This is a genomic window from Pseudoalteromonas sp. 23_GOM-1509m, assembly GCF_000518425.1.
Lineage (GTDB): Bacteria > Pseudomonadota > Gammaproteobacteria > Enterobacterales > Alteromonadaceae > Pseudoalteromonas > Pseudoalteromonas tetraodonis.
On the sequence record NZ_KI912435.1, the window covers coordinates 1 to 57,671 of the forward strand.

The window sequence follows — 57,671 nt, forward strand, 5'->3', positions numbered from 1 at the left end:
TAAAAGGAAAATAATAAGCGCCTAATGCCGACTCTATACATTTGCTATGTGGCTCTCTACCGCTGTGGGCACCACGACACTACCAGGCTCCAAATTAGAGAAAGCCCGATTAGAAATAGTCGGGCTTTTTTACGTCTGCAGAAAAGTGAAAAATAAAGGTGCAAGGTGAAATGCACTAGTTAAAAGGAAAAAATAATAGCCAAAAGCTACCTGCATGCTTTCATTATGACTCTCAACGCTGTTTTGCCATGCGCTGTTGCTAAGAAGTAGCAAACAGACTCAAATGAGCCGCAGCTTACTTTGAGTTTTTATATTATTAAAGCAAGCTTAACGGTGTTCGTTTCTGAGAAAAATATAATTTTGCTTTGTTAGTGGCTTTGATTTAGGATCAAAACAGTTTAAAACCAATATTGATTTGCCTGTGTATAGATTATTAATTAGCGCCTTATCCATTTTCTTTTGTGTTTCTGTATCTGCAGTTGAAGTAACTGATCTATATCAAGATATTTTGGTTGTAGAAGATAAATCTCGTGATGCGCGTTTAGACGCTAGTCGCAAAGCGCTTCTTAACGTACTAGTAAAAGTGAGTGGTGATAAAAGTGCAGATGAAAATCAGATAGCACAGCAACGCACCAAAGATATATCTGATTATATGCTGAAATTTGAATACGATGAGCGTATTCCTGGAACGCTTAAGTTACTAGTTAAATTTGAAGCGCGAAAGATCAATGCACTAATAAAAGATCTTAATTTGCCGTTGTGGGGAGCTCAACGTCCACTGGTTGCTATCTGGTTAGGCATTGAAGATAACAGGCAGCGAGAGCTGGTTACTCAAGAGAGTTATCCTCAGTTAGAGCAACTGATTTACGACAAAGCAAGCCGCCGCGGTTTACCGGTTGTTGTGCCTTTACTAGATTTACAAGACAGACGGCTTGTTGGTGTCCCTGAAGTTTGGGGAAATTTTTCTGGGCCTGTAGAAGAGGCATCTAAACGCTACAGTGCTGAGCGAAGTATTACTGCTAGAATGTATCAAGCGTTTAACTCTGATAATTGGGTACTAGATTGGCGCTTTACCAATGATGAAATGTTTGAATCTAACCGTATCACTGGCTATAGACAGCAAATTGTTGCGCAAATGATTGATGATTTAGCACAAGGTTTAGCTGGTGAATATGCGATTGATCCTAATGCTTATTATGAGCAGCGTACTGCCAATTTAACTTTAAAAGGGACTGAGAGCTTTGTTGATATTGAATTGGCTAAGCGCCGCTTAATGAATCTAAGCGTAGTAACTCAAGCTGTTATTTTACGCAAAACACCCGATTCGGTTGAGTTTGAGCTTCATCATACGGGGACTGTGAGTGACCTTAAAAAAGCCCTTGGCCTGGATAACGCCTTTAAAGACTATGTTGATCCTCGTGCTTTTTATCACATAGTTGATGAGCAAAGCCTAGAGTATCAATGGGTTGTAAATTAATGCTAACTCAAGAGCCAATACAAATGGCATTGCCGGTTACTTTACCGGACGATGAAACATTTGCATCCTACTTTGGCGGTGAAGACTCACTTGAGGTAAATCATCTCAAAGATAGCTTTTCTAAGCTTGCTCACTCTTTTCAGTATACCTATTTGTGTGGCTTAGGAGATTCTGGTAAATCTCACCTACTATATGCCACTTGTATTCAGGCACAAGAGTGTGGCTTATCTAATATGCTGCTTTCCATGCGCGAGGTCATTCATTTTGGACCAATGGTTTTAGATGGGCTTGAAGCATTGGATGTATTGTGTATTGATGATGTGCACTTGGTAGCAGGCAATGATGCATGGGAAAAAGCGTTATTTAACTTTTTTAATCGCTTTAATGAGCCTAATAAAATGCTGGTAGTGACTGCCGATTTACTGCCTAACATGCTTAATATTAGCTTGCCCGACTTAGAATCCCGTTTAAAGTGGGGCACTACGTTTCAAATTCGTTCTATGAGTGACGATGATAAAGCACAGGCGCTGGTTAAGCGTGCAAATATGCGTGGGCTTGAACTGAGCGATGAATGTGCGCGATTTTTATTAACGCGTTTGAGTCGTGATATGCGTGCTTTATTGGATGTATTAGACAAATTAGATCACGCATCCATGGCTGCACAACGAAAATTGACTATTCCTTTTATAAAATCAACGCTAAAGCTGTAGTAGGTCTAGAATCTAGACCCTGCTTTCAGTTATCATTAGCTAACTAAATTGTAATCACCTTCTGTGAAAGATCAGGTATCGAATGAACTTAGAAAACATATTAGCGCAAGCACTTGAGGCGGTAGCCAGTGCCAGTGAAATCGCGCAGCTAGAAGAGATCAGGGTTAACTATCTTGGTAAAAAAGGCGAAATTACCAGCTTACTTAAAACGTTAGGTAAAATTGCCCCTGAAGAACGTAAAGAAGCAGGCCAAGTAATTAACCAAGCTAAGCAAGACGTGCAAGTTGCGATTAATGACAAGCGTGAATTGTTAGCAAGTAAAGCATTAGAAGAAAAACTAGCGGCAGAAACAATCGATGTAACTTTACCTGGGCGTGTTATGCCATCGGGTGGTTTGCATCCAGTAACTCGCACCATTGAGCGTATTGAAAGCTTCTTTGGTGAACTTGGCTTTGCTGTTAAATCAGGCCCTGAAGTTGAAGATGATTTTCATAACTTTGATGCGTTAAATATACCAGAGCATCACCCAGCTCGCGCCGATCACGATACCTTTTACTTTAATCCTAAGCTGGTTTTACGTACTCAAACCAGTGGTGTACAAATTCGTACTATGGAAACTGAGCAACCGCCACTGCGTATTATTTCGCCAGGGCGTGTATACCGTAATGACTACGACCAAACACACACGCCTATGTTCCATCAGGTGGAAGGGTTGATGGTTGATACTGATGTAAGCTTCACTGAGCTTAAAGGTATTTTACATGACTTTTTACGTAACTTTTTTGAAGAAGACATGGAAATTCGTTTTCGTCCTTCATTCTTCCCGTTTACAGAGCCTTCAGCCGAAGTGGACGTGATGGGTAAAGACGGTAAATGGTTAGAAGTATTAGGCTGCGGCATGGTTCATCCTAACGTACTTAAGTCTGTAGGCATCGATCCTGAAAAATACACAGGTTTCGCTTTTGGTATGGGTGTTGAGCGCTTAACCATGTTGCGTTACGGCGTAAACGATTTACGTGCGTTTTTCGAAAATGACTTAAAATTCCTAAACCAGTTCCGTTAAGAGTGAAGAGATAAAATGAAATTTAGTGAAAAGTGGTTAAGAGAGTGGGTAAATCCTGCAATTGATACGCAAGCTCTTTCGGAACAGCTTTCAATGGCTGGTTTAGAAGTAGATGGCGTTGAGCCGGCAGCAGCCAAATTTAATGGCGTTGTGGTAGGTGAAGTGGTTGAGTGTGGCCAACACCCTGATGCAGATAAACTACGTGTAACAAAAATTAATGTTGGTGGTGATGAACTGCTTGATATTGTTTGTGGTGCACCAAATTGCCGCCAAGGTATTAAAGTTGCAGTTGCCACTGTTGGCGCAGTGTTACCAGGCGATTTCAAAATTAAAAAAGCCAAACTCCGTGGTCAGCCTTCACACGGCATGTTATGTGCGTTTGATGAGCTAGGTATTAGTGAAGAAGGCGATGGCATTATGGAATTGCCTCTTGATGCGCCTATTGGTGCCGATTTACGCGAATATTTAGCGCTTGATGACAACATTATTGACGTAGATTTAACGCCTAACCGTGGCGACTGTTTAGGTATTAAAGGGCTTGCCCGCGAAGTCGGCGTACTTAACAGTATTGATGTAAATACATTAAGCATTCCAGCGGTAACCCCGACAATTGAAGACAAAGTATCAATTGAGTTGGTTAACGATGATGCCTGTCCTCGCTATTTAGGGCGTGTTATTAAGGGCATTAACCTAGACGCTGAGACGCCATTATGGATGGTTGAAAAGCTACGTCGTAGTGGTGTACGTTCAATCGATCCGGTTGTTGATGTGACTAACTTTGTATTATTAGAGCTTGGCCACCCAATGCATGCATTTGATTTAAATGCGATTGATGGTGGAATTAAAGTACGTAGTGCAACCCCAGGTGAAGAGCTGGTTTTATTAGACGGTAATACGGCTAAATTAAATGAATCGACATTAGTGATTGCCGATCATCATAAAGCGCTAGCCATTGCTGGTATTTTTGGTGGTGAGCAATCTGGCGTTACTGACAAAACAGCTGATATCCTGTTAGAAAGCGCATTCTTTAACCCTGTGGCTATTGCAGGACAAGCACGCAGCTATGGTTTGCACACTGATGCATCTCATCGCTATGAGCGTGGCGTCGACTTTGCACTACAACACGATGCCATGGAGCGCGCTACAGCGTTACTTCTGGAGATTGTAGGTGGTAACGCAGGTCCAATCGTTGAAGCTGTTGCTGCAGATAAACTACCAAAAGTAACTGAAGTACGTTTACGTCGTTCACGTTTAGACCGTGTTATTGGTCATCACATTGACGATGCTAAAGTAACCGATATACTTACGCGTTTAGGTCTTGATGTTAAATTTGACAATGATAGCTGGAGCGCTGATGTACCAAGCTACCGTTTTGATATTCGTATTGAAGAAGATTTAATTGAAGAAGTAGCACGTGTATACGGTTACAACAGTATTCCTAATGTGGCACCAACTGCAAAACTTAAAATGACCACACATGATGAGTCAACTGTTGCACTGAGCCGTTTTCGTAATGCGCTAGTAACCCGTGGCTATCAAGAAGCCATTACTTACAGTTTTGTTGATCCTAAAGCGCAAGCTATTTTACACCCTGAGTGTAATGCATTGGTATTGCCGCACCCAATTTCAATTGAAATGTCAGCGATGCGTGTAAGTTTAATGCCTGGCTTATTAGCATCTGTTGCCTATAACCAAAACCGCCAGCAACCACGTATTCGCTTATTTGAACATGGCCTTAAATTTATCAGCGATGAAAGCGCAGAAAATGGCGTTTACCAAGTGCCGGTTATTGGTGGTGTTATTACCGGGCTTGTGCATGGCGAACATTGGGTTGAAGAAAAACGTAACGTTGATTTTTACGACCTAAAAGGGGATGTTGAAGCATTACTTGCTATTACCAATGATGTTAGCCGCTTTGAAATTAAAGCCGAGCAATCAGATGGCCTTCATCCTGGTCAATCAGCCGTTATTTATGTTGATGGAAAAAAAGTAGGTTTCTTTGGTGCATTACACCCTCAAGCGCAAAAATCGTTAGATATCAATAACGCTACTTTTGTGTTTGAAATTGAAATGTCGGCATTAGAAAAAAGAAATTTACCGCAGGCTGTTGGGGTGTCTAAATTCCCATCAAATCGCCGCGACATCGCTATTTTAGTACAAGACAGCGTTAAAATAGGTGATATTTTAAACGTCATCGGAAAAGTTGGCGGAAATCAATTGGTTGACCTAAACTTATTCGATGTGTATAAGGGCAAAGGTATTGAGCCAAATTATAAGAGTTTGGCGATTGCTCTAACACTGCAAGCGGTTGATAGAACACTCGAAGAGAAAGATATCAATCAGGTAGTTGATAACGTGGTGGCCGCACTGGCCGAAAAGTTTAATGCATCGTTGAGGGACTAGATATGGCGCTTACTAAAGCCGACATAGCTGAACACCTATTTGAAAAGCTCGGGATCAATAAAAAAGATGCCAAAGATTTAGTTGAAGCGTTTTTTGAAGAAATCCGCTCAGCGCTTGAAAAAGGCGAGCAGATTAAGCTCTCTGGATTTGGTAACTTTGATCTTCGAGATAAGAAAGAAAGGCCGGGACGTAATCCGAAAACGGGAGAAGATATCCCAATTTCAGCACGTCGCGTGGTTACCTTTAGACCGGGGCAAAAGTTAAAAACCCGTGTCGAAGTAGGCACAAGCAAAAAATAAACAAAAAGGCAGCGTAAGCTGCCTTTTTTGTATCTGTTTTATTATTTCCGGGGGGAAATAAACGTTCCTTGATCTATTTGCTGCAAAGTCTGCTCGGCTAACCTATCTAAACTCTCTAAATTCTTTCCTTGTGCTATTAACTGCTGCTCAATTAACAGTATATCAATATGTTCAATACCAGAGAGCTGAGCTATTTTGGCAAAAATATAAGCATGTTTATATTGTTGATGTTTATAAAACAGGCTGATCAAAGACATATATATTTCAGGGTTCGGTTCATGCTTGGCTTTATTCAGCGCTAGCGTGTTGTATAAAAAATTAATCGCTTTTTCTTCATCAACCTTAATGTAATAAGACGCCAAGTAAAATTGCATCTCAGCACTTTGTTCAACTTCTGCAGTATGTTCTAAAGCGAGCAAACGTGTTAATGCACTTTCGTCATTGTTTCTTGACCAATGATAATAAAGCAAGCCCGGGTGGCTGGTGTGTTTTGTCTGTTGATAAATCCGCGCTATTTCCCTCATGCTCGTTAAATGGGCACGTCGGCGAGCCGTGGTTTTGCTTTTTAGTTTTATGTGCTGAATGTTGGCTGCCAAAGCAATACATTGATTGTAATGCTCAAACGCTTTAAGTAATTGATATTTGCGTTCATCGGTTGGTTGTAAAGATTCAAGGTGACGAGAAAAAATAGTACGTTCTCGCTGCGCTTTACAGTGACTATCTTGGTTAAGATCATTACACATGGCCGGCGATTGAACGCAAATATCTTCAACGGTTAAAGATTCTTCACAGCCTGTAAGCAACATTGCAAAGGCGAGGGTTATGCGCTTAAAAGCCATCTGAGTCTCTCAAATTATTAGGGTCTGTTGACCTTTCAAGGTTGAATTTGCAGCAGTCTGTTTGGTATTGAGACAAGGCAGAGCCTATGCGGTGTGGTTATTCCCCATAAATAGGCGATAACGTTGCATCAATGCCAAACAGGCGCTGCCCGAAGGGTTCTGCCTAGGGGTGATTTACTCTTTGTTGCCTACATGGATGTAGGTAAGGGGCGTGAGCAGGACGCGGAAGCTTTGCTCGGTTTTTACTTAGCCCACTAGGTTACAAACCTCGCGCCGCGATTAAATTGTCCCTAGTTTGAACAAATTTTAATCCGCAAAGGTCAACAGACCCTCATATAGTATTATTCTAGCCTAAACTTTAGTCTCTAACAGTAGAGAATAAAATGAGATTAAATTAGAATAGGCCTGCCCGAAGGAATGCGTTGCTCTCAAAATTCGATGCATTCTTAGGCTATCCGTTCAAAATTGTTTAATTAGGTAAAAAAAATGACCTCATCTCACGAGTTAGAATACACAAGTAGCTGGCAAGAACGTCAAGATTACGCAGAAAGCATGCAGCCTATTATTGGTAAATTGTACCGTAATCGTGGTATCGAAATCGCTGTTTACGGCCGTCCATTAGTAAATTCAAGCACTATTGATATTATCAAGTCTCACAAATCAGTAGCTCAATTTGAAGGGACTAAACTGCGCCTACGTGAAAGCTTCCCATTCTTAGAAGCTATCAGCAAAATGGAATTAAATTCTGCCCGTATCGATATTGGTAAATTAGCATACAGCTATTTATACACAGATGCAGCGAATGGTCGTTCAGTAGAAGAGTTTGTTAAAGATGAACTTGCTGAAATTGTTGACTCTAAACCAAAAGCACCACGTGACGTTGTACTTTATGGTTTTGGTCGTATCGGTCGCTTATTAGCACGTTTGTTAATAGAAAAGTCAGGCCCGTATGCCGATTTAAACCTTCGCGCTATTGTTGTGCGTGGCGGTAAAGATGGCGATTTAGAGAAACGTGCAAGCTTATTACGTCGTGACTCTATCCATGGTCCATTTAATGGTTCTATCACCATCGATAAAGAGCGTAATGCAATTAAAGCGAACGGTAGCTACATTCAAGTTATCTACGCTAACTCGCCAAGTGAAGTTGATTACAGCGCCTACGGCATCGAAAACGCATTAGTCGTTGATAACACAGGTATCTGGAAAGATGAAGCCGGCCTTGGTCAGCATTTAGAATCTAAAGGGGCTGCAAAAGTATTATTAACAGCGCCTGCTAAAGGTAATATTAAAAATATCGTTTACGGTGTAAACAACCAAGATATTTTACCGGAAGACAAAATTGTCTGTGCAGCAAGTTGTACAACCAATGCGATTACGCCAACACTTAAAGCATTAAACGATCAGTTTGGTATTAAGAATGGCCATGTTGAAACAGTTCACTCATACACTAATGACCAAAACTTAATTGATAACTACCACAAAGCGGAACGTCGTGGTCGTGCTGCGGCGTTAAACATGGTTATCACTGAAACAGGTGCAGCGAAAGCGGTTTCTAAAGCATTACCAGAGCTTGAAGGTAAACTAACAGGTAACGCAATCCGTGTACCTACACCAAACGTATCATTAGCTATCTTAAACTTGAATCTTGAAAAGAGCACAACGGTTGAAGAGCTTAATGCGTTTTTACGTGAAACAGCACTTCACTCAGACCTACGTGATCAAATCGATTACACAGCATCAACTGAAATCGTCTCTACCGATTTAGTGGGTAGCCGTTACGCAGGTGTTGTTGATTCTCAAGCAACGATTGTTGATGATAACCGTGTTGTACTTTACGTATGGTACGACAATGAGTTTGGTTATAGCTGTCAGGTAGTTCGCTGTATGCGCGACATGGCAGAAGTCTCATTCCCAAGTTTACCTCGATAAACACATGAGCTATTAAGAAAAGCCAGCACTTGCTGGCTTTTTTAGGTCTGAAGATTTTTAAAGTGAAGCGGTTATGGTACGCTTTATTAAATTGGGTACGCGTTTATACACTTTTAAAGTGCAGTGACACGTATTTACCTCTTGGCTAAATGCCTTAGTCAAAGACACACAGTTAACTAATAGGTTTGTTGTAATGAAAATCAGTAGCAATTTCGACAGTGGTAATATTAAAGTTATTGAAGCCACCGATCCGTTAAATATTCAGCTAGAAATTAATAAAGATCACCAGTCTGAGTTTTATCAGTGGTTTCACTTTCGCCTTGAAACAACGCCTTATCAACTTCATCAGTTAAATATTAATAATCTTGATAAGTCTGCATACCCTGATGGTTGGGTAGACTACCAAGCTGTTGCTTCATACGACCGTCAAACATGGTTCCGTGTACCGTCTTCGTATGAAAATGGCACATTAACATTTGAGCTTGAGCCTGAGTGCAGCAGCGTTTACTTCGCCTACTTTGCACCCTACAGCTACGATCGTCATTTAGACTTATTAGCATGGGCGCAAAGCCAAGAAATTTGCCAACTAGAAACACTAGGTCAAACGCTTGATGGGCGTGACATGAGCGTGCTTAAAATTGGTCAGCCAAGCGCCGATAAAAAAGTAATTTGGATCACTGCTCGTCAACACCCAGGTGAAACAATGGCAGAGTGGTTTGTAGAAGGCTTAGTACACAAGCTACTTGATGATGAAGACCCTCATGCAGCAGCCTTACTATCAAAAGCGGTATTTTATATCGTGCCAAACATGAATCCAGATGGCAGTGCACGTGGTCACTTACGTACTAATGCTAAAGGGGTTAATTTAAACCGTGAATGGCAAACACCCAGCATGGAAAACAGCCCAGAAGTTTACTTAGTGCTTAATAAAATGCGCGAAGCCGGCTTAGACATGCACCTAGACATTCATGGTGATGAAGCCATTCCATATAATTTTGTTGCCGGTAGCGAAGGCATACCAAGCTATGATGCACGCCTAAAAGGCCTAGAAGATAGCTTTAAAGCCGCGCTTTTAACTATTACTCCAGAGTTTCAAGATACCCATGGCTACGATAAAGACGAACCAGGTCAAGCTAATTTAACAGTAGGTTCATCAGCGACAGCAGAAGAATTTAAAGCACTAACTTACACAGTTGAAATGCCATTTAAAGATAATAATGACTTACCCGATCCAGATTATGGTTGGTCAGATCGTCGTTCATATCAATTTGGACAAGATACTTTAGCAGCCATTGTTAATGTTGTAGACAACTTAAGATAAAACGTTTGTTTCAAAGGGTATCAATAATATTGATACCCTTTTTACTTTTAGCTAAACCAACCGTACCAAAAAATAAGAATCATTTACCCACCACAGCACTAAAACGTTTCAATACACCTTCTCGACAGATTTAATACCATATAGTCTAAATCAATTTGCACTTAGTTAAACGTTGCTCTGGAAGACTTAATATAAATCAACAATAAGTTGTTTTGAAAATTAACTGTTAACAATATTGGGTACTTAAGTTAATATCGATTGAGCAATAAGAAAGACGGAAAAGATTAATCCCTTATTTCGTAAAGCTTATGACAGGTATTCTGAGTAGCAGAGTATGGTAATTAATAATAATAAATATAACTGTGAGGATGTTCATGGAAGCTTTTGTAAGCGCCGTTAATGATGTTGTTTGGAGTGATGCACTCATCTATTTATGCCTAGGCGCAGGTTTATTTTACTCCGTACTAACTCGATTTGCTCAAGTTAGACATTTTAAAGAAATGTGTAAGCTATTATTTAGCCCTAACACCTCAGAAAAAGGGATTTCATCTTTTCAAGCTCTTGCTGTTTCATTATCTGGGCGAGTAGGGGTTGGTAATATTGCCGGTGTTGCAGCCGCAATTGGTTTTGGTGGCCCTGGCGCTATTTTCTGGATGTGGGTTGTTGCTTTTTTAGGTGCAAGTACTGCATACGCGGAGTCAACATTAGGTCAAATTTATAAATTAGAAGAAGACGGCCAATACCGCGGTGGTCCAGCGTATTATTTTGATCGTTGTTTAGGGCAAAAATGGCTGGCTGTATTATTTGCTGTGTCGGCAATTATAGCGTGTGGGGTTTTCCTGCCGGGCGTGCAAGCAAATGCTGTGGGCAACGCATTCACTCAAGTATTTGGCGATGGCACTATGGTGTCTACAAGTTTTGGTGACGTAGGCAGTTTTAAACTGGTTGCGTTGGCCATTATTCTTATTGTTTTAGCGTTTATTATTTTTGGTGGTATAAAGCGCATTGCTAATTTTACGCAAATTGTAGTGCCATTTATGGCGCTTGGTTACATCGTACTGGCCTTAATTATCGTATTTTTAAATATAGACAAAGTACCAGGTATTTTCTCGCTTATTATTGGTGATGCATTTACAGCCCAAGCAGGTTTTGGTGCTGCAATTGCTTGGGGTGTTAAGCGTGGTATCTATTCTAATGAAGCCGGTCAAGGTACAGGTCCTCATGCTGCGGCTGCGGCAGAAGTTGATCACCCTGCACAGCAAGGTTTAGTGCAAGCTTTTTCTGTTTATGTTGATACACTTTTTGTATGTACAGCAACGGCATTAATGATTTTAATAACGCAGCAATACAATGTAGTCGGTACTTTGCCAGAAGGGCAGTTTATAATCCAAAATGTGGATGCGGCAACTGAAGTGGGATCAGCAGCATTCACCCAAATGGCGTTGTTTAGTGTATTCGGTAGCTTTGGAGAAGCGTTTGTAGGTATCGCTTTATTCTTCTTTGCTTTTACCACCATACTGGCTTATTACTTCATTGCTGAGACAAATATCGCGTACTTAAATCGCTACTTTAAAGGAAGTATTCCGCTTGTAGTGGTAAAACTTATGATTATGTTTATGGTAGCCTACGGCATGGTTAACAGTTCCGGTTATATTTGGACTATTGGCGACATAGGCGTTGGCTTAATGGCGTGGATCAACATATTGGGTATATTAGCCATTTTCTTTGTCGCTAAACCGGCCTTAACATGTTTGAGTGATTATGAAGACCAGAAGAAAAAAGGTGGCCAAATCACATTTGATCCCGTTAAGTTAGGGATTAAAAATGCTACCTTCTGGGAAAAGCGCCTTGAAAAGCAATCTAAAGACGCTGAATAAACAGATCCCAATAACCTAATATCATCTATTGGGTTAAATTCAAAAAAGACAAAGAGCAATAAAACAAGTACAATGAAAAGCGCCGAAAGGCGCTTTTTTTATGCGTAGTATGGAGAGAGATGTATGGCGATTATTCGTTGCCCCAAATGTGCAAAATCAATTTCAGATAAACATTCGCAGTGTCCACATTGCCAAAGTAACGTTGCTGAATTAAATGCCGAGCAAGTTCAACAACTTCAACGTGAGCAGCGAATTAAAAAGCAGCAAATGTTTATGAACCACTCCTTTTTAGCGCTGATCTTATTTTTAGGTGGCTTCTTTTGTTTGTACTTCCTACAACCTCAAGAAAAAACACTTCAGTGGTATGCGTATACCTCGGCCATTGGCATTGGCTGTATTTGGTACCTTATTAACCGTATTATTTTAGTGACTCTGAAAAAGAAAAAATGACATGAATATTGACAACCTAGTACAGAATATTACTCCAGAATTATTTGAGCGCTTACAGTATGGCGCTGCAACGGGAAAGTGGCCAGATGGCACGCCTTTATCAGATGAGCAAAAGCAACAAACAGTGCAACTAGTGATGTTGTACCAAGCAAAAGTAGCACAATCAAACGAGCAGTTTACCATTGGTGCAAATGGAGAAATGATCCAAAAAACCAAAGCGCAACTACAAAAAGAATTCAAATCAGATAACGAAATAGCTAGGTTCAGTGAAAATGATCTTTAAACACCTTTTTACACCAAAATGGAAACACCCAAAGCAACAAGTTCGTTTAGATGCGATTGAAAAACTTGATGTGGCACGTGACGTAACAATTTTAAGCACCTTAGCCCTTGAAGACTCATCGGCTGAAATTCGTCGTAAAGCACTGCAAAAAGTAAACGACTTACCACTGTGGTGGAAAGCTTACAAACAAGATCAGGCATTGAAAGATGTTGCTGAACAACAAATCTCATCGGCTGTATTAAACAGTGAAAGTAGCTTGTCGGCGCAGATTAAAAATGAGTACATTGAACGCTTTGCACCGGTTAAAACCCTTGAAAAACTAGCATTTGCTGAAAAAGAACTGCAAGTGAGAGTTAAGCTATTAAAACGCCTAGCTAACCCAAAGCTGATTGAAAAAGCCTTTAAAGAAGCAAACGAAGAGCTGCAAAAACAGTTAGTTGATTTAGTCATTACTCAGCAGTTAACTAAAGCACTGTTAAAGCATGCTCAAGGTGAAGCCAAAGTTGCGCTAGAAAGTCATCTTGAAAACGAGCGTTTAGCGCTTGAAATGCCATCGCAAGTTGAAAACGCAACCCGTGTTATTTTAGCCAAGCTTAATGCATTGCGTGATAAAAATGACTACGCCATTGTTGACCCACAAGCTGCAGAACTCATGGCGCAGTGGCAAGCTCTTGAATTAAAATGGCTAAGTGAAGAACATGTAAAAACCCTTGATGCTAAATATATATCAATTACCGATAAGCTTGATGCTCACATTGCCACATTAAAAGCGCAACATGAAATAGAGCAGCAACGTTTAGCGCAGCAACAGCGCCAAGTGTTAGCGTTAGCTACGTTAGAAGCATTAAGTGAAGAAATTGAAAATGCATTGCAACTTGGATTAGAAACCCCAGAGCAAATTCAGCAAGATTGGCTTAATGCAAAAGTAGCACAAGCAAAAGACACACTAGATAAAACGCAATTGATGGCTGATCAGCAATCAAAACAAGTGATTAATAAGCTTGAGCAACTATTTTTACAAGTAGCCAAGTTACCTGAGCTAACCGCGGCGATCAAAGAATATAAAATTGCCTACAGTACGCTTATTGAAATAAAACCTGCAGAGCAACTTAGCGATTACGATCAACAGTTAACAGCGTTCAATGACACATTTAAAACTGCACGTAGTCACCTAAATGTACTTAGCACTGATTTACAAGCGTCATTCAAAACTCAGCTTAACAGCCATAAAAAGCAATTTTTAGCCGCAATGAGCGAACTCACTAAGCCGCTTGAAAAAACGCAAAGCCAAGCTAAACGCAAGGCACGTGATGTAAAACGTTTAATTGAAGAAGGGCGCTTTAACGTTGCATTTGGTGTATTTAAAGGCTTCGAAGAGCTATTTAACGAATTGACCGAAAAATATCAACAACCGTTGGTTAATTTAAAAGCAGACCTAGAAGCGCAATTAGCCGATGCTAAAGATTGGCAAAAATATGCGGCCGCACCAAAACGTGCAGCACTTTTAGAAGAAGTAACAGCGTTAGTTGATGAGCCGTGTAGCGATCCGCAACAGCGCGCTGATCAAGTTAAAGTACTTCGCAAGCGTTGGAATGAACTTGGACGCCTTGATACAGAGCAAGAGAAACAACAGGGCAACGAGTTTGATGAAAAAATTGAGCTTTTATTTGCTCCTTGTCGCAGCTACTTCGCGGAGCAAGAAGTGCAACGTGAGGCAGCAAAAGCAGAGCGCGAGCAATTGATTGCTGATATGCATGCACTGCATTTACAAGCAACTGATACGGCTGATTTAGATTGGAAACAACTAGAAAGCAACTATAACCGTTTGCAAAAAGCATGGCGAAGTGTGGGTAAAGTTGACCCGAAAACATACCGCGTATTAAACGAGCGTTATAAGGCAGAGCAGCAACAGGTTGTAGCGTCACTTAACGCGTTTCATAAAGGCAATGCCGCACTTAAAAATGAGCTCGTTGAACAAGCACAGCAATTATCACAAAGCGATAATTTAGCAGACGCTTGTCAACAGCTAAAACAGTTACAGCAACAGTGGCAAACCATAGGGTTTGCAGGCTTAAAAGCTGAAAACGCATTGTGGCAAAAATTCCGTCAGTTTAATGATGCAACTTTCACTAAACGAAGCGAAGAGTTTGAACAGCAAAAGCGCGAACAAAGCGAGTCAGATAAGCTGGCAACAACTGAGCTGAATGAGCTTGAAGCAGCATTAAATAGTGTAGAAGGTAAAGCCCAATTACTTGACTTGCAAACCAAAGTTAAAGGGTATACACAGTTTAAATCGTTAACCCCTAAAGTGTCTGCTTTGTTATCAGCCATAGATGAAAAGCTGACAGGCTTAGCGGCTAAAAATGAGCAAGCTAATTTAGATGCTTTATTTGTTGCACTTGAGAACAACGAGCCAGTCCCGAGTCAATTTAATGGTGCAGTTAAAACAGCATTGAGCTGTGAGCAGCTGTTAACGCGTATGGAAATACTTGCGAGCGTAAGTTCGCAAAACTCATCGCAAAGAATGGTAGAGCAAGTAGCTATGCTTGATGATAAGCACCGTGGCGAACACGCTGATTTAAATTATTATTTAAAGCAGTTATTAGCACTCAGCGAGGGTTCAGTCACAGCTGACACACTAGCAAGGTTAAAAGTTATTTTTGCTGTAAATTAAGCGCAATCACTTTTATCAACTAAAATGAAAAAGCCGCTATTAAAGCGGCTTTTTGTTATGGTTACTTACTGCCTATACGATTAACCAATAGGGTTTTGCATGAAAATTTTTGTTTTTATTTCACTACTATTTTTAACTGCCTGTAACAGTACGCAGGGTATTTCGGTTTATTCATTTACAAATTCAGAGGTTGAGTCGTTACTAAATAAACAGTTACCTAAATTAAGTGAAAAAGTTAGCCTGATGGGCTTACCTGTGCAGTTTGATGTGAATGATTTAAGCGTTAATATTGGCCCAGATAATAGTGATTATGTTTTATTAGGTGCAGATTCTAGCGCCGAGATTAATGCTTTTGCATTAAAGTACCCAGTGCGCTTAAAGCTGCAAATACAGGGCACTCCTTTTTATGACAGCGAGAAAAAAGCGGTATTTTTACGTAATGTTAAGTTACTCGACTCAAGCATTGATGCCGGTGGCTTTAAAGGTAATTTAGAAGTGCTGGATAACGAGGCCATGGATGTAATGAATGCTTTTTTAGCCGTTAACCCCGTTTATAAGTTAAATATGAAGGATCCTAAAATGGCATTATTAAGTAATTTACCTTTAGATTTAAAAGTAGTAGAAGGCGCTATTAAGCTAGTCCCTCGGTTATAATTTAGATCCAATAGGCGTAATAAAACGTATTAGTTGACCTTATTATTAATAGATTAGGTTAATTATGGCTAATGAGCGATCCGTTCCCACATCTCGACTTTCACGTTTTGCAAAGTTAGGCTCATTAGCCACTGGCGTCGCCACGAATATGTTAGTGGGCGGGGCTAAAAGTGCGCTTTCTGGTAAAGGCTGGGATAATAAAAGCTTATTGCTTCAGCCTAAAAATATTGAAAACCTAGCCACTCAACTCTCACACCTGCGCGGTGCGGCAATGAAGCTTGGGCAGCTGCTTTCAATGGATGCTGGCGACTTACTAACCCCCGAACTTGCTCAATTGCTGTCTTTACTGCGCTCCGATGCTAACCCGATGCCACACAAACAACTGGTTAGTGTTTTAAAAGAGCAGTGGGGAGAGGATTGGTTATCGCGTTTTTCTCATATTGAGCTTAGGCCGTTTGCGGCGGCGTCCATTGGCCAGGTTCATTTAGCTTATAAAGAAAATGGCGCGCAGCTGGCAGTTAAAATTCAATACCCTGGAATCGCAAAAAGTGTGGTGAGTGACGTAGATAACGTGATCACTTTACTTACCTTATCGCGGTTATTACCTAAAGAGCTGGATATTAAACCCTTAGTGGCAGAAGCCAAGGCACAGCTATTAGCAGAGGCCGACTACACTCGAGAAGCTGAGTATTTAGCACGTTACAAAAACCTGTTAGCAGATAACGCGCATTTCAAAGTCCCTAGCGTGTATCCTCAGCACAGTACTGCGCAAGTGCTAACTATGGAGTATGTAGATGCCAAGCCGATAGAGGGCATTACATATTTACCACAATCAGAGCGAAGTCGGGTTGCTGAGCAACTGATTGATTTATTTTTTAAAGAAATGTTTGTCTTTAATTTAATCCAAACCGACCCTAACTTTGCAAATTTTCATTACCAACCTGAATCACAAAAAATAGTATTATTTGACTTTGGTGCCACACGAGAAATTACCCCAGCACTAAGTAATGCCTATCTAGCTTTATTTAAAGCTGGTAGTAATAACGATCGTGAGGGGGTGCTCAATGCCGCCACCGATATTGGCTATTTTAAAGATTCGCTCAAAGACAATTACAAAGAAAAAGTGATTGATTTATTTTTAATGGCCTGCGAGCCACTGCGTTATCACGGCGAGTTTGATTTTAAAAACAGCGCGCTTGCTAGCAATATTAAAGATGCTGGCTTGCAGTTAAGTGCACAGTCGCAGCAATGGCATACGCCTCCTGTTGATGCATTGTTTATTCACCGTAAGCTAGCGGGCTTGTATTTAATCGCAGCACGGCTAGAAGCAAAAATAGATATTAAGGCATTATTTAGCCATTACTAGGTGCTAAAGCAAGAGAGAATTGGCATAATACTCGCGATATTTCGCGAGGTCTGCAATGATAAAAAACTTTTTAAACGATCCTACTTTATTACTTAATGCGGTAGGTGAGGGCATATACGGATTTGATTTATCTGGTAATGCGGTGTTTGTAAATCCAGCGGCAGAGCGAATGACGGGTTGGACAGCCGATGAATTGCTGGGTAAAAAAATACATCAATATCATCATCACAGTCATGCAGATGGCACGCCTTACCCTGCCGATGAATGCCAAATTTACTGCACCATGTTTGATGGTAAACGCCGCGAGGTTAAAAACGAAGTATTTTGGCGTAAAGATGGCAGCGCCTTTGCTGTTGAATATACCTCCACGCCCGTTTATAAAAATAGCCAGCTTATCGGAGCCGTGGCCGTTTTTCGCGATATATCAGCGCAGCAGCGAACCCAAACCGCGCTCCAAGATGCTTTAGCGCAAGTAAAGCATTTAAGCGAGCAGCTCAAAGATGAAAACGACTACCTTACTGCCGAGCTAAATCAAGATTGGCAAGACTCAGGGCTAGTAGGGCGCAGTGATGTATTTCAACGTATGTTGCAGCAAATACAGTTAGTGAGCGAAACCGACAGTACGGTGTTGATACTTGGCGAAAACGGTACTGGCAAAGAGCTGGTGGCACGTAACTTACATAGATTAAGCAAGCGCAATGAGCAGGCGTTTATAAAAGTTAATTGTGCGGCGTTTACCCCTAGCTTATTAGAATCGGAGTTGTTTGGACACGAACGAGGCTCGTTTACCGGCGCAAATGAGCGACGTAAAGGGCGTTTTGAACTTGCTGATAAGGGCACTTTATTTTTAGATGAAGTGGCAGAGCTGCCGTTAGAGTCACAAAGTAAATTATTACGAGTATTACAAGAGCGCGAATTTGAGCGAGTAGGGGGCAGCCAAACCCTAAAAGTCGATATTCGTATCATTGCTGCAACCAATCGTAACTTGTGGGAAATGGTACAAGCAGGGCTGTTTAGAATGGACTTATATTATCGTTTAAACGTGTTTCCTATCAAAGTGCCAGCACTAAAAGAGCGAAAAGAAGATATACCTTATTTATGTCAAAACTTAATTGTGCAAATAAACAAGCGGCTAGGTAAGCAATTACAGGGGTTAAGTAACAAAGCTATTAGGCAACTACAAGCCTATGACTGGCCCGGCAATATCAGAGAGCTGCAAAACGTGTTAGAGCGAGAAGCTATTTTATCTACACAACCCACACTGCAGTTAAGTCAGCCGCTAAAAGCCGGTGATGCGAGTGCTGTTAACCCAACGCTTACACTAGATGAGGCGCAAAGACAGCATATTATCTCCGTACTGATGTTATGTAACTGGAAAATTGCAGGCGAACAAGGCGCGGCAAATAAGTTGGGCTTACCAGAGAGTACGCTTCGCTCAAAAATGCGAAAATTAGCAGTGCATCGTACTCGTTAACTCGCGATATATCGTGTATGTCGTTAAATGTCGCGAATTTTCGCTTTGGTGTTATGTGTATAATCATTTAATATCAATAAGTTAAGCTAACTTTCACTGTGGTCTGAAAGTTGCAAGATCGTACTTAATACCCGTCACTATTAAGTAAGTAACATGAAGTTTGATATTAAAGAAGAAGACATGATCATTAAGCCCTACAAAGAAGAAGGGCCAATTTATATACGCGAGCAAAAAGGGTTTTTTCAGCGTATACGCCGTAATTTAGGTTGGCTGCTAATGCTCAGCTTTATCGCCATTCCTTGGATTCAATATAACGGTCAGCAAGCGGTTTTACTGGATGTTGCCACCCAAAAGTTTACTATTTTTGGCCTAACCTTACTACCTCAAGACTTTATGATTCTCGCCATGCTATTTATGGTGGGGGCGTTTGCGTTATTTTTTGTGACCAATTGGCTTGGCCGTGTGTGGTGCGGCTATACTTGCCCGCAAACAATTTGGATGTTGATGTTCTCTTGGGTGGAACAACGTATTGAGGGGACGCGTAACCAGCGTATTAAGCTTGATAAAAGCCCATGGGATATTACCAAGTGGCGTAAAAAAATTACTAAGCACAGTGCATGGCTGGTTATTTCACTCTTAACTGCCACTTCTTTTTTAGCGTATTTTATTCCAGCTAAAACCTTATACCTAGAAATGGTTAATTTTGAATGGTCTGGGATCACCAGTTTTTGGGTGTTTTTATTTGCATTTTGTACCTATGGCAACGCAGGTTTTTTACGAGAAAAAATGTGTACAGTGGCGTGTCCGTATTCGCGCTTTCAATCAGTGATGTTTGATAAAGACACGCTGGTGGTAACCTATGATAGCGAACGAGGTGAAAACCGCGGTCCACGTAAACGTAAAGCCGATCCTAAAGCGCTTAATTTAGGTGACTGTGTAGACTGTAACTTATGTGTTGAAGTATGTCCTGCTGGGATTGATATTCGCAATGGACTGCAATATGAATGTATTAACTGTGGCTTATGTATTGATGCCTGTAACGATACCATGGATAAGTTTGGCTACGAAAAAGGCTTAATTAAATACGCCAGTGAAAAGCAAATGGCGGGGCAAAAAACTAATCCATTTAGGCTCAAGTTAGTGGGCTATGGCGCTTTAACTGCGCTGTTAATTATTTCTATGTTTGCTTGGATGCTACAACGTACGCCTATCGAAGCCTCAGTCCTTAGAGACAGAAACGCACTGTATCGGGTAAATTATGAAGGGTTAGTCGAAAACCCTTATACACTCACCATCATTAACAAAACGCAGCAACCTTTGCATTATTCTATTTCAATTAGTGGGTTAGAAGGTGCGAGCTTGCAAAGTCCTAACGCTGTGTTGGTAGAGCCAGGGTTGATGAAAAGTGTTCCTGTAACGGTTACTGCCGATGGATATGATATACCCACGAAGGTGAGTAAGCTGCAGTTTAAAATTACCGCACAAGAGGACAATAGCATTTCAATTACTAAAGAGAGTCAGTTTTATAAAAACTAGCCCATTCGGTTTTTCGTTGACTATACCTCGGTCGTGTCATTGATTTACTCGGCTGAGGTAAGCTGACTTTTTATAAATGCCTTAGCGCTTGGCAAGTCATCAAATAAGCAATCTTGTAAATGAGCGTCACGACCTGAGCTGTGCATAATACGTTGTAGTTGCCTTATGGCAATGGGAGAGGTGAGTATAAAGGCACTCATTATGCAATTATTTATCCCCATTGTTTGGCTAACATCGATCATATTTTTTTCAGCGTCAGGGGTGGCGGCCACAACGTCGGGCGAATGGCTAATATAGCCCCAAGGTTGATGTTTAAACGTTGCAATGGTGTCTAACAGAGCGGCTTTAAAGTGATTTAATAACTCAGGGTTTAAGTTGCCTTTAAATTGGGCAATAACAATATTTCCCTCAACATAAAAACTGTAACTGCCGTAATTATTTTTAAATTCCAATAGCCGCTCCTTTGTCTGCACCTTACTATGTGCTGATGAATACCATAACTATTACTTATTAATAATGTAGTCCAACGCACCCGAAATTGCCGCAACTTGCGCTAATATGCACTCTTCAGGGTTGGCCGTTGCACTATCTGGGTAAACTTCCGTGGTTGTAACGTAGGTCGCATCAGATAACCCCATGCATAAACCTAACTCTTTTGCTGCATAGTTTATTACCCCAAATTGTTCTTGAGGTACACCAATTAATTGTTTATTTTCATCGCTTGGAGCTATGTGTGTGACCTTTTCAACACATTCAATAATAGCTTTTTGAAAAGCAGGCTCTGGTTTGTTGCTGTCAGCGACTAAATAAAAACCGTCTGGAATATTCCAATTAGTATTTACTTTACCTTCGCGCGCTGCAAGTGCAGGGCGAAATTCACTGTTATCTGAATCAGTGGTTTCATGTAAATCGATATGCGCGATTAAATCAGTATTTAAAGATTGCACATAATTCATTACCAATGCAGATTCTTGCGCTGGGCTGCCTTCATAAAAAGAACGGTTTGGATCAATTGCCTCTGGGTTCCAGCGGTTTATTGTTTCATAACCCCATGGGCTAATGCAGGGAGTAATCACCAGATTAAATTTCTCTGCGTATTGAGTTGCCAATGTTTTTGCAAACCTTAACGCACCATGTACTCCACTGGTTTCGTAGCCGTGTACGCCGCCAGTGATTAGCACTGTGTGTTTATTTTTATCAAAGTGTTGGGTTTTTAATGCAAACAAAGGGTAACTGTTTTGAGCATAATTAAGTTCACCATATTGCTCTACAACAAGCGTATCTTTTAGCTCATTAATTAGCGTTAATACTTCATCGTTATAACTACGTTTAATTTTCTGGGCTTCAAGCCATTGGAGTTTATGATTGTTATTCCACTTTTCACCAGGGTTGCCAATAGGGTAGGTACTGTTATTCATAGTAAGCCTTTGCTCTGAATATATTTAATAACTCTAAATGTGCGTTTAAATATAATTGTTCTAATAAAGAAGCAGCTTAACGCTGACTAAAATAGTGCGCAAGTTAATCCGTTGAGTTACAAAATAAATTACTCTTTTCTAAAATCTTCAATCTGCTGTATTACCAGCACAAAAAGGCGAGTTGTTCGTCATTAGTCATCGCTATTTTTTAAAAAACCTCACAAACGTTCGCTAGCGAACAGACGCCGTATTTTTAAGAGCCTAAATTATTTATCTATACACTATAGTACGTTGATTTTTATCGTGCTGCGTTTCATCCAAGAGGTTATTTATGATGTCACATGGTTATTGGAATGATTGGTACTTTGGTTGGGGTTGGTTTTTATGGTTTGGGATCTTTTTTCTACTTATCTCATCTATTGGCCATTGGGGATATAGCTATCGCTCAAATAAACGCGCTGTTTTACAACAGCATAAAACCGCTTTAGAGATAGTTAAAGAACGCTATGCACAAGGCGATATTGACCATGATGAATACCTGCGTATTAAGGCGGAACTCAGTACCGATTAGCGATACGGTAAATTAGCACACGCAATCTGTTTTTATGTATATGGAGATCGACGCAATGACAGGCTCTTCTGTAAAACACACCGAGCAAAGTAGTACAGAGCTTGCTAATCACCTTGAACAGGGCACCGGTAAAATTGTGTCTGTGCGTGGCAGCGTGATTGATATTCATTTTGAATATCACTTGCCAGCAATTCGTACTCTTTTGCGCTGTGGTAAAGAGAATGAAATTGCCGTTGAGGTATTCTCGCAATTAACCGCTTGGCGAGTACGCGGTATTGCACTGACACCCACACAAGGCTTAGCCCGTGGCATGTCGGTATTAAATACGGGAAAAACACTCACAACACCCGTAGGAAAAAAAACCTTATCGCGGATGTTTGATGTATTTGGTAACCCTATTGATGGTGGCGCGGCTTTGCCAGATGACACCCAATGGCGCAGTGTGCATAACTTACCTCCCGCTTTAGCTGAGCGTTCAACTAAAACAGAAATATTTGAAACGGGTATTAAAATTATTGATGTTTTAATGCCTTTAGAGCGTGGCGGAAAAGCGGGCTTATTTGGTGGTGCTGGCGTTGGTAAAACCGTACTGCTGACTGAAATGATACACAATATGGTCGGTCAGTATAATGGTGTAAGCCTATTTTGTGGGATTGGCGAGCGTTGCCGTGAAGGCGAAGAGCTCTACCGTGAAATGAAAGAGGCTGGGGTGTTACAAAACATGATTATGGTATTTGGCCAAATGAATGAGCCGCCCGGAGCCCGATTTCGAGTAGGGCATGCGGCGTTAACCATGGCGGAATACTTTCGTGATGATGAGCATCGCGATGTGTTATTGCTTATGGATAACATATTTAGGTTTATTCAAGCAGGGATGGAAGTTTCAGGACTATTAGGGCAGATGCCAGCTCGATTAGGGTATCAACCCACAATGGGAACAGAGCTATCGCAACTCGAAGAGCGAATAGCAAATACGGGGAGTGGGGCTATTACCTCAATTCAGGCTGTGTATGTCCCCGCAGATGACTTTACTGATCCGGCTGCCGTCCATACTTTTTCTCACTTATCCGCATCTATTGTGTTATCGCGCCAACGTGCAAGTGAAGGGCTTTTCCCCGCAATCGAGCCTTTGCAGTCGAGCTCTAAAATGGCGGCGGTAAGTACCATTGGCAAAAAACATTATGACATAGCGCAAAAAATACGGCAGACCTTAGCACAATACGCTGAACTTAAAGACATTATAGCTATGCTCGGAATAGAGCAGCTGTCTGTGGGCGATCACAATATAGTTGATCGTGCTCGCAGACTTGAGCGCTTTTTAACCCAGCCTTTTTTTACAACAGAGCAATTTACAGGTGTGCCTGGTAAGTCAGTTTCTCTTGACGATGCTTTAGATGGCTGTGAGCGTATTTTAAACGATGAATTTAAAGAGTATCCCGAGAGTGCGCTTTACATGATTGGCAAGATTGATGAAGCACTTAAAAAGGTAAAACACTAAAACTAGAGGTGATTAAAATGTTCTCATCAAGTATGTCATTAAAAATATTGTTGCCATACAAAGTTTTTGCGCAGCACGCTGAGGTTAAACATATTGTCGCCATGACCCGCTACGGTGCCTTTGGCATATTAGCGAACCGGCTTGATTGTGTAATGGCGTTATCAGCGAGCATATTAGAGTGTGAGCTTAATGATACGCAGCATATATACATTGCAATTGATGAAGGCATGTTGGTTAAAACAGGCAACCGTGTGTTTATTTCAGTTCGAAATGCTGTGACTGGTTTGGATTTACATCAGCTACGACGTGCTGTTAATAAACAGTTTTTACAGCAAAACGAACAAGAAAAAATATTAAGCAGGGTTTTGGCAAAAATGGAAAGCCGATTCATTCGAGGATTAACCACGTTTAATCAAAAATAAGGCGCTCGCGTGAACAACAAAAAAAGTACCAAAAATAATCGCCCTACATCAACGTTTACTCGGCAAATCAGAAAAGTTGCCTTACGTAAAATCAGTGTCCAAGATTATGTGTCTAAAACCGTATGGTCTGGTTTGGGCATGATGGGATTAATTGGTTGGTCGGTGGTTTTGCCTACTATGGTAGGCATTGCAATTGGGCTTTGGATTGATGAACGCTACCCCAGTGAACATTACTGGACACTTATTCTACTCGTGGTTGGCTTATGCTTAGGCTGCTTTAATGCTTGGCGCTGGTTAGATAAAGAAAATAAACATATTCATGACCATAAGGATAGCTAACAGCATGATTTATTTAAGCAGTGTCTTGTTTGAATTATTAACGGCGCTTTTAAGTGGCGCATTATTAGGCATCGTTTTTTTTAGTGGATTATGGTGGACCTTAGTCAAATTACCGACAAGTAAATACCCCGTGTTACTTTTTGCATGTAGCTTTGCAATTAGATCAAGCACCGTTATTTTGGGTATTTACTTAATGTTAGATAATAGCTGGCTTAGGTTAAGTGCGCTGCTACTAGGCTTTATTGCTATTCGAATCATTGCAACGGGTTTTATAGTGCATTTACAGTCTAGCCAACCGGCTAAAAATAATATTCGCTATGCGCCTTAGTCCGGATCAAATCATTTATTGGCAAATGGGCTTTATTAAGCTCAATGCAACGCTTGTGTTTACATGGGCGGTGATGCTGATTTTAGTTATGGGCTCGATAATCATCACCCGAAAACTATCTATGGGGATGCAGCGCGCTCATTGGCAAAATATAGTAGAAATAGTGGTGCTCGCAATCATAAAACAAATAGAAGAGGTGGGGTTAAAAGATGCGCGTAAATATATCGGCTTTTTAGGTACCTTATTTTTATTTATTGCGATGTCTGCATTATGCACCATTATTCCTGGGTTTGAGCCACCAACAGGGTCTTTATCAAGTACGGTTGCTTTAGCCTTGTTTGTTTTTGTATCGGTGCCGTTTTTTGGGATCCGGCAACGCGGAATACGTAAATACTTTCGTAGTTATATCAAACCAACATTCATTATGCTGCCCTTTAATATTATTAGTGAGGTGTCGCGCACTTTGGCATTAGCCGTTCGTTTATTTGGCAATATGATGAGTGGCGCGATGATCGTTGCTATTTTACTTAGCGTTACGCCTTTGTTATTTCCCATTGTTATGACCGCCTTAGGGTTACTGATGGGCATAGTTCAAGCCTATATCTTTTTTATTTTAGCCAGTGTTTACATTAGTGCGGCAATACGTAAACAGCCTGCTAAAGCACAACCGCCACCCAAAACATGATGTTTAAAAGCGGTGTTTATTTATCAAATAATGAGGATTGTAATATGGATAGTTTAACTTTAATTGCCGTTGTTTCTATTGTAACAGCGGGCTTAACCATTGCTCTTGGGGTTTTAGGTCCTTCTCTTGGTGAAGGTAAAGCCGTTGCGGTTGCTCTTTCTGCACTGGCACAGCAACCTGACGCATCGCCAACAATAACGCGTACCTTATTTGTCGGGTTAGCTATGATTGAGTCAACCGCAATTTACTGTTTTGTGGTCGCGATGATTTTACTGTTTGCCAATCCGTTTTGGAGTTTTGCAATGACTCAAGTCGCTGGGCAATAAGCGATGTTAATTGACTGGTTCACGGTGACCGCACAAGTTATCAACTTTTTGATTCTTATTGCATTACTAAAACGCTTTTTATATCAACCGATCCTCAACGCGCTTGATGCCAGAGAGCAGCATATTGCTAAAGAGCTCAATGATGCCAGTAATAAAAAACAACAAGCAGAAGACATTTTTGATGATTACGTTAATAAAAACACGCTGTTTGAGCAACAACGCACAGAGCGTTTAGCGCAGTTAACGCAAGAGATAAACACGCAGCGCACTGAGCTGTTAACTAAAATGCAAGCGCAAGTTAAAGCGCAGCGTGATAGGCAAACTAACGCGCTTAAAAATGAACAAGCTAACTTAAAGCAAACACTTGTTTTGCGCACTCAACATGAAGTATTTGCTATTGCTCGTAAGGTACTGGCTGAAATAGCCAATGACACATTGGAAACACAAATAACGCGTTTGTTTATTGAGCATTTAATATCATCAGATGAACCTCTATTCGATACTTTCACTGCTTTAGAGCAGCCAATGGTGATTAAAACCGCTTTTGTAGTGCCAGCAGAGCAAAAATCACGATTAACTAAAGCACTGAAAGCGCGCTTTAATAATAACTCTCTTGTCATACAATACGTGGATGACTCTGAGTTACTGTGCGGTATTGAGCTGGCCGCTCAGGGTTATAAAATTGCATGGAGCATAGAAGAGTATCTTAATGCGATGGTTAAAAATATCGAGCAAGGCTTATCTCAAACGACGAGTCATCATAAGCCATCAAATAACGCTGATGTTTCTGCCTCTGAGAAAAAATCAAATGAACCCCATACATAATTGGCTAAATGGCTCGTTTGATGAGGCTTTTGCTGCACTAAAACATGTGCGCCACTTATCCTCTCAAGCACTGCAAATTAATGAAATTGGCACCATTATGAGTATTGCAACCGGCGTTGCAAAAATTTCAGGCCTACCGAATGTCGGTTTTGAAGAAGTATTACTGTTTCCCAAAGGGATTGTAGGTATTGCTTTTAACATTGACGAGCATAGTGTTGATGCCGTGCTATTAGGCGATTACTGGCACTTAAAAGCCGGTGATGAAGTTAATCGTGCAATGCGTGTGGTTGATGTACCAGTAGGTGAGAGCTTAATTGGTCGTATTATTAATCCTCTTGGTGAGGTTTTAGATGGTAAAGAAAGTTTAGCTGCTGAGCAGCGTTACCCAATAGAGCATCCATCTGCGGCGATTATGGAGCGTGCGCCGGTAACCATGCCATTGCAAACAGGGATTAAAGTAATTGATGCACTTATTCCTATTGGCTTGGGCCAAAGAGAGCTTATTTTAGGAGACCGACAAACCGGTAAAACAGCGATTGCACTCGATACTATTTTGAATCAAAAAGGCCAAAATGTTATTTGCGTTTATTGTGCAATCGGTCAACGAGCGTCGGGGGTTGCCAAAGTGATTGCTCAGCTCAAAAAGCACGATGCGTTAGCGTATACCATCGTCATGGTTACCCAAGGCAATGCACCGCCAGGCCTGGCTTATATTGCCCCATATGCAGCTACGAGTGTGGCTGAGTATTTTATGAATCAAGGACGAGATGTATTAATTGTTTATGATGATTTAACTCATCATGCCCGAGCTTACCGAGAGCTGTCTTTATTATTAGGGCGCCCCCCCGGGCGAGAAGCTTTTCCGGGTGATATTTTTTACATACATTCACGTTTATTAGAGCGCTCTACACATTTGTGTGCCTCTTTAGGAGGGGGGTCATTAACGGCTTTGCCGATCATAGAAACTCAAGAGCAGGATATTTCCGCCTATATCCCTACTAACTTAATATCGATTACGGATGGGCAAATATATTTATCGCCCACGTTATTTGAACTAGGGGTATTGCCCGCCATTGATGTTTCTAAGTCAGTCTCTCGTGTAGGGGCCAAAGCACAAAAAAAAGTATACCAACGTGTGGCGGGCGAGCTAAAACTTGCTTATGCCCAGTTTGAAGAGCTTGAGAACTTTGCGCGTTTTGGCGCTCGTCTTGATGATGATACGCAAAAAATTATTGAACATGGGTTACGCATTCGAGCCTGTTTAATACAAAGTGAATTTACTCATGTGAGCATGCTTGCGCAAGTTGCCATTTTACTGGCATTAAAAAATAATTTATTTGATGCTATTTCTTTAGTGCAGATGGCCAAAGCGCAAATGTTAGTCGCGAACGCGGTCGTGGATTTACCCCATGAGGTGGCTGCTCGCCTAAGCAGTACTGAGTCTATAAAAGACACTGATCTGGCCTTAATAGTAAGCCTTGCCAAAGAGGTGCTGAGTGATTTCAGCGCTACTAAATCTTCACACGAGGATGGGTAACCATTATGAGTGAAAACATGGTTAGTCTTCGCCATAAAATAACCAATGCGGATGACTTAGGTGGAGTTGTTCGCAGCATGAAAACCATGGCGTCATCAAATATTAGTCAGTACGAAAATGCCGTTGCCGCATTAGATGATTATTACCGTACGGTCCAACTGGGTTTAACAGCATGTTTACTAAAACAGCCAAATAATACGCCCGACAATAAAGTCCCATGTTTATTAACGGGTGTTATTGTGTTTGGTTCAGATCAAGGGTTGGTTGGCCAATTTAACGATATAATGAGTGAGTTTGTAGTTAAAAAGCTCAAAACGATTCACGGTGAAAAAATACTCTTTACTGTAGGCGAGCGTGTTCAAGCGCGGTTAATTCAGGCAAAGCTTAATGTGAAAAGTAACTTTAGCTTACCAAATACCATTGATACTGTTAGTGTGCTGGTGGGGCAAATATTGATGCAAATAGATGCATTACGCGAACAGGGCGAATTGGGGCATGTTTATGTGTGCCATCATCACCCACAAAAGGGCGCACTTTATCAGCCTGTGTGCGAACAGCTTTTACCTATACACCAAAGTTGGCAAACAAATTTAGCCAACGTGCACTGGCCAACAAATAACTTACCGCAAACTTTACCTAATCACCAATACACGTTTCGTTGCCTAATTAGAGAGTATCTATTTGTAAGTTTGTACCGCGCCTGCGCTGAATCATTAGCAAGCGAAAACAGTAGCCGGTTAGCCGCAATGCAACGAGCACAAACCAACATAGAAGAATTAAAAGAAAAATTAAGTCAAACCTATAATCGCTTACGTCAATCGAGTATTGATGAAGAGCTATTTGATATTGTCGCCAGTTTTTTAGCACTAAAAAAATCAAATCCTAATGGATAGCCAACGACTAGCTACTTATTAAATATAAAAAGCTTGCAATGTGGTTAAAAAGCGAGCAGCGTTAAAGGAGGGCAATAATGGTTATAAAAGCACTGCTTAATTGACTCGTTTCATTAAACCGAGAAAAGCAGTAAATAGTTTTATGCTGCAATCATAAAGCGAAGATAATACAGCAACTGTGTTGTTACTCGTTTTAAACAAAATTTAAGTGAGCTGTATAACGGTTATTTTACATAACAATACAGTTTGCCCTTAAAGGAGATGCGTTTTGATCTCAAGGAATATAAGATCATGCATGAGCTACCCCATACAACCGACACGTATTTAAAAAATCATTTATTGGCTGCCTTGCCACAAGATGTGCAAGAGAGGATCTTTCCATACATAGAAATAGTCCCGTTACCTTTGGGCAAGGTGTTATACGAGCCTGGAAATAAGCTCGCCCATGTGTATTTTCCTATCGATGCAATTGTATCTTTGTTGTACGTGATGGAAAACGGCTCCTCAGCAGAGATATCCGTAGTGGGTAATGAAGGTGTTATCGGCATTGCATTATTTATGGGAGGCGGGAGTACTTCTAGTCGAGCCATCGTACAAAGTGCTGGCAGTGCTTATCGTCTTAAAGGGTGTCGATTAACTGAAGAATTTAACCGCCATGGTAAATTACTCGATCTTATGCTGCGTTATACTCAATCACTGATCACTCAAATGGCGCAAACAGCAGTATGTAATCGCCATCATTCAATTGATCAGCAGCTTTGTCGTTGGCTGTTACTCTCTTTAGATCGCTTACCTGATAATCACCTAACCATGACCCAAGAGCTTATTGCTAACATGTTAGGTGTACGTCGCGAAGGGGTAACCGAAGCAGCAGGAAAATTACAAAAACTAGGCGTAATTCATTATCAGCGAGGTCATATCACGGTACTTAATAGGAAAAGGCTAGAAGAGCTAAGCTGCGAATGCTATGAAGTAGTAAAAACAGAGACCGACCGTTTACTGCCTTATATGAAAAACCCCTAACTCTCCTTTTTTAAATTCTAATTTATTTAAAGGCCTAACTTTAGTTTAGGCCTTTCGCCGTCTTGGCATCACTCTCCTTAATTTGCATGACTATGTATGCTATCGAACAGACTGTTTGTCACTCAAACCGATAGGATGGAATACGTAAGCTAGCATCTTACTCCTCGATTTACGCTGCTAATCACTCATCAAGCAAGACTGTTTATATGAGCCGATTGTTTTGGCGTAACACATTGTTTTTATAAAAATATCATAAATGCACTCAGGGTAAGAGTATTATGCAATCTATATTGGATTTAATATTTAGGCGTAAAAAGTGTGACCCTCTTTGGAGCAGCACAGATCCAGTTCGAGAAGAATTATTTGGGGTGGAGCGTCTTGAAAAACACGCAACCAGTTTGGCAAAAGCACAGCAAGTTGCCAAGCATGCTCCTAGGGTCATGTGTTTGCGAAAACGGGTTGATGAAAACGCGACTGCTTTATTAAATGCGTATCAAGATAGCGCCGCAGAGATAGCACGAGGCAGTGTTGTTGTGCCTGCTGCAGAATGGTTATTGGATAATTACCACCTTGTAGAGCAGCAAATACGCGAAGTTCGCGACGACTTACCCGCGCATTACTACCGCCAACTTCCTAAACTATTGAACGGCCCATTTAAGGGCTACCCACGTGTGTTTGGTTTAGCTTGGGCTTATGTAGCCCATACCGATAGCTTAGTTGAACAAGAGAGTCTGATCCGCTTTATTCGTGCCTATCAAAAGGTGCAACCATTAACCATTGGTGAATTATGGGCTGTGGCAATCACCCTGCGGATTGTTTTAATTGAAAACCTGCGTAGATTAGCCGATCAAATTTCATTCGGTAGGGCGCAACGAGAAGAAGCTGATCGGCTAACACAAACATTATTAGAGACGCAAAGTACACAAGCAACGTTTCAAGCCGAAATACAAAACCGCTCAACCCAACCCCTCTCATTAGTATTTGCATCACAACTTGCAAAACGGTTACGAGATCAAGACCCCAAAACAACCCCTGCACTTGAATGGTTAACACTGCGTTTGTCAAAGCAGCAGCTAACAATAGACAAAATTGTTAAGCTTGAACAGCAGCGCCAAGGTGCTTCTAACGTCAGTATACGCAATGTGATCACCAGTATGCGTTTGATCTCTGATATTGATTGGGCGGATTTATTTGAAGCGGTGAGTTTAGTTGATCAACAGTTGAATCAAAATACGCTATTTAGTGCCATGGATTTTGCTACGCGCAGCCTTTATCGAAGTGCCGTTGAACAACTTGCACGTGGATGCAACTATGATGAAGTTGAAATTGCTAAACGAGTCATTGAAATGGCTAAACAAAGTGCAGCTACCCCTAGCGATTGTTTAGGCGAAGAGCAACAAATAGAACGTACGCGTATACAAGAGCCCGGTAACTATTTAATCGGAGAAGGCCGGCTAAGCTTTGAAAAATCAATAGACTATAAGCCAACCATACGCTTGTTTATGCGCCGCCTACATCTTCGATTAGGAGTAACCGGTTATATCGCATCAGTGGCAGGGCTTGCACTGGTAATCCTCTCTAGCGTATTTTTATATGCTGAATTTTTAACGCTTAGCACAACACAATTGATTTTATGGTTTGTCATTGGGTTTATTCCGGCAACCGAGGCCGCCACTACCATTGTTAATCGCTTAGTCACGTGGCAATTTGGCTCAATGACACTACCTGCGTTAGCGCTTAAATCGGGTGTGCCAAGCTCACTGCGCACATTAATAGTGATCCCCACCTTGCTAACCAACAAAGCGCAATTACTTGAACAAATAGAGCGCTTAGAAGTGCATTATTTAAGCGGTATTGAGGGTGATGTGAGTTTTGCATTACTCACCGATGGCTTAGATGCCGAGCAACAAAGCCTGGCTAGCGATGAGGTTTTACTCACCTTAGTAAGCAATAAAATAAAGGCGTTAAATGAGCAATACACCAAGGGAGAAAACAGTGCGCGGTTTTTACTGTTACATCGCAAGCGTTTATTTAATGCGCAAGAAAATACATGGATGGGGTGGGAGCGAAAACGTGGCAAGCTTCAAGAGCTAAACCGCTTATTACGCGGGGCAACCGATACCAGTTATATTGCGGTTAATGGCGTACAGCCAAATGTCCCCGAAGGAGTGCGCTATGTGATCACACTCGATGGGGATACCCGATTACCTCGCGAAAGTGCATTAAGGCTAATTGGTAAAATGGCTCACCCATTAAACCGCCCTCGGTTTGATAGCAATAAGCAACGTGTAGTGGCCGGTTACGGTATTTTACAGCCACGGGTGACTCCTTCACTCTCAATTGGTAGCGAAGGGTCTATTTATCAGCGTACATTTTCAGCCCCCGGTGGCATTGACCCATATACGGCGGCGGTATCCGATGTGTATCAAGATTTATTTGGCGAGGGATCATTTACTGGTAAAGGCATTTATGATGTCGATACCTTTAATGCCACACAGGGTAACCGCGTGGCTGAAAATACCATGCTTAGCCATGATTTATTTGAGGGCATTTTTGCGCGAGCAGGGTTGGTTTCTGATATTGAAGTTGTTGAGGAGTTTCCTGCCCGTTACGATGAAGCGCAAAAACGTCAGCACCGGTGGATACGTGGCGATTGGCAATTACTACCTTGGATTTTTAGTAAATTTTCCGATAAAAGAGCGGTTAATTATTTAGGACGATTAAAACTTGTTGATAACCTACGTCGCTCACTCGTCGCACCCGCAACGATACTCGCATTTGGATCATGTTGGCTGCTGCCATTCCCTTTAGCTATGATAAGTACCATGTTATTACTTAGCAGTATTGCAATTCCATCGTTTATTTTTTGTTTATTTTCAATCATTCCCCATCATTCAGGTATTGATCCGCAAAGCCATTTACGCCGATGGCTAGAAGATTTACAACTGGCATTAAACCAAACACTTTTATCTATAGTATTTTTAGCCGATCAGAGTTGGCGAACCATTGATGCAATTATGCGTAGCTTATCGCGCTTATTAATCACTCACAAAAATTGCCTTGAATGGACCACCGCTGCACATTGCAGCAGTGAGTCACGGCTAGGATTTTGGGGGTTTTATCGCACCATGTTGCCCAGCCTATTAATGGTAACGGTAATTTTGAGTGGAGTACTGATACTTAATCCTGCAATTTGGGTTATAGCGCTGCCTTTTGCTATTACATGGTTTTTGGCGCCTGCAATTGCTTATTGGGTAAGTCGAGCTCCAGCGTTAATACACATTAAAAAATTAAGCGAAAATGAAACCCTATTGCGCCATACCGCGCGACGAACATGGCGTTATTTTGAAACCTTCGTGAGCGTCTCTGACAACATGCTGCCGCCCGATAACTTTCAAGAACAACCAAAAGCGGTTATTGCTCATAGAACCTCGCCGACCAATATTGGGCTTTATTTATTATCGTGTATTGCCGCGCGTGATTTTGGCTGGGCAGGGCGAGTAGAGACAATCGAGCGACTAGAAGCGACCTTTATCACACTGCATAAACTGATTAAACACAAAGGCCATTTGTTTAATTGGTACGATACGCAAACATTAATGCCGCTTTTACCAGAGTATGTTTCATCAGTAGACAGTGGTAATTTGGCTGGGCACTTAATCACCTTGGCCAATAGTTGCGATGAACTAAAAGTAACGCCTGCAAGTGACTATATACGTGCTGGATTACTCGATAATATTCAACTGGCACGCCAAGCACTTATCTCTAATAAACTAATAATGCCAACAGAGCCGCAGGCTTCGCAGGTTAGCGTATTAGCAGACCCTGATCTTAAAACGCAGTTAATGACATTGATTGATGATATAGAAAACGCCATAGTGAGCGCGCAAACCCTCGAGTCAGAGTTACCATCATTAATCACCTTAACTCATCAAGCCACTCATTTAGCCGTTGAGTTATCAGGGCAAATTACACAGGAAAAACATCACAAAGCTGCAGCTGAAGCACCCATAGATTTATTTTATTGGCTTAACGCTTTAAGTAATCTACTGATGCAGCAACAAATTGATAATGCACTTTGTGAGCAACAAACGAATGAGCTTGATACACGAATAACAACCCTCAGTAATGCAGCCAGAACAATGGCCATGGCCATGGATTTTAGCTTTTTGGTTGACCCGCAGCGAAAGCTACTAGCGATTGGTTTTTCGTTAACTGAAAACTCATTAGAAACCAGCTGTTATGATTTATTAGCCTCAGAAGCACGTTTAGCGAGTTTATTCGCTATTGCCAAAGGCGATATTGCCACCAAACACTGGTTTAGACTTGGGCGTACATCCACGCCGATGGGCAGAGGCTCCGCGCTTATTTCGTGGTCTGGCTCTATGTTTGAGTATTTAATGCCTTCGTTAATTATGCGCGCACCAGCGGGTAGTTTATTAGCGCAAACAAACCAATTAATTGTAAAATGCCAGCAAGAGTATGCAGATAAGTTAGGCATTCCGTGGGGTATCTCTGAGTCGGGGTATAACGCACGAGATATTGAATTTACCTATCAATATTCAAATTTTGGCGTACCAGGACTGGGTTTAAAACGGGGCTTGGCAGATAACACCGTGATTGCACCTTATGCAACCGGGTTAGCTGCCATGGTCAATCCACAAGCGGCAGTTGATAATTTTAAGCGTTTAAATGAGATGGGCGCCTGTGCGCGTTTTGGTTTTTATGAAGCGCTAGATTTTACCCCTTCAAGGCTGCCGTTAGAAAGCACATTCGCGCTAGTTAAAAGCTATATGGCTCATCATCAAGGCATGACCATAGTGTCTATCGCTAATACCTTAAATAACAGCCAATTTAGACAGCGTTTTCATCAAGAGCCAATGATCAAAGCCTGTGAGTTATTATTGCAAGAGCGGGTGCCAAGGGACGTATCAACCAGTCATCCGCGCGCTGAAAAAGTAAACGTATCGTCTTCATTACTTAACTCAAACACGCCCAAAGTGCGGTATTTAAATACTGCAGAACAGGGGCCACCTATGACGCATATTTTATCTAATGGTCATTATAGTGTGATGTTAACGCCAACCGGTGCAGGGTATAGTCATTGGCGCGATACTGCCATTACGCGCTGGCAAGAGGATGTTACCTGTAATAATTACGGCAGTTTTATTTTTTTAAAAGATATTAACAGCGGTAAGTTATGGACGAATGGCGCTCAACCGCTTGGCTGTGAAGGGCATCATACTAGTGCAGAATTTGCAGAAGACCACGCACAATTTATACATCATGATGCATCTTTTACCACCATCACCGACATTTTAGTCTCTGGTGAAGATGACAGCGAAGTGCGGCGTGTATCATTAAATAATAATGGCCATAATGAACGTGATATAGAGTTAACCTCCTATTTTGAATTAGTACTAAGTAGCGCTAAAGCAGATAATGCACACCCGGCATTTAACAAAATGTTTGTGCAAACCGAATATCTTGAACAATACAATGCGTTAATTGCCACCCGACGTACACGCGAAGAACACGAACCTGAAATTTGGGTGGCACATTTTGCTGTTGTTGAGGGCGAAGTGTGTGAGCCAGTGCAATATGAAACCGACAGAGCACTATTTATTGGTCGAGGTAATACATTGGCCGACGCCACGGCACTTACACATCATGGCGCACGGCAAACAGCAAAAAACAGCGCTATAAATGAGTATGAATACTCCAGTAAAGCGTTGTCTAATTCAGTGGGCACTGTGCTTGATCCTATTTTTTCACTGCGTTGTCGCGTACATGTTAAAAGTGGAGACGTTGTTCGCGTTGCATTTTGGACGATGGTCGCTTCTTCTAAAGCGCAGTTAATTGATTTAATTGACCGTCATCATGATCGAAATGCATATGAACGTGCAAAAACGTTAGCCTGGACTCAAGCGCAAGTTCAACTGAGGCATTTTGCTATTAGTGCATCGGAGGCGGCAGATTTTCAGCATTTATCGGCACCGATTTTATATGCAGATTTACGTTTTAGAGCGCCCGAGGCTGTTATTCAGCGAGGGGTCGAGAGTCAATCAATGCTCTGGACTTATTCCGTTTCCGGTGATTTACCGATTGTATTGATGCATATTGATGATGTGCAAGATATCCCGCAGGTTAAACAATTACTGCGCGCTCAAGAATACTGGCGGATGAAATGCCTTCATGTTGATATTGTAATTATTAACGAACATGCGGGTTCCTACAGACAAGAACTACAAACAGTATTAGAAACCGCAGTACGAAGTATTCAGCCCAGTGATAATTTTAACGCAGGCTTTGATACTCAATCAGTACAAGGCACGGTCCATATTTTACGTGCGGATTTAATTACAGTGCAGGCCGCTGAGTTATTAAAATCAATTGCCAGAGTGGTGCTGATTGCGCATCGAGGAACAATCGCCGAACAACTGGCTTTTATTCCCAAGCCTCATGTATGGAATAGGCAAGCTCATCCAGGGTTAAAACTCGCCTCGTCAAGCACTAATGTATCGGGGGAAGTGTTACTGACATTATTAAAAAATAGTTTGGAATTTTTTAATGGGATTGGTGGTTTTTCGGATGATGGTCGCCAATATACCATTATTTTAAAATCAGGGTTATCGACCCCTGCGCCGTGGATAAATGTGATTGCTAATGCTCAGTTTGGTTTTCATGTAGCAGCTGAAGGGGGTGGGTATACTTGGTCTGAAAACAGTCGCGAAAACAAATTAACCCCGTGGAGTAACGATCCTGTGTCAAACCCTTCAGGAGAAGCCATATACATTCGTGATGAAGACACCTTTCAATTATTTACCGCGACAGCATCGCCTTTAAAGCATCATGCTACTAATCAAGACGCTTTTATTACTCACCATGGGTTTGGTTATAGTCGGTTTGAACACCAAGCCGATAAACTGTCCTTATCATTATTACAGTATGTGCCGCTGGATGATCCAATAAAAATTTCGCGCTTAACCTTGCACAATAAATCATCGTCGCGACGACGTTTACGTATTACACATTATACCGAATGGGTGCTGGGTATTAACCGAAGTGAGTCTGCGGCATCGATCACCTGTGAGCTTGATGCCAAAACGAACGCTATTTTTATACAAAATCGGTGGAATACAGCGTTTGGCAATCGCGTGGCCTTTACCGATTTAAATGCTATGCAAACCCAGTGGACAAGCGATCGTACTGAGTTTTTAGGGTGTAATGGCAACATGAGTTCACCTGCGGCACTTCTGTGTAATACGCCGCTATCTAAAAAGTTAGGGGCGGGTCACGACCCCTGTACAGCGCAGCAGTGCGTGATTGAATTAGCACCTGGAGAGTCAAAAGAAATTGTTGCTTTTATTGGTCAATGCGCATCAGCTCAAGAAGCAAGCGAATTGATCAGTCGATATCGCAAAATAGACTTAAATAGCGTATTTGATGAAGTCACCTCACACTGGCATAAAACGTTACACGCTGTGCAAGTTAAAACACCCGATAGAGCAATGGATATCATGCTTAATGGCTGGCTGTTATATCAAACAATTGCCTGTAGGATGTGGGCGCGTTCTGCTTTTTACCAATCAAGTGGCGCGTATGGATTTCGCGATCAATTACAAGATTCACTGGCACTTACCTTTGCATCGCCCGCACTGAGTCGGGCGCATATTATCCGTGCAGCAGGGCGTCAGTTCATTCAAGGTGATGTACAACATTGGTGGTTACCGCATTCTGGGCAAGGTGTGCGCACGCGTATTAGTGACGATAAAATATGGCTTGCGTATACAACCGCAAAATATGTATTAACCAGTGGCGATAACAGTATTTTAGATGAAAAAATTGCATTTATAGATGGCCCAATACTAACGGATGAACAACATGAAACGTATTTTCAAGCAAAAACATCTGATAGCGCAGCAAGTTTATTTGAGCATTGTATGCGCTCAATCGAGCACGGGATAGCGCAAACAGGTGAGCATGGTTTACCGCTTATTGGCACTGGCGATTGGAATGATGGCATGAACCGAGTGGGGGCAAAAGGCAAAGGCGAAAGCGTGTGGTTAGGCTGGTTCTTGATAAGTACCATTGAGCTATTTTTACCTTTATTAAAAGCGCGAGCGGATGAACCGACAACGTCGCAAAGTTCAACCGCTAATGAATCATCCCCTGTAATCACCAATATGCAGCGTGCAGCTAATTTAGAAGATTATGTTGATACTTTAAAACACAATATTGAAGCACACGCCTGGGATGGGCAATGGTATCGACGAGCTAGTTTTGACGATGGTAGCTGGATTGGGGCAAAACCAAACAAAGAATGCAAAATTGATTCTATTGCGCAGTCATGGGCGGTGCTATCAAAAGCGGCGAATAGTAAGCGTAGCAAAACCGCGATGGCCGCGGTTGATAAGCATTTAACCTTGGATAAAGAGCCGCTGGTTTTATTATTTACACCGCCATTTATAAATAGCCAACCAGACCCTGGCTACATTAAAAGCTACCCTGCGGGGCTTCGTGAAAACGGGGGCCAATATAGCCATGCTGCAATGTGGTTAATATTGGCACATACCCAACTAGGGTATGGCAATAAAGCGCACGATTTGTTTTGCATGCTCAACCCAATTAATTATTCATCTAATAAAGAAAAAGCATACAAATACAAAGTTGAGCCCTATGTGCTTGCAGCCGATGTGTATTCTGTTGCTCCCCATTGTGGGCGGGGCGGGTGGACATGGTATACCGGTGCCGCATCTTGGATGTACAGAGCCGCCATGGAGGGGATTTTAGGAATTTACCGAGAAGGCAGCACTTTGATTGTTAATCCGTGTATTCCAAGTGATTGGAGCGATTTTGAGGCCAAGGTTCATGTTGAAAATACCCAGTATGCAATAACCGTTCATCAAAGTGGGGGGGCTGCTAAAAAAGTTATTAGTGGTGAACTAGATGGCAAATTACTCGCGTTATGCGATGGCCTTATACGCGCGCCATTAGATCAAAAAGCACATGCGCTAAACGTTGTTATTAAATTGGAAAAAACATAAACGATGGCAAAACTTATATACACGTTATAAGTGTGGGTTAAATAGCAGTGAAATGTGTGAATAATACCTCTAGCTACTTCATTTAGAGGTATTATAAAAAATATATAGGCTTGCTAAGCAAGATGTTTAACACGTTGTAATGATTAATAATTATTAAATTAATAGTTATCAAAAAAGTACTGCACCTGTTTTTTCGCTTTTTCGCTAGAAATCTGATACCGCTGTTGAATTAAAGCCGCGAGCTTATGATGATGACCATTAATTTTTAAGAGTTCATTTTCAGTGAGTAAACCCCAAGCAAATTTTGCAGTAGCCACTTGATCCTTCCAGCTTTTTTTGTGTTTCAGTGGTGTATGACTAACATGCGTTTGTGGTTGATGTAGCTTCATTGTTATCTTCCCTTAATAATAGCAATTAGCTTGATGTTTAAATCGTGCTAAAGAGCTACTTTTTGTTTGTAAGAGTTTAACAATAAGCACTGCGATATTTATTGTCAGTGCGCTAACGTACGTTGTTTAATTTATGGCCGTACTTTTTGGTTGATAATGGTTTTGTTGCATAAAATCTTCTAAAAACCATGCAGCAAATTCATGTCGGCCTTCTACATCGGCTTTGCTGTAAATGTCGGACGCTTGTTGGCGAACGGTTTTTTCTTTTGTGTTTCTTAGTGCGCTTATTTCTTTAAAGCTTAAGCCTTTAAGTAATAACATCGCGACTTCTTGCTCACTGCGAGTCAATGTCCATTGTGAAAATTGGGTTTGAATAACACCACTGTATTCATGACGCGCATCCATCATTGCCTGTGATATGTTTTTAAGTTCTTTTTTTGAATGCACTAATTCTTGTTTCAGCGCATTAATATTGGCAGTACGCGCACGAATATCGCTAATTAAGTAAATAGCACAGGCTGCAGAAATGACAACGATTAAGCCCTCAGAAAAAATATGCCACTGCGGCACGCCTAAATGTATATCCGTTAGTACATCAAAAAAGTTTAGCACCATTATTATTAACAAGGTGGCTGCTATTAACTTGTCTCTCATTAAAACCTCTATTATCAATGCCTTATAAATACAATGGACAAATGTACCATAGCGTAATTTTCGCTATTTTTGGGTACGTTAAGGCGTTTGCCTGATGATTTAACCGTCTAAAAAAGTCATGGTTGATTCTATAAAATTAATCAAATGTGAACAAACGAAATGCTGTTAAATTTTACAAAAAAAACGCGTCATTTTTTGCGTATTCAATATACGTTATTTTTCTTCTTTACGGTGACTTTATTAACATTTAATCCTGTGTTTGCTTCGCAAAATTTAGCACCTGTAAGGCTTTCGTCACTCAGTGGTTTTGATGTTGAATTTGCGCCGATTCAAAAAACAGAGTTTATTAACGGGCAAAGTTTAATTGGTGAAGTCAATTTCAAACCTGGGGTCAATTATACGGTGCTGTTTGCGTTTGATGTACAGCAGGTTCGTTACTTATACCCTAACGGCAGCATGGTTGAAAAGGGCGCCACTATTGCAAGCGTTGAGGGCAGTGATGTACACCATTTTTTAGATGCCTATCAATCAGCAAAAGACATGCTCGCTATTGCTAAAAGCCATTACGACATAAACCAACAACACTTAAAAAACAAAATAATAAGAAGTTCTGAATGGGTTGAAATCACAAAAAGCTATTTTGAAGCCAAGCTAAATTTTGAACATATGCAACATCAAATGGCATTTTTAAACATTGATGATAATGAAAACGTGACCTTAGTGAGTCCAAAAACGGGTATTTTAAAACTCACTAATGAGTCGGGAAACCGTGTGATGGGTGACACCGCGTTTGATATTATCGATGCAAGTAGTATTCGCGTTAAGATTAAAGTCCCTCTTAGTTTTTCCAACACGTTAGCGCATTTCAAGCTGTCAGAAAGTTGCAGCTTAAATATTGAGAGCTATGACAGTATTGCAGATAAATACCATCAAATAGTGTGGGCGTCGCCAAGCTCAAATGAGTGCCAGCTGACACTGGGGCAAACTATCAAAGTCACACCGGTAAATAAATTAACGGGCTTTAAAATAGCAAAGTCAGCGGTGTTTGAATTTGAAGATGTTAATTACATTGCTTTAAAGTCTGGCGATAAGCTTGAGTTACTGCCGATTGAGCTCAAAGGTACACAAGGCAAAGACTATGTATTTACTGCTAACAAAAACCTAGATGATCAGCAGGTACTAATAAGCTCGGTAAGTGCGCTACAGGGTATGTTGCTTCACTTAGGGAGAGAGTAAATGTTAAACCAGCTTATTAAGTTTTCACTTACTCAGCGTTTGTTTGTTAGTATTTTTGTTATTGTTGCTATGGCCATTGGTGCTAAATCTTGGTTAAATATTCCAGTGGATGCTTTTCCAGAAATATCGCCCACCCAAGTTAAAATAGTTTACAAATTACCCGGCATGAACGCCCTTGAAATAGAATCGCAAGTAACACGGGTGATTGAAACCGAATTACTGGGTATTCCGTCACAGCAAATGCTGCGCTCTACCACTAAGTATTCTATTACCGATATTACCATTGACTTTGAAGAGGGCACCGACATTTATTGGGCCCGTCAGCAAGTGAATGAGCGTTTATTAAATATTTTGCCCACCTTGCCCAGTAATATTAGTGGCGGCATGGCGCCAATGAGCACGCCTTTGAGCGAGGTGTTCATGTTTACTATAGAAAGTACTCACTTATCGTTGATTGAAAAAAGAGAGCTTTTAGATTGGCAAATTCGTCCATTACTGCGCACTGTAACCGGCGTTGCAGATGTAAATAGCCTTGGCGGCTTTTCAAAAACCTATGAAATACTTCCCAATACTTTATTGATGCAACAGCATCAAGTCAGCTTTGATGAAATGAAGTTGGCAATCACGCAAACGAATCAAAACGGTGGCATAGGGCGCTTAGAAAAAGGCAACGACACCTTAATTCTGCGCACTGAGGGCAAATACACCGATATAACCGCCATTGAAAATACCGTGATTAAGTCCACTCAAAATAAGGTTATTCGGTTAAGTGATATTGCCACGGTACATGTTGGCAGTTTAACCCGTTATGGCGCAGTCACTAAAAACAGTGAAGAGGCGGTACAAGGGCTTATAATTGCGCTTAAAAATAGTAATACAGCGCAAGTTGTTGCAGATGTAAAAGATAAACTTCGCACCATTGAAGCTTCATTACCGCAAGGCACAAAAATTAATGTGTTTTACGACCGCTCTAACTTAATAAATACCGCAATTAGCACCATTACCAGCGCACTAGGCCAAGCAATTATTCTAGTAATAGTGTTACTTGCCTTGTTTTTAGGTGATATTCGCTCTTCATTGGTGGTGTCTTTGTCTTTACCTATGTCGGCATTGCTGACGTTTATAATGATGAAGCAGTTTGATTTATCGGCTAATTTAATGAGTTTAGGCGGCTTAGTGATTGCCATTGGTATGCTGGTGGACTCATCGGTAGTTATTGTTGAAAACATAGTGAATCGGTTGGCTAACAATCAGCACCTCCCTCGGCTGCATGTTATTTATCGCGCATGTAAAGAAGTCGCGGCGCCAGTGTTCTCAGGCACAATTATTATTATTATCGTGTTTTCACCGCTATTAATGTTAACAGGGTTAGAGGGCAAGTTATTTACCCCAGTGGCGCTCACTATCGTGTTTGCCATGCTAAGTGCGCTGTTGTTGTCGTTAACGGTTATTCCAATTTTAGCCTCATTGTTATTAAAAAATGAACCCGTAACCCAGCCTAAAATGGTGACTCTATTACAAGGTTTTTATACTAAAACACTTGCTCGTGCAATTAAAAAGCCGGTGGCAATAAGTGTTGTATCGGTCGCTGTTTTAGTGCTCAGTGGGGTGTTATTTCAGGGGCTTGGTAAAAGCTTTATGCCCGTTTTAGATGAAGGCGACATTATTGTACAACTGGAAAAATCGCCGAGTATTTCCTTGCAAGCCTCGCTGGATATCGATAAACAAATTGAAGCCACACTGTTAAAAAACACCCCAGAAATCGTACAAATTGTTGCCCGTACCGGCTCCGATGAACTCGGGCTTGATCCTATGGGGTTAAACGAAACCGATGTATTTATGGAATTAGCGCCAAAAGATACGTGGCGTTTTGACTCCAAAGTGCTGCTAATCGAGGATATTCGACAAACACTTGCGCAATTTCCAGGAGTAAATATTGGCTTTACTCAGCCAATACAAATGCGGGTATCAGAAATGCTCACCGGTGGCACCGGTGATATTTCGATTAAAGTATTCGGTAATGGCATTGCGACACTTGCCTCATTAGCTGAAAAAATCACTGCACTTGCCACTAATATTGACGGCGCAAGTGATGTGCAAATGGCGCTTATTGAAGGGGGGAAATATGTAAATATTAAACTTATTCCTGAGGTTGCTAGTCAGTTTGGTTTTACCACCGAAGGATTAAGCGATTATTTAAAGTCGCAATTAGAAGGCCTACAGGTATCGGCACTGCAAGAAGGAAACCGCGTGATCCCTATTGTGTTTAATGCACAAAAAGGCGAAAGCGCAGCACACTTTGAGTTGTCGTCAATGAGCGCATTAAAGCAAAAGCTAATTTTAATGCCCGACAACAGCCTACTACCACTTGAAGAGGTGGCTAATATTAGCTTTAAAACGGGGCCATTGTTAATAGAGCGAGAAAAAGCAAAGCGCTTTGCTTCTGTAAGCGTTAATGTGGATAACCGCGATGTGGTTAGTTATGTAAATGAACTGGAAGCTAAAATTAATAGCAGCATAAAGTTACCCAGTGGTTTTACCTTGTCGTTTGGTGGCGAAGTTGAAAGCCAGCAACGTGCAACACAAAACTTGCTGGTGCTTATTCCTGTGGCATTAATACTGATTTTCATTATTTTATTTACCACGTTTAAATCGTTATCTAAATCAACGCTGATAATTGCTAATATTCCGTTTGCATTAATGGGGGGAGTGATTGCCCTATTTATTAGTAATGAATACCTCTCGGTGCCTGCATCGGTTGGTTTTGTTGCTTTACTTGGCGTAGCGGTACTCAATGGTATTGTGATGATCAGCTACTTTGAGCAAATGAAAATGTTTTCTGCCAATGTAACGCAGCGCATTTTAGATGGCGCAAGCAGACGCCTTCGCCCAGTGTTAATGACAGCCACAACCGCCATGTTTGGTTTACTGCCACTGGTATTTGCCACCGGCCCTGGCGCTGAGATTCAAAAACCATTGGCAATTGTGGTTATTGGCGGGTTAATTACCTCAACAATTACAACACTTTATTTATTACCTATCTTTTATGGTTGGTTGGAGAAAAAACATGGCTGAACAGTTACTTTTTACCCTAAATGTACCCACAAACATAAAAGATGACGTGGTTGATATATTAATTGGCATAGACTGCATTACCGGCTTTAACTTAAAAAACATTGAAGGCTACAGTAAAGAGCACAGTGAATTTGACATTGCCGAGCAAGTAGAAGGGCATCGCAGCTTTTATCAGTTTGAGGTGCATATATTATTACCTGAACTTGCCGTAGTAAAAACGGCGTTAAGCCCTGTTTGTAAGTACACGCCGTTAAAATATTGGGTTACGCCTATAGTTGAAAGCGGGCATATTGTTTAGCTTTTTGTATTAGGTTTATTTTATAAGCTACTTCAATTGGATTGATATTTGAGCTTATTTAATTGATCTTAACAACTTATCAATGTTTAATGAGGCGATATGTCTTAACTGATTTTTATTATGCACTTTCTCAATAAGTACTTCTTACTTAACGATCATCATACTGCCCATGATGAAGTCGCACACTGGCGGGTGAGTGCACTACGGATAATTTTAACGCTCGTTACTTTGCTCTGTTTTTTGGTCGTTTGTTATACATACACCCGCGCAATTGAATTTAACCTAATTTATATTGCAGTTATTACTATTAGTTTTTTCACTATTGCTTTTAGTCTTTTATTAGCAAGTAAGCGATTTTACACATTTAGTGCAAATGCACTTCTATTAACTATCGTTGCCGGTAGTTTATCAATGAATTTATTTTTAACTGACTTAGAGCTTGCCAAGGTGGGTTCTATGTTTATGTATTCATGTCCCATCATTGCTCTTATGCTACTCGGTTACAGAACGGCTTTGGCCTACGGTATTTTAAACATCATACCTTTTTACATGATTATTAATAATGTTGATTTATCCGGCTATTCAGGAATAGCAAGCCAATTACCAGAAGCTGACTTATATATTACAGGCCTGATATTTTTATTTTTTAATATTTGTATCCCACTTGCCACTGCGCGAACAATTGTTGCTGCCAAACGTTTAAACAAAACCATGTTAAATGCTAATAGCTTCCTTAAAGATAAAAACGAGCTTTATCGCACCTTATTTACTGAATCTAATAAAGCTAAAATTATTGTCGACGAAAATTTAGTAATTACAGATTTAAATCAACATGCTATTGAAATGTTTGGATTAAAAAACAGCTTGAAAGAAAAGGCTGTAAGAATTGATGGGTTATTCCCTGCACTTAATAGCAAAGAGTTAAATATAAAAAATCAAATCATAGAATATAAGAGTCGCTACTATAAGAGTAATTATCAGCAAATAGCAATGAGTACAAATTACCGAGTGTATGACTTTTATGATTGCACGCAAGAGCAGTTAATTAAACAAAACTTGTCTATGATGGAGCAAGAGAACAAACGTCTAAGGTTTAGAGACTCGCAGACAAAATTGCCTAATCGAGAGTGGTTTGAAATGCAATGCGATAGGTTAACGTCTAAATACCAAAAAGGGTTTTATATTGTCGTTACACAAAGCGCAAATAGTGAATATTTAAATTTAAAACTTAACAAAGCTGACTCGCAATCATTGCTAATTACTGCTTATAAGCGCTTAAAAGCAATGTCAGAGGGGCCTTTGCTTTGTGCGTCTATAGAAGGTGGCAAACTTGGCTTTATTATTGGTTCAAGCTCAAGTGAACAGCAAAACAAGTTATTAATACAAATTAAAAGCACCTTAGATCAAGCTTATGATGTGTTTGGTACTAATTACCAACAATCATTTTTATTTGGTTTTGCTAAGTGTCCTGAGCATGGTGAAAATAGTGCGATTGTTCTTAGTAATGCGTGTGAGGCGCTCAAACTCGCAGACTATAACTCGCCATTTAATGGTTACAATCAAAAACAATCACAGGCCTTTATGGAAAAGTATGAAATTTCCATGTTACTTGATGAAGCTTTGCAACAAAATGATCTGTCAGTACATTATCAACCTAAAGTGAATGCAAAAGGTGAATGTATAGGGCTTGAAGCATTAGCTCGTTGGCATAGCTCTGTACTTGGCAGTGTATCGCCCGCTGTATTTATTCCTATTGCAGAAGAGTATAGAATGATTAGCCGATTAACGGACTTAATTATTCAAAAAGTCTGCGCTCAAATTGCCCAATGGAGTAAAGTTGGTTTGCCACTTTTACCCGTAGCAATAAACATATCTTTACTCGATTTTAGCCAAGCTGATTTTATGTCAAAGTTGGTAAAATATTTGGCGGATTTTAATGTAAAACCGAATCAAATAGAATTAGAGCTTACTGAAACGTCACTTGAGGCTAACCAAGTTCACTCTCTAAAACTTATGCAAACTCTGCAAGATTGGGGGTTCACTATTACAGTGGATGATTTTGGTGTTGGATACTCGAATATTGCACGACTTGCTGATTATCCCATTGATAAACTTAAATTGGATCGCTCTTTAATAAGTAAGGTTACAAGCTCTACACGCCAAAAAAGCTTAGTTAAAGCCGTGCATGTGATGTGTGATGAACTTAATATTAAGTGTGTAGCCGAGGGAGTAGAAACCGAAGAACAGGTCCTAATAATGTCCGAAATGGGATGTAAAGAGTTTCAAGGCTATTACTTTTCTAAACCTATGAGTGCTCAGGTTTATGCTGAATATATAAATCAAAATGGTCTGCTTTTTACGACAAAAAACTTAGCTACGGCGAAAAGTAGCTGAATTTAACAACTAGGTTCTAGTGACCTTGTTGGATTGATATTTGTTTAAACTAGGGTAATAAACTCTTTGGTGTTAAATGCTGCTGAAATATCTCAGCAGCATTTTAGCTTTACTAGCTTATTCAAACACTCCTTTTATAACTGCATGGGTGTTTTGCACCATTAATGTGCCGTTAGCCCATACATACTCAGGGGTTAGGGTCTCTTTATCGAGAAGGACAACATCCGCGTCGCTCGCTGCTTTAAGACGGCCTTTATCAACTCCTAAAATATCGGCAGGATTACTGGTTATGCTCATTAAAGCGTGCTCAATAGGGACGTTATATTCTTTGACTGCTTGCTGAAACGAGGTTAATAAAGATGCCTCTTTGCCCACCTCAAGCCCTAATAAATTAAAGTCTTTATCAAAAATAGGTAAACTGGCATGGCCATCTGAGCTCATAGTGAGTTGATTTGGTGCTACGCCTTGTTTTAAGCAGTAGGCAAGGGCATGGGCTGCTGCATATTCACCATGGGCTAAATCATAGTCGGTTGTGCTGGTGGTAAAGTCGATAGTACCGCCCTGATCACAAAAGTGAATACCGGCATCAAGAAGTGCTTTATTGCGGTTCATATGCGTAGGGTAAAACTGTTTAAGCTTAATATCACTTTGCTCAGCCACCTGATGTAAAATAGTTAAATGGCTATCAACAGGACCGACATGAATACTCACGGTGCCTTTTTTACCACTGAGCATACCGGCTACTTTAGCCTCAGCTGCCAATTCTGCTAATTGCTGTACCGTAGGTTGGCTACTGCGATGATCAGAAATCGCCACTTCGCCAACACCTATAAACTCCTCTATATACATGATGTCGTCAGTAATTGAGTGGGTGAGTGTTTTCGCGGGTAAATGATACGAACCGGTATGGCAAAATACATTCAGCCCTTGCTCTTTAAGGCCTTTTGCTTTGGCAACCAAATTGGTCAGCGTACGTGAGCTTGAATCGGTACCCAGTGCGGCCACCACCGTGGTGGTGCCCGATAAGGTTGCATCGGTTAGGTTCATTTCAGGGGTGCGGCTGGCAAATCCAGCCTCGCCACCGCCACCGGTAATATGCACTAACGAATCAACAAACCCCGGCGCAACCAGCTTATTTTTACCGGCAATCCGTTTGACGAGTACACTGCTGTCGAGGGTTATATTTTCGTCAATAGCAATGATTTTACCACCGCCAATTAAAACATCTTGTGTGCCTAGGAAGGTGGGTGCATAAACGGTTGCACCTTGAATTAAAGTTAACATAACAAATTCTTTTTATTGATAATTAATAAAGTAAGCAAGAAATATAAAGCCGCTTGCTAATACAAAAAGTGCTAGGGCAAAGCGCCAAATAAACGCAGCCCATTCTCCCCAATCTAATTTCACGACCCCTAAACAACCAATTAAACTAGCTGAGGTGGGAATTAAAATGTTGGTTAATCCATCGCCTAATTGAAAGGCCAATACCACAATTTGCCTTGATACATTGAGCAAATCGCCAAGTGGAGACATCAGTGGCATAGTGATGGCAGCTTGCCCTGAACCCGATGAAACAAAAAAGTTAAATACACTTTGAAACACCAGCATTCCCCAAGCTGCAATGTAATCTGGCACACTGGCTATGCTGCTTGCACAGTAATAAAGCAGGGTGTTAAGGGTTGAGGGAGTGGTTAAATCACTACCCCCTAATAGTAATACAATGCCTTTAGCCAATGCGACCAATAACGCCGCTGGCAATAATTCTTGTGCACCGTGTTTAAACGCATCCGCGCACTCATTCGCGGTTAGCTTTTTAAACACGATGGCAATTATTGCACTGATAAGGCCAATGCAAAAAAACTGTGCAGCAAGCTCAGGAATATAATATTGGCGCGCCATCACCCCCCATACAACCCAAGCTATGCCCAATACAAACACTAATAATGTGAGTGCATCGGCTAGGCTAAGTTTAATTGTTGGCTGATCACCCGTTTTTTGGGGTTGTGTTTTTATCCGTTTTGCATAGCGCATAGTAAACACAAGGCCTACAAGGGTAAAACAAGCCCATGCTAACATACGAAAGCCCGCACCTGAAAACACTGGGATTTCAGCTATCGATTGCGCTATAGCAATGCTAAAAGGGTTCATCCATGAGGTGGCAAAGCCTATTTGCGTGGCCACATAAGTTGTAAGTACAGTGACTTTAGCGTCGTAGCCAAGTTGTTGCATAATAGGGAGCAGCACAATACAAAAGGCAATAGCCTCTTCACCCATACCAAATACCGCGCCGCCTAACGAAAATAGTAAAAACAGTAAGGGAATAAACAGCCATTCAACCCGCTGGGTTTTATTAATAAGTGCCATAATGCCGTTATTAATCGCACCGGTTTTCATAATAATGCCAAAGGCACCGCCAGTGATTAAAATAAACGCCATTACGCCAATCGCTGCACCATATTTATCACCCGACACGAGGCCTTCAAACAATACATTAGCTAAACCAATCTCTCCACCTTGTGCAAAAACAGGTGGTGATTGTTGGTCGTTAACTGCTTGATATTGTGAAAGCTGCACAGTATGGCTGTCAGGCTCTGCATTAAATACCCCAGGGGTAATAAATACCGTGGCCATATAGGCAATCACTGCCACGCAAAGCAAAATGATGCTTGCATCGGGCATAGAAAATTGTTTTTGTTTCATAATTTCACTTTAATAAAAGGTCATTGTGTTGATGCGTAAATAAACGCTTAAACGTACTTTAGCACTTAATAGGCAGTGTCACTGTAGCCATGACCTGTAATAAAAGGAATGCCGCAAAGCGTTTGCTTTGCGGCTAAGCGGTTAAAAACGGTAGCTAATACTTAATTTGTAATTAGCACCTAGGGCATTATGGTTGATTGAATCAAAGCCACGGCTTGAACCATAAAGTGTGGGTGGCTCTTTATCAAAAATATTATTGATGCGCGCGCGCAAAGTCAGTGATTTATTAACATAGTAACCCGCTGATAAATCCCAAACGAGCCAGTCATCAACCTGATGCTCACCTTTTGAGTCTAATACGCCAAGTGAATCTAGCTCATCAATTTCACGGCTACGCAGGCCTTCTATATCATCTTCGTAGCTGCTGGTGTAGTTTGCACCTAAGTTAAGGTAGTAACTTTGCGCTTCCCAATCTATTGACATACGCGCAATATTTTCAGGATAACGATATGTACCCACTAGCTTTTCAATTGAGTCTGAGCCCGGTTTGTTGCGTTCAAATTCAAGGTAGTGAGTACCGTCAAAAGCGAAGGTTAAGTCGCCGCCAGATAACGCAAAGCGATGGTCAAATTTAATATCAATACCCGCTAACGTTTGTGTGCCGGTATTTTCAAGCGGAATGACATGGTCGCGGAATAAGGGTAAGTAGTCTTCACCAGGACGGGGATTAAAGTTATCTGGGTTTTTATCGCCAGCTTTGTTATCTTCATCAACATAGTTAGCTAAAATCTCAGTAAGATTAGCGCCATCTTGCTCGATATTTAAACCGCTATTGTCAAAGACACCACATAACTCATTTTCGTAAGAAATACCTTGCTCGCCTTCTGGGACAATACCGCAATGGCGCAGTGATGCATCAGTAATGGCGCGATCGAGTACTGCAGTCATGTTGGTATCAATCACTTCTTCGTGATCAAACTGCCAATAATCAACGGTTAAGTTAGTATCAGCGCTTGGGCTCCAGGCAAAGCCAACACTAATAGCCTCAGATTCCTCAGCTTTAAGGGCTTGATTACCAAGTTCGAGCGAGTTAACGCTTACCTCAGTACCTTCAGCCATACAGTAAAGATCAGACACCGCTTGGTTTGCACCACAGTCAAAAGTAGATTGTGTGGTTCTTAATTTAACGCCAGCCTGTGTTAATGATGGTGCTCTAAACGAGGTTGACCATGAACCACGAACAACTAACGAATCAGTTGGGCGATAGCTCAAACCTATTTTAGGATTAAAGGTGCCACCAAAATCATCGTAATGATCGTATCGACCTGCTGCTTGCAGCTCTATTTGCTCTGTGAGTGAAATACTTAATTCAGCAAACGCTGCATATTGAGTGCGATCGGCTTCTGATAAACTAGAGCCAAAGCCAAATACATCAACAAGATAGTCTTTATCTGCTTGAGCTTGTGAATCAAGCGAAGGAATGTCGCTTAGCTCTTCACGGCGTGCTTCTACCCCAAATGAGGCATAGGCAGGTAGGTCGTTAAAGGTAAATAGCTCACCATTAAAATTAGCATCCCAGCCGTAAACTGTACTTTCTCCGCTGCGTGTTGGGCGAGCTTGCGCTGTTGCCAAAACGGCATCATTAGCGGCGTCGCCTTGAAGGAAAGGGTTGTAAAAAGGCAGCAGTTCTCCCGATGCACAGTTTAAGTCAGTACCGTCATAACTTGCCAGCGTACCGTCTGAACATAGCTCGCCGGTGATAGCGCCATGAAACTGGTAACGATTATAAACTCCTGCAATCGCTTCTTGCTCTGAACGTGAGCGAGAAAAGGTTACCCCAGATTCCCAACCCCAATCACCAATTTCACCACTTAGACTGCTTACCAAGCGAAAGTTTTTCGTTTCTACTTCCACCGTTCTTGGGGCATTAAAGCGCGCATCAAATGCAAAACCATACACTTCTCGACCACTTTGGGTATCAAATGGGTCAATGTAGAGTTGATCTAATAAATCATTACTACCATCGGCATTATCGTAAATAAATAAGGCGTCTTCTAAAACATACGGGCCATCGTCGTCATTAATTTGGTTAATAGGTGAGGGCGATGAATACGCTTTTGCTTTGGTTTGACTGTAAAAAAAGTCAGTATGCCATTGCATACCACCAAGCTCACTATTAAACATAAAGCCGGTTGAAAGGCTTTCAAATGGCGTTTCTAGGTAATCATCTTGATTAGGGTAGTAAGCACAAATTTGTTCATCAAATTCAGTAGTAACTAATTCGGTTTTGCAGTTTGGTGATGGAAGTTCGTTACCATCTCGGCTGCTGAAATAATAAATATTAGGTGAGTTCTCCAGCTTAGGTAAATAGGAGTAACCATTCACTAAAGAGGGAGAGGCCGTGTAATTACGATCGGTCGCTTTAAAAGCGTTACGGTCATATATATCAGCAAATACCGTTAAGTTACTTTCGCCTATTTTTGTACCATAAACTAAGTTTAATTGTTTTTTACTTTCGTCATGCTGATCAAAGCTATCGGCAAACGAAGTATTGATTTCAGCGCCTTCAAAATCATCTTTTAAAATGTAGTTAATAACACCCGCTACAGCATCGGCACCATAAACGGCTGATGCACCGGTGGCTAAAATATCAATACGTTCAATGGCCGCTAGCGGAATAGAATTCACATCTACAAAGTTTTCAGTACCTGCAGCAAATGAACTAGGCGCAACTCGGCGACCATTTATTAATGTCAGCGTTGCTGATGGCCCCATGCCTCTTAAGCTCGCTGCTGATTGACCCGCTGGTGTTGAGGTAGACGTACCGCCACTTTCAGAGGTTGAAAATGTGCCGCTTCCGCCCTTAAAAACAGATAAATCTTTGAGTAATTCATGAATGGTATTAGCGCCAGAGCGTTTGATTGCATCTTGGTCTAGTACGGTTAATGGGATAGTTCCCTCAAGATCAACGCCTTTTAAGCGAGATCCTGTTACTTCTACTCGTTCAATGTTGGTGTCGGTGTTGGTTTCTTGTGCATGTGCAAAAGTGATCGGGTTCAGTAATGCGCTTACTGTGGCCGCAATTGTTAGTTGACGAAACATCTTAAATACCTTTTGTCTTTTTAAGCGCACAAAAACATACAAACAGATCTGTGGCTTTTAATTGTTATATTTTTAGACAGGGCAGTGGTGAAATGACACGCTAAGCCCCTCACTGTGAAAAAGTGAGGTGGTGGGCTACTCGTCAAACCACTCCGAAAGGTAGTGTGGTGAGTAGAAATATGTTGTAAGCAAACGTGCTTTTTTAAACATAATTCTCATTCCAAAAGGTTTTTGACAAAGCCAGCAAAGGGGTGCTAGCTTACTCGCGTTTTAAAGTTCCTTTTTTTTATAGCAAGTGAGAGACGCTCTCGCAAGTTATTTCTTATAATTTTTTACATGAGTATAACATAATGGAACGAATATATTTACCAAACAAACGGTTAGCTAAATCGCGCATAATAACGGCTGTTTTTTCGTTTTTTATTGCTTTTTCGCTGCAGTTAAGCGCAAAAGAATCTGAACAAACGTTAGTATTAGTCGGCGGTGCACTCACAACGTGTGCTAGTTTAAGCCCTAAAAATTGTGAAAAAAACACACAAATTCCAGGTAAAATACATAATGTATTTGCGCTCTCCCACGCTAAAATTAGTCAAATAAAGCAACAATGGCCAAGTAAAAATACGCAAGCTAAAAACAAAACTATTAAAAATTTAGCAACAATGCAGGCTAAATCATCACCCACATTGTCAAAAAAAGAGCTGTTATGGTTATGGCGCGATATTGATAGTAAACAGCTCAATAGTTTAACGGATCAAGAATACAATTTTGTAATAGATATGCTTGAAGTAGCGCAGCTGCAGGGCGACAATACGCGACTAAAAGAGCAGGTCAATACCGCGCTTAATAGCGAATCCGCTGCGACAGATATTTTGCAATTTATATCGGGCAGTTTAAAAGTAAAAAGTACTAACCCGAGCATACTAGCTATTACCGCCTCAAGCAGAGACCCTTATGAATCTGCTGATTTTTACGAAGGATTACTTCGTTTTCCCAATATAAATTCACAATGGCTTGCATTAACTCCTGCGCTTGCTAAAGCAATAACCACCAATAAATGTGATGATTTAAACACGCTTAGGCACTCTGAAATGGGGCTATATCAACGTGAACATATTTATCCTGATCGCACTCAAGCAGAATATTTGCTGTGTAAAAGTGGCACAGACGCCCTAGTGCAGCTAATCAAAAATAGTACCGGTGTTATGTTTAATGGCGGCGATCAAAGCTTAACGCGCAAGGTATTGTTTGATGAAAATAATCAGCCATATCCATGGACAAAAGCGTTACAGTCTCGCCCTGTTGTTGTAGGTACAAGTGCAGGCACCGCAGTGCAAAGTGGCGGGCAAGCGCACGGTGGTAATGTGGTTATGATCACTAATGGCACAAGTTTATCGGCATTGAAAGAAGGCGCGCAAGCCATTGATGCACCCAGTGAGCGCTCAAACAGCGATAGTTTAACTTACAACCGCTTTGGGGGTTTAGGCACATTTAGTTACGGTGTACTCGATACACACTTTAGCGAGCGAAACCGTACATTAAGACTAGGCACTTTGCTCGACAGCCTTGGTGCAAATCAAGCTCAACCCGCATTTGGTTTTGGTGTAGACGAAACCACCGCCTTAGTGGTTATTAAATCTGAATCAGGGAATTTAATGACCGTAATTGGTAAAAATGGTGTGGTGATGGTTAAATCAACAGGGCAGGCTCAGGCTGAAACTAAAACCTACAGTTACTCGTACTGGCCTGCTGGCAGTGTGATTGATATTAAAAATAATGATTTTACCTTAAGTCAGCGCAGTATTAGCCAAGCATTGCCAGCAATTAAAATACCGCCTTTGCCGGTTCAGCGTTTCGGCAGTATTTTAACGGATGCCAAATTGCGCTCTTTAACGCAAGCCATGTGCTTGAGCCAAGAACAAACAGCTGTTGGTCAGCAAGATGCGTTTATTATTAGTCTATCAACTAAGCCTGAGTCGGCTTATCACCGTATTAGTGCTGAGCAGTATGGCTGTGCGGTGAGTAATTTAGAAATTTCAGTGAGTACCTTTTAATTTAATTAAACACGCTGCTTAGTTGATTTTAGATTAAGCGGCCATACTATATTTAAAGTGTGTTATTAAATCACAACAAAAGGAAGGTTCATGAGTAAAGTAGCGGTTATTTATTTTTCTGGATATGGCCATACCAAAAAAGTGGCGGAATTTGTGGCTGATGGAGCAAACGCTCAGCTTATTGCAATCGATGAAAATGGTGATATTAAAGACACCGATTGGGATGCATTAAACAATGCAGACGCCATTATTTTTGGCGCACCTACCTATATGGGCTCATACCCTTGGCAGTTTAAAAAGTTTGTCGATGCCACCTCTAAAGTGTGGTTTACCATGGGTTGGAAAGATAAAGTGTTTGGCGGTTTTACTAATAGCGGCAGCCTAAATGGCGACAAACAAGTCACCCTAATTAGTATGCAAACGTTAGCTTCACAGCATGGTGGAATTTGGGTAAGCCTAGGGTTACCACCCGCCAATAAATTGGAATCAACCCGTCAAGACATCAATAACTTAGGCGGTTCGGTTGGCGTATTAGTACAATCACCTACTGATGCTGACGAAACGGCTATTCCATCAGGCGATTTAGAAACGGCTCGTTTATACGGTGAGCGCGTTGCTGAAATAGCAAAACGATTAAAGTAAAAATGACCTAAATTAAGTTTATTTAATCCGTAAAGCCACACTTAATTAGTGTGGCTTTTTAGTTTGATAGCCCCAGTTCTTGCTTATGCTCAAGTTGATATAAGCTTGAATATTCACGTTTATGCACTTCAAATAAATACGCTCTTAATTGCTCTTTACCATGGTGAATATGCTTTATTTTAGCTGCTATGCCACACTCACTGTGCCTAACGGGTTCTATGTCTAATGATATAGCCGCTTCATTGGGTAAAATAAATTGCATATTTTGTAACTCATCAAGTTCACTGTTTATTGATGTGGGTTTTAAAAATATTCCTGTGCTTGAGATAGATTCAATGCAAAAACCTTGGCTTTGAATATTTAATTCACTCAATCGCCAGCTACGTTGAGTGCCTTTAGTATCAATCACTTCTGGGGCTGCTAACACAGTACTGAAATGGCCTAATTCATCGGTTTTAAATTGAAGTGGAAACCACAGTTGGTAATGAGCTACTTCTGCTAATAGGGTTAATTTAGCCTGACCAAGTAAATGCGCAATACCATCTGGTATTGATGTTTGTACTGTTAGTTTTGTTTCATTAATTAATGCTGTACTTTGACTAGGTTCAAACAACCCAGATAAAAAGTTAATTTCTTCGTCAGACAAATCCATGTATTTTCCTTAATACGTAAATCCTAGATTCTATTCCTTACAAGGTTACTGCCCAATGAATGACCAGTTTATTATTTTGTAAGATTTGGCCTGTACGGCTTTATTTTTATACAATTTATAATCTAAGCTTTCCTGGCTGAATTTATAAGTAATTGATTTAAAGTAATTATATTTGTTTTTAAGCTTGTTTAGTTAAATGATTGAATAGATTTTTTGGTATTCTAACCCCAATAACAGCAATAAGTTAAGTAATAAAGTGTACAAAATTAAAGCGCTCTTCAACGTTTTTATACCAACAATGCGTAAATGAGACTTAGGTCTAGCTTACGAAGCATAAGGAAATACTTAGAATAGCGCCCAAATAATAATGGGGTTTAAGGGGTTCCAAATGCAATTAGAACGAATTCGTCGTAGTGACTTACACAACAAAGTGATGTCTGCAGAGCAGGCCAGTTTATTTATTAAAGACGGCATGACCGTGGGCATGAGTGGCTTTACTCGTGCTGGTGAAGCGAAAGCTGTACCACGTGCACTTGCCGAGCGTGTACTTGAAAACCCAATGAAAATTAACCTAATGACGGGCGCGTCATTAGGTAACGACTTAGATAAGCTACTTACTGAATCAGGTGCGTTAGCGCGTCGTATGCCATTTCAGGTAGACAGCACATTACGTAAAGCAATTAACAACGGTGAGGTCATGTTTATTGACCAGCATTTATCAGAAACTGTTGAACAGTTACGTAATCATCAGTTAACTATGCCAGATGTAGCGGTCATTGAAGCCGTAGCTATTACAGAAGAAGGCCACATAGTACCTACAACGTCAGTGGGCAACTCAGCAAGCTTTGCTATTTTTGCTAAAGAAGTAATTGTAGAAATTAATATGTTACACCAGCCAGAGCTTGAAGGGCTGCACGACATATACATTCCATCGTACCGTCCAACGCGTACACCCGTGCCACTAGTGAAAGTAGATGACCGTATCGGTAGTACTGCTATTCCAATCGATCCGGCTAAAATTGTGGGTATTGTATTTACCAATCAAAGTGACTCATTTTCAACAGTAACCGACCCAGATGCCGATACCGCCTCTATTGCACGCCATTTAGTTAACTTTTTTAAAGAAGAAGTAGCGCAACAGCGCATGCCTGCAAACTTAGGCCCATTACAAGCGGGTATTGGTAACATAGCCAACGCAGTCATGATGGGTT

43 protein-coding genes (1 of these 43 running past the window's edge) are annotated in these 57,671 nt (G+C 41.0%); 34 read left to right on the top strand and 9 right to left on the bottom strand.

Going from position 1 to position 57,671, the window contains the following annotated elements:
- Positions 1 to 421: 421 nt before the first annotated feature.
- From N523_RS0117575 to ihfA, 5 genes are all read left to right on the top strand, one after another.
- Positions 422 to 1,477, top strand: a complete 1,056-nt coding sequence (locus tag N523_RS0117575; protein ID WP_024603125.1) for a DUF2066 domain-containing protein — start codon at positions 422 to 424, stop codon at positions 1,475 to 1,477.
- Positions 1,477 to 2,187, top strand: coding sequence for a DnaA regulatory inactivator Hda (hda, locus tag N523_RS0117580; RefSeq protein WP_028835825.1), 711 nt, complete (start codon positions 1,477 to 1,479; stop codon positions 2,185 to 2,187). The genes N523_RS0117575 and hda overlap by 1 nt, the downstream gene beginning before the upstream one ends.
- An 82-nt stretch (positions 2,188 to 2,269) precedes the next feature.
- Positions 2,270 to 3,250, top strand: a complete 981-nt coding sequence (gene pheS, locus N523_RS0117585) for a phenylalanine--tRNA ligase subunit alpha (protein ID WP_013464600.1) — start codon at positions 2,270 to 2,272, stop codon at positions 3,248 to 3,250.
- 15 nt (positions 3,251 to 3,265) lie between these two features.
- Positions 3,266 to 5,653 (top strand): phenylalanine--tRNA ligase subunit beta, encoded by a 2,388-nt coding sequence (pheT, locus tag N523_RS0117590; protein ID WP_028835824.1) that lies wholly within the window; start codon positions 3,266 to 3,268, stop codon positions 5,651 to 5,653.
- Between the two features lie 2 nt (positions 5,654 to 5,655).
- Positions 5,656 to 5,952: an integration host factor subunit alpha gene (gene ihfA / locus N523_RS0117595; RefSeq protein WP_008114070.1), complete on the top strand. Its 297-nt coding sequence runs from the start codon at positions 5,656 to 5,658 to the stop codon at positions 5,950 to 5,952.
- A 41-nt stretch (positions 5,953 to 5,993) separates the two neighbouring features.
- Here the strand turns inward: ihfA and N523_RS0117600 are convergent, their stop codons facing one another.
- Positions 5,994 to 6,791, bottom strand: a complete 798-nt coding sequence (locus tag N523_RS0117600; protein WP_028835823.1) for a DUF2989 domain-containing protein — start codon at positions 6,789 to 6,791, stop codon at positions 5,994 to 5,996.
- Between the two features lie 486 nt (positions 6,792 to 7,277).
- Here N523_RS0117600 and N523_RS0117610 point away from each other — a divergent pair, with 486 nt between their 5' ends.
- The 10 genes from N523_RS0117610 to ccoG all read left to right on the top strand — a co-directional run bounded on the left by N523_RS0117610 (position 7,278) and on the right by ccoG (position 20,355).
- Positions 7,278 to 8,720 carry a glyceraldehyde-3-phosphate dehydrogenase gene (locus tag N523_RS0117610; RefSeq protein ID WP_013464603.1) on the top strand — a complete coding sequence of 481 codons (1,443 nt, stop codon included), beginning with the start codon at positions 7,278 to 7,280 and terminating at the stop codon, positions 8,718 to 8,720.
- A gap of 193 nt (positions 8,721 to 8,913) precedes the next feature.
- Positions 8,914 to 10,041 carry a M14 family metallopeptidase gene (locus N523_RS0117615; RefSeq protein WP_013464604.1) on the top strand — a complete coding sequence of 376 codons (1,128 nt, stop codon included), beginning with the start codon at positions 8,914 to 8,916 and terminating at the stop codon, positions 10,039 to 10,041.
- 374 nt (positions 10,042 to 10,415) lie between these two features.
- Positions 10,416 to 11,918: an alanine/glycine:cation symporter family protein gene (locus N523_RS0117620; protein ID WP_028835822.1), complete on the top strand. Its 1,503-nt coding sequence runs from the start codon at positions 10,416 to 10,418 to the stop codon at positions 11,916 to 11,918.
- 123 nt (positions 11,919 to 12,041) lie between these two features.
- Entirely contained in the window at positions 12,042 to 12,368 is a 327-nt protein-coding gene (locus N523_RS0117625; protein ID WP_013464606.1) for a hypothetical protein, read from the top strand.
- A 1-nt stretch (position 12,369) separates the two neighbouring features.
- Entirely contained in the window at positions 12,370 to 12,651 is a 282-nt protein-coding gene (locus tag N523_RS0117630) for a YeaC family protein (protein WP_013464607.1), read from the top strand.
- Complete coding sequence (locus N523_RS0117635) at positions 12,641 to 15,325, top strand: DUF349 domain-containing protein (RefSeq protein ID WP_028835821.1); 2,685 nt, start codon at positions 12,641 to 12,643, stop codon at positions 15,323 to 15,325. Before N523_RS0117630 ends, N523_RS0117635 begins: the two co-directional genes overlap by 11 nt.
- 99 nt (positions 15,326 to 15,424) lie before the next feature.
- The gene (locus N523_RS0117640) at positions 15,425 to 15,979 is read left to right on the top strand and encodes a DUF1439 domain-containing protein (protein ID WP_028835820.1); all 555 of its coding nucleotides are present in this window, start codon (positions 15,425 to 15,427) and stop codon (positions 15,977 to 15,979) included.
- 64 nt (positions 15,980 to 16,043) lie between these two features.
- Positions 16,044 to 17,345 carry an ABC1 kinase family protein gene (locus N523_RS0117645; RefSeq protein ID WP_028835819.1) on the top strand — a complete coding sequence of 434 codons (1,302 nt, stop codon included), beginning with the start codon at positions 16,044 to 16,046 and terminating at the stop codon, positions 17,343 to 17,345.
- A 55-nt stretch (positions 17,346 to 17,400) separates the two neighbouring features.
- Entirely contained in the window at positions 17,401 to 18,819 is a 1,419-nt protein-coding gene (locus N523_RS0117650; protein WP_028835818.1) for a sigma-54 interaction domain-containing protein, read from the top strand.
- A gap of 153 nt (positions 18,820 to 18,972) precedes the next feature.
- On the top strand, positions 18,973 to 20,355 hold the full coding sequence (gene ccoG / locus N523_RS0117655; protein WP_028835817.1) for a cytochrome c oxidase accessory protein CcoG: 1,383 nt from the start codon (positions 18,973 to 18,975) through the stop codon (positions 20,353 to 20,355).
- Positions 20,356 to 20,399: 44 nt separating this feature from the next.
- Here the strand turns inward: ccoG and N523_RS0117660 are convergent, their stop codons facing one another.
- On the bottom strand, positions 20,400 to 20,807 hold the full coding sequence (locus N523_RS0117660; RefSeq protein ID WP_024601174.1) for a hypothetical protein: 408 nt from the start codon (positions 20,805 to 20,807) through the stop codon (positions 20,400 to 20,402).
- A gap of 51 nt (positions 20,808 to 20,858) precedes the next feature.
- Positions 20,859 to 21,773 (bottom strand): M14 family metallopeptidase, encoded by a 915-nt coding sequence (locus N523_RS0117665; protein ID WP_028835816.1) that lies wholly within the window; start codon positions 21,771 to 21,773, stop codon positions 20,859 to 20,861.
- Positions 21,774 to 22,104: 331 nt separating this feature from the next.
- Between N523_RS0117665 and N523_RS0117670 the strand changes: the two genes are divergently transcribed.
- The 12 genes from N523_RS0117670 (at position 22,105) to N523_RS0117725 (ending at position 39,267) form a co-directional block, all read left to right on the top strand.
- A complete protein-coding gene (locus N523_RS0117670) occupies positions 22,105 to 22,344 on the top strand; it encodes an SHOCT domain-containing protein (RefSeq protein WP_231485861.1) in 240 nt (79 codons plus the stop codon).
- A 55-nt stretch (positions 22,345 to 22,399) separates the two neighbouring features.
- Positions 22,400 to 23,842 carry a F0F1 ATP synthase subunit beta gene (gene atpD, locus N523_RS19165; RefSeq protein WP_081745138.1) on the top strand — a complete coding sequence of 481 codons (1,443 nt, stop codon included), beginning with the start codon at positions 22,400 to 22,402 and terminating at the stop codon, positions 23,840 to 23,842.
- A 17-nt stretch (positions 23,843 to 23,859) separates the two neighbouring features.
- Positions 23,860 to 24,264, top strand: a complete 405-nt coding sequence (locus tag N523_RS0117680) for a F0F1 ATP synthase subunit epsilon (protein ID WP_028835814.1) — start codon at positions 23,860 to 23,862, stop codon at positions 24,262 to 24,264.
- A 9-nt stretch (positions 24,265 to 24,273) separates the two neighbouring features.
- A complete protein-coding gene (locus tag N523_RS0117685; protein WP_028835813.1) occupies positions 24,274 to 24,603 on the top strand; it encodes an AtpZ/AtpI family protein in 330 nt (109 codons plus the stop codon).
- 4 nt (positions 24,604 to 24,607) lie between these two features.
- The gene (locus N523_RS19170) at positions 24,608 to 24,931 is read left to right on the top strand and encodes an ATP synthase subunit I (RefSeq protein WP_051440340.1); all 324 of its coding nucleotides are present in this window, start codon (positions 24,608 to 24,610) and stop codon (positions 24,929 to 24,931) included.
- Positions 24,921 to 25,616 (top strand): F0F1 ATP synthase subunit A, encoded by a 696-nt coding sequence (locus tag N523_RS0117695; protein ID WP_028835811.1) that lies wholly within the window; start codon positions 24,921 to 24,923, stop codon positions 25,614 to 25,616. Before N523_RS19170 ends, N523_RS0117695 begins: the two co-directional genes overlap by 11 nt.
- Positions 25,617 to 25,660: 44 nt before the next feature.
- Entirely contained in the window at positions 25,661 to 25,942 is a 282-nt protein-coding gene (locus N523_RS0117700; protein WP_028835810.1) for a F0F1 ATP synthase subunit C, read from the top strand.
- Positions 25,943 to 25,945: 3 nt separating this feature from the next.
- Positions 25,946 to 26,767: a F0F1 ATP synthase subunit B family protein gene (locus tag N523_RS0117705; protein ID WP_028835809.1), complete on the top strand. Its 822-nt coding sequence runs from the start codon at positions 25,946 to 25,948 to the stop codon at positions 26,765 to 26,767.
- Positions 26,751 to 28,304: an alternate F1F0 ATPase, F1 subunit alpha gene (locus N523_RS0117710; protein WP_028835808.1), complete on the top strand. Its 1,554-nt coding sequence runs from the start codon at positions 26,751 to 26,753 to the stop codon at positions 28,302 to 28,304. Before N523_RS0117705 ends, N523_RS0117710 begins: the two co-directional genes overlap by 17 nt.
- 5 nt (positions 28,305 to 28,309) lie before the next feature.
- Complete coding sequence (locus N523_RS0117715; protein ID WP_028835807.1) at positions 28,310 to 29,197, top strand: F0F1 ATP synthase subunit gamma; 888 nt, start codon at positions 28,310 to 28,312, stop codon at positions 29,195 to 29,197.
- 291 nt (positions 29,198 to 29,488) lie between these two features.
- Positions 29,489 to 30,220 carry a Crp/Fnr family transcriptional regulator gene (locus N523_RS0117720; protein ID WP_028835806.1) on the top strand — a complete coding sequence of 244 codons (732 nt, stop codon included), beginning with the start codon at positions 29,489 to 29,491 and terminating at the stop codon, positions 30,218 to 30,220.
- Positions 30,221 to 30,498: 278 nt separating this feature from the next.
- Positions 30,499 to 39,267, top strand: a complete 8,769-nt coding sequence (locus N523_RS0117725; RefSeq protein WP_028835805.1) for a GH36-type glycosyl hydrolase domain-containing protein — start codon at positions 30,499 to 30,501, stop codon at positions 39,265 to 39,267.
- Positions 39,268 to 39,425: 158 nt separating this feature from the next.
- Here N523_RS0117725 and N523_RS0117730 read toward each other — a convergent pair whose 3' ends face one another.
- Both N523_RS0117730 and N523_RS0117735 read right to left on the bottom strand, forming a co-directional pair.
- Positions 39,426 to 39,656 carry a CsbD family protein gene (locus N523_RS0117730; RefSeq protein ID WP_051440341.1) on the bottom strand — a complete coding sequence of 77 codons (231 nt, stop codon included), beginning with the start codon at positions 39,654 to 39,656 and terminating at the stop codon, positions 39,426 to 39,428.
- A 126-nt stretch (positions 39,657 to 39,782) separates the two neighbouring features.
- A complete protein-coding gene (locus N523_RS0117735) occupies positions 39,783 to 40,310 on the bottom strand; it encodes a helix-turn-helix transcriptional regulator (protein ID WP_028835803.1) in 528 nt (175 codons plus the stop codon).
- A gap of 195 nt (positions 40,311 to 40,505) precedes the next feature.
- On the opposite strand from N523_RS0117735, the gene N523_RS0117740 reads away from it, so the two are divergent.
- The 4 genes from N523_RS0117740 to N523_RS19440 all read left to right on the top strand — a co-directional run bounded on the left by N523_RS0117740 (position 40,506) and on the right by N523_RS19440 (position 47,313).
- Positions 40,506 to 41,546: a hypothetical protein gene (locus N523_RS0117740; RefSeq protein WP_231485862.1), complete on the top strand. Its 1,041-nt coding sequence runs from the start codon at positions 40,506 to 40,508 to the stop codon at positions 41,544 to 41,546.
- Positions 41,547 to 44,621 (top strand): efflux RND transporter permease subunit, encoded by a 3,075-nt coding sequence (locus N523_RS0117745; RefSeq protein ID WP_028835801.1) that lies wholly within the window; start codon positions 41,547 to 41,549, stop codon positions 44,619 to 44,621.
- The gene (locus N523_RS0117750; RefSeq protein WP_028835800.1) at positions 44,614 to 44,919 is read left to right on the top strand and encodes a DUF3240 family protein; all 306 of its coding nucleotides are present in this window, start codon (positions 44,614 to 44,616) and stop codon (positions 44,917 to 44,919) included. Before N523_RS0117745 ends, N523_RS0117750 begins: the two co-directional genes overlap by 8 nt.
- A gap of 120 nt (positions 44,920 to 45,039) precedes the next feature.
- Positions 45,040 to 47,313, top strand: a complete 2,274-nt coding sequence (locus N523_RS19440; protein ID WP_016899758.1) for an EAL domain-containing protein — start codon at positions 45,040 to 45,042, stop codon at positions 47,311 to 47,313.
- A 117-nt stretch (positions 47,314 to 47,430) separates the two neighbouring features.
- Here N523_RS19440 and iadA read toward each other — a convergent pair whose 3' ends face one another.
- The 3 genes from iadA to N523_RS0117770 form a co-directional block, all read right to left on the bottom strand.
- On the bottom strand, positions 47,431 to 48,597 hold the full coding sequence (gene iadA, locus N523_RS0117760; protein WP_028835799.1) for a beta-aspartyl-peptidase: 1,167 nt from the start codon (positions 48,595 to 48,597) through the stop codon (positions 47,431 to 47,433).
- Positions 48,598 to 48,609: 12 nt separating this feature from the next.
- The gene (gene yfcC, locus N523_RS0117765) at positions 48,610 to 50,013 is read right to left on the bottom strand and encodes a putative basic amino acid antiporter YfcC (RefSeq protein WP_033102655.1); all 1,404 of its coding nucleotides are present in this window, start codon (positions 50,011 to 50,013) and stop codon (positions 48,610 to 48,612) included.
- Positions 50,014 to 50,154: 141 nt separating this feature from the next.
- Positions 50,155 to 53,115: a TonB-dependent receptor domain-containing protein gene (locus tag N523_RS0117770; protein ID WP_028835798.1), complete on the bottom strand. Its 2,961-nt coding sequence runs from the start codon at positions 53,113 to 53,115 to the stop codon at positions 50,155 to 50,157.
- Positions 53,116 to 53,465: 350 nt separating this feature from the next.
- On the opposite strand from N523_RS0117770, the gene N523_RS0117775 reads away from it, so the two are divergent.
- Together N523_RS0117775 and N523_RS0117780 are read left to right on the top strand one after the other, a co-directional pair.
- Positions 53,466 to 55,166, top strand: a complete 1,701-nt coding sequence (locus N523_RS0117775; protein WP_028835797.1) for a cyanophycinase — start codon at positions 53,466 to 53,468, stop codon at positions 55,164 to 55,166.
- Between the two features lie 90 nt (positions 55,167 to 55,256).
- A complete protein-coding gene (locus N523_RS0117780) occupies positions 55,257 to 55,808 on the top strand; it encodes a flavodoxin family protein (protein ID WP_024601163.1) in 552 nt (183 codons plus the stop codon).
- 58 nt (positions 55,809 to 55,866) lie between these two features.
- Here the strand turns inward: N523_RS0117780 and N523_RS0117785 are convergent, their stop codons facing one another.
- Positions 55,867 to 56,460 (bottom strand): hypothetical protein, encoded by a 594-nt coding sequence (locus N523_RS0117785; protein WP_013464625.1) that lies wholly within the window; start codon positions 56,458 to 56,460, stop codon positions 55,867 to 55,869.
- A gap of 388 nt (positions 56,461 to 56,848) precedes the next feature.
- Here N523_RS0117785 and N523_RS0117790 point away from each other — a divergent pair, with 388 nt between their 5' ends.
- Positions 56,849 to 57,671 carry the 5' portion of an acetyl-CoA hydrolase/transferase family protein gene (locus N523_RS0117790; protein WP_028835796.1) on the top strand. 671 nt of this gene lie beyond the right edge of the window, so 823 of the gene's 1,494 nt are visible here — the first part of the coding sequence; it begins with the start codon at positions 56,849 to 56,851; the stop codon falls past the right edge of the window.

Bases quoted from the DNA above. Each gene is read 5' to 3' on its own strand.
- pheT (WP_028835824.1), top strand. From the start codon at position 3,266: ATGAAATTTAGTGAAAAGTGGTTAAGAGAGTGGGTAAATCCTGCAATT.
- N523_RS0117640 (WP_028835820.1), top strand. From the start codon at position 15,425: ATGAAAATTTTTGTTTTTATTTCACTACTATTTTTAACTGCCTGTAAC.
- N523_RS0117725 (WP_028835805.1), top strand. From the start codon at position 30,499: ATGCAATCTATATTGGATTTAATATTTAGGCGTAAAAAGTGTGACCCT.
- N523_RS0117620 (WP_028835822.1), top strand. From the start codon at position 10,416: ATGGAAGCTTTTGTAAGCGCCGTTAATGATGTTGTTTGGAGTGATGCA.
- iadA (WP_028835799.1), bottom strand. From the start codon at position 48,597: ATGTTAACTTTAATTCAAGGTGCAACCGTTTATGCACCCACCTTCCTA.
- N523_RS0117735 (WP_028835803.1), bottom strand. From the start codon at position 40,310: ATGAGAGACAAGTTAATAGCAGCCACCTTGTTAATAATAATGGTGCTA.
- N523_RS0117720 (WP_028835806.1), top strand. From the start codon at position 29,489: ATGCATGAGCTACCCCATACAACCGACACGTATTTAAAAAATCATTTA.
- N523_RS0117635 (WP_028835821.1), top strand. From the start codon at position 12,641: ATGATCTTTAAACACCTTTTTACACCAAAATGGAAACACCCAAAGCAA.
- N523_RS0117650 (WP_028835818.1), top strand. From the start codon at position 17,401: ATGATAAAAAACTTTTTAAACGATCCTACTTTATTACTTAATGCGGTA.
- N523_RS0117730 (WP_051440341.1), bottom strand. From the start codon at position 39,656: ATGAAGCTACATCAACCACAAACGCATGTTAGTCATACACCACTGAAA.
- N523_RS0117695 (WP_028835811.1), top strand. From the start codon at position 24,921: ATGCGCCTTAGTCCGGATCAAATCATTTATTGGCAAATGGGCTTTATT.
- N523_RS0117715 (WP_028835807.1), top strand. From the start codon at position 28,310: ATGAGTGAAAACATGGTTAGTCTTCGCCATAAAATAACCAATGCGGAT.
- N523_RS0117615 (WP_013464604.1), top strand. From the start codon at position 8,914: ATGAAAATCAGTAGCAATTTCGACAGTGGTAATATTAAAGTTATTGAA.
- N523_RS0117670 (WP_231485861.1), top strand. From the start codon at position 22,105: ATGATGTCACATGGTTATTGGAATGATTGGTACTTTGGTTGGGGTTGG.
- N523_RS0117600 (WP_028835823.1), bottom strand. From the start codon at position 6,791: ATGGCTTTTAAGCGCATAACCCTCGCCTTTGCAATGTTGCTTACAGGC.
- N523_RS0117630 (WP_013464607.1), top strand. From the start codon at position 12,370: ATGAATATTGACAACCTAGTACAGAATATTACTCCAGAATTATTTGAG.
- N523_RS0117610 (WP_013464603.1), top strand. From the start codon at position 7,278: ATGACCTCATCTCACGAGTTAGAATACACAAGTAGCTGGCAAGAACGT.
- yfcC (WP_033102655.1), bottom strand. From the start codon at position 50,013: ATGAAACAAAAACAATTTTCTATGCCCGATGCAAGCATCATTTTGCTT.
- ccoG (WP_028835817.1), top strand. From the start codon at position 18,973: ATGAAGTTTGATATTAAAGAAGAAGACATGATCATTAAGCCCTACAAA.
- pheS (WP_013464600.1), top strand. From the start codon at position 2,270: ATGAACTTAGAAAACATATTAGCGCAAGCACTTGAGGCGGTAGCCAGT.
- N523_RS0117770 (WP_028835798.1), bottom strand. From the start codon at position 53,115: ATGTTTCGTCAACTAACAATTGCGGCCACAGTAAGCGCATTACTGAAC.
- N523_RS0117785 (WP_013464625.1), bottom strand. From the start codon at position 56,460: ATGGATTTGTCTGACGAAGAAATTAACTTTTTATCTGGGTTGTTTGAA.
- N523_RS0117710 (WP_028835808.1), top strand. From the start codon at position 26,751: ATGAACCCCATACATAATTGGCTAAATGGCTCGTTTGATGAGGCTTTT.
- N523_RS0117700 (WP_028835810.1), top strand. From the start codon at position 25,661: ATGGATAGTTTAACTTTAATTGCCGTTGTTTCTATTGTAACAGCGGGC.
- N523_RS0117745 (WP_028835801.1), top strand. From the start codon at position 41,547: ATGTTAAACCAGCTTATTAAGTTTTCACTTACTCAGCGTTTGTTTGTT.
- N523_RS0117705 (WP_028835809.1), top strand. From the start codon at position 25,946: ATGTTAATTGACTGGTTCACGGTGACCGCACAAGTTATCAACTTTTTG.
- ihfA (WP_008114070.1), top strand. From the start codon at position 5,656: ATGGCGCTTACTAAAGCCGACATAGCTGAACACCTATTTGAAAAGCTC.
- N523_RS0117645 (WP_028835819.1), top strand. From the start codon at position 16,044: ATGGCTAATGAGCGATCCGTTCCCACATCTCGACTTTCACGTTTTGCA.
- atpD (WP_081745138.1), top strand. From the start codon at position 22,400: ATGACAGGCTCTTCTGTAAAACACACCGAGCAAAGTAGTACAGAGCTT.
- N523_RS0117625 (WP_013464606.1), top strand. From the start codon at position 12,042: ATGGCGATTATTCGTTGCCCCAAATGTGCAAAATCAATTTCAGATAAA.
- N523_RS19170 (WP_051440340.1), top strand. From the start codon at position 24,608: ATGATTTATTTAAGCAGTGTCTTGTTTGAATTATTAACGGCGCTTTTA.
- N523_RS0117750 (WP_028835800.1), top strand. From the start codon at position 44,614: ATGGCTGAACAGTTACTTTTTACCCTAAATGTACCCACAAACATAAAA.
- hda (WP_028835825.1), top strand. From the start codon at position 1,477: ATGCTAACTCAAGAGCCAATACAAATGGCATTGCCGGTTACTTTACCG.
- N523_RS0117665 (WP_028835816.1), bottom strand. From the start codon at position 21,773: ATGAATAACAGTACCTACCCTATTGGCAACCCTGGTGAAAAGTGGAAT.
- N523_RS0117680 (WP_028835814.1), top strand. From the start codon at position 23,860: ATGTTCTCATCAAGTATGTCATTAAAAATATTGTTGCCATACAAAGTT.
- N523_RS19440 (WP_016899758.1), top strand. From the start codon at position 45,040: ATGCACTTTCTCAATAAGTACTTCTTACTTAACGATCATCATACTGCC.
- N523_RS0117775 (WP_028835797.1), top strand. From the start codon at position 53,466: ATGGAACGAATATATTTACCAAACAAACGGTTAGCTAAATCGCGCATA.
- N523_RS0117780 (WP_024601163.1), top strand. From the start codon at position 55,257: ATGAGTAAAGTAGCGGTTATTTATTTTTCTGGATATGGCCATACCAAA.